Source organism: Lacihabitans sp. CCS-44 (genome assembly GCF_024343735.1).
In the GTDB taxonomy this organism is placed as follows: domain Bacteria; phylum Bacteroidota; class Bacteroidia; order Cytophagales; family Spirosomataceae; genus Leadbetterella.
This window is the reverse complement of record NZ_RJUE01000003.1, coordinates 1-57,671: the sequence shown is the minus strand read 5'-3', so window position 1 is coordinate 57,671 and position 57,671 is coordinate 1. Positions and strand designations below refer to the sequence as shown.

At 37.5% G+C, this 57,671-nt stretch carries 44 protein-coding genes (1 of these 44 running past the window's edge); 17 read left to right on the top strand and 27 right to left on the bottom strand.

Annotated elements, in window-relative coordinates; genetic code table 11:
• The 4 genes from EGI26_RS03020 to EGI26_RS03005 all read right to left on the bottom strand — a co-directional run.
• A protein-coding gene (locus EGI26_RS03020) for a glycoside hydrolase family 3 N-terminal domain-containing protein (protein ID WP_255076253.1) crosses the window boundary here: on the bottom strand, positions 1-2,170 show its 5' portion. 1,079 nt of this gene lie to the left of the window's left edge; 2,170 of the gene's 3,249 nt are visible here — the first part of the coding sequence; the start codon lies at positions 2,168-2,170; the stop codon falls past the left edge of the window.
• Between the two features lie 146 nt (positions 2,171-2,316).
• Positions 2,317-2,922: a transposase gene (locus EGI26_RS03015; RefSeq protein ID WP_255076251.1), complete on the bottom strand. Its 606-nt coding sequence runs from the start codon at positions 2,920-2,922 to the stop codon at positions 2,317-2,319.
• A 22-nt stretch (positions 2,923-2,944) separates the two neighbouring features.
• Complete coding sequence (locus tag EGI26_RS03010) at positions 2,945-5,158, bottom strand: carbohydrate binding family 9 domain-containing protein (protein ID WP_255076249.1); 2,214 nt, start codon at positions 5,156-5,158, stop codon at positions 2,945-2,947.
• Between the two features lie 100 nt (positions 5,159-5,258).
• Positions 5,259-5,645: a VOC family protein gene (locus tag EGI26_RS03005; protein ID WP_255076248.1), complete on the bottom strand. Its 387-nt coding sequence runs from the start codon at positions 5,643-5,645 to the stop codon at positions 5,259-5,261.
• 101 nt (positions 5,646-5,746) lie between these two features.
• On the opposite strand from EGI26_RS03005, the gene EGI26_RS03000 reads away from it, so the two are divergent.
• Positions 5,747-7,594, top strand: coding sequence for a gamma-glutamyltransferase family protein (locus EGI26_RS03000; RefSeq protein ID WP_255076246.1), 1,848 nt, complete (start codon positions 5,747-5,749; stop codon positions 7,592-7,594).
• 7 nt (positions 7,595-7,601) lie between these two features.
• On the opposite strand, the gene EGI26_RS02995 is transcribed toward EGI26_RS03000, so the two are convergent.
• The 9 genes from EGI26_RS02995 to ychF form a co-directional block, all read right to left on the bottom strand.
• Positions 7,602-9,119, bottom strand: coding sequence for a cryptochrome/photolyase family protein (locus tag EGI26_RS02995; protein ID WP_310587930.1), 1,518 nt, complete (start codon positions 9,117-9,119; stop codon positions 7,602-7,604).
• On the bottom strand, positions 9,076-9,189 hold the full coding sequence (locus EGI26_RS02990; protein WP_409035353.1) for a DUF2256 domain-containing protein: 114 nt from the start codon (positions 9,187-9,189) through the stop codon (positions 9,076-9,078). The genes EGI26_RS02995 and EGI26_RS02990 overlap by 44 nt, the downstream gene beginning before the upstream one ends.
• Positions 9,190-9,218: 29 nt before the next feature.
• A complete protein-coding gene (locus tag EGI26_RS02985) occupies positions 9,219-9,860 on the bottom strand; it encodes a flavin reductase family protein (RefSeq protein ID WP_255076242.1) in 642 nt (213 codons plus the stop codon).
• Positions 9,838-11,304 carry a deoxyribodipyrimidine photo-lyase gene (locus tag EGI26_RS21210; RefSeq protein ID WP_255076241.1) on the bottom strand — a complete coding sequence of 489 codons (1,467 nt, stop codon included), beginning with the start codon at positions 11,302-11,304 and terminating at the stop codon, positions 9,838-9,840. The genes EGI26_RS02985 and EGI26_RS21210 overlap by 23 nt, the downstream gene beginning before the upstream one ends.
• Positions 11,305-11,997, bottom strand: a complete 693-nt coding sequence (locus EGI26_RS02975) for an SDR family NAD(P)-dependent oxidoreductase (RefSeq protein ID WP_255076240.1) — start codon at positions 11,995-11,997, stop codon at positions 11,305-11,307.
• Positions 11,998-12,046: 49 nt separating this feature from the next.
• Positions 12,047-12,919 (bottom strand): aldose 1-epimerase family protein, encoded by an 873-nt coding sequence (locus EGI26_RS02970; RefSeq protein ID WP_255076238.1) that lies wholly within the window; start codon positions 12,917-12,919, stop codon positions 12,047-12,049.
• 3 nt (positions 12,920-12,922) lie between these two features.
• Positions 12,923-14,944, bottom strand: coding sequence for a helix-hairpin-helix domain-containing protein (locus EGI26_RS02965; RefSeq protein ID WP_255076236.1), 2,022 nt, complete (start codon positions 14,942-14,944; stop codon positions 12,923-12,925).
• Positions 14,931-15,668, bottom strand: a complete 738-nt coding sequence (locus EGI26_RS02960) for a hypothetical protein (RefSeq protein WP_255076235.1) — start codon at positions 15,666-15,668, stop codon at positions 14,931-14,933. The genes EGI26_RS02965 and EGI26_RS02960 overlap by 14 nt, the downstream gene beginning before the upstream one ends.
• 349 nt (positions 15,669-16,017) lie before the next feature.
• The gene (gene ychF / locus EGI26_RS02955) at positions 16,018-17,121 is read right to left on the bottom strand and encodes a redox-regulated ATPase YchF (protein WP_255076234.1); all 1,104 of its coding nucleotides are present in this window, start codon (positions 17,119-17,121) and stop codon (positions 16,018-16,020) included.
• A gap of 123 nt (positions 17,122-17,244) precedes the next feature.
• Here ychF and EGI26_RS02950 point away from each other — a divergent pair, with 123 nt between their 5' ends.
• Positions 17,245-18,153 (top strand): serine hydrolase, encoded by a 909-nt coding sequence (locus EGI26_RS02950; protein ID WP_255076233.1) that lies wholly within the window; start codon positions 17,245-17,247, stop codon positions 18,151-18,153.
• Between the two features lie 64 nt (positions 18,154-18,217).
• Here EGI26_RS02950 and EGI26_RS02945 read toward each other — a convergent pair whose 3' ends face one another.
• On the bottom strand, positions 18,218-18,490 hold the full coding sequence (locus tag EGI26_RS02945; RefSeq protein WP_255038051.1) for an RNA-binding protein: 273 nt from the start codon (positions 18,488-18,490) through the stop codon (positions 18,218-18,220).
• Positions 18,491-18,868: 378 nt separating this feature from the next.
• A complete protein-coding gene (locus EGI26_RS02940) occupies positions 18,869-19,141 on the bottom strand; it encodes an RNA-binding protein (protein WP_255038050.1) in 273 nt (90 codons plus the stop codon).
• A gap of 488 nt (positions 19,142-19,629) precedes the next feature.
• On the opposite strand from EGI26_RS02940, the gene EGI26_RS02935 reads away from it, so the two are divergent.
• From EGI26_RS02935 to EGI26_RS02925, 3 genes are all read left to right on the top strand, one after another.
• Positions 19,630-21,681, top strand: a complete 2,052-nt coding sequence (locus tag EGI26_RS02935; protein WP_255076231.1) for an OmpA family protein — start codon at positions 19,630-19,632, stop codon at positions 21,679-21,681.
• A 30-nt stretch (positions 21,682-21,711) separates the two neighbouring features.
• On the top strand, positions 21,712-22,632 hold the full coding sequence (locus EGI26_RS02930; RefSeq protein WP_255076230.1) for an alpha/beta hydrolase: 921 nt from the start codon (positions 21,712-21,714) through the stop codon (positions 22,630-22,632).
• A gap of 129 nt (positions 22,633-22,761) precedes the next feature.
• Entirely contained in the window at positions 22,762-23,799 is a 1,038-nt protein-coding gene (locus tag EGI26_RS02925) for a hypothetical protein (RefSeq protein WP_255076228.1), read from the top strand.
• Positions 23,800-23,868: 69 nt separating this feature from the next.
• Here the strand turns inward: EGI26_RS02925 and EGI26_RS02920 are convergent, their stop codons facing one another.
• The 6 genes from EGI26_RS02920 to uvrA are packed head-to-tail and all read right to left on the bottom strand — an operon-like array spanning position 23,869 to position 31,073.
• Complete coding sequence (locus EGI26_RS02920; protein WP_255076226.1) at positions 23,869-24,939, bottom strand: phosphotransferase family protein; 1,071 nt, start codon at positions 24,937-24,939, stop codon at positions 23,869-23,871.
• Complete coding sequence (locus EGI26_RS02915) at positions 24,936-26,144, bottom strand: acyl-CoA dehydrogenase family protein (protein ID WP_255076225.1); 1,209 nt, start codon at positions 26,142-26,144, stop codon at positions 24,936-24,938. Before EGI26_RS02915 ends, EGI26_RS02920 begins: the two co-directional genes overlap by 4 nt.
• A gap of 35 nt (positions 26,145-26,179) precedes the next feature.
• Positions 26,180-27,004, bottom strand: a complete 825-nt coding sequence (locus tag EGI26_RS02910) for an amidohydrolase (RefSeq protein WP_255076223.1) — start codon at positions 27,002-27,004, stop codon at positions 26,180-26,182.
• An 11-nt stretch (positions 27,005-27,015) separates the two neighbouring features.
• Positions 27,016-27,669, bottom strand: a complete 654-nt coding sequence (locus EGI26_RS02905) for a carotenoid biosynthesis protein (RefSeq protein ID WP_255076222.1) — start codon at positions 27,667-27,669, stop codon at positions 27,016-27,018.
• Positions 27,659-28,213 (bottom strand): hypothetical protein, encoded by a 555-nt coding sequence (locus EGI26_RS02900; protein WP_255076221.1) that lies wholly within the window; start codon positions 28,211-28,213, stop codon positions 27,659-27,661. The genes EGI26_RS02905 and EGI26_RS02900 overlap by 11 nt, the downstream gene beginning before the upstream one ends.
• Positions 28,214-28,217: 4 nt before the next feature.
• Positions 28,218-31,073: an excinuclease ABC subunit UvrA gene (uvrA, locus tag EGI26_RS02895; RefSeq protein ID WP_255076219.1), complete on the bottom strand. Its 2,856-nt coding sequence runs from the start codon at positions 31,071-31,073 to the stop codon at positions 28,218-28,220.
• A gap of 316 nt (positions 31,074-31,389) precedes the next feature.
• Between uvrA and EGI26_RS02890 the strand changes: the two genes are divergently transcribed.
• From EGI26_RS02890 to EGI26_RS02875, 4 genes are all read left to right on the top strand, one after another.
• The gene (locus EGI26_RS02890; RefSeq protein WP_255076218.1) at positions 31,390-32,046 is read left to right on the top strand and encodes an HAD family phosphatase; all 657 of its coding nucleotides are present in this window, start codon (positions 31,390-31,392) and stop codon (positions 32,044-32,046) included.
• Entirely contained in the window at positions 32,043-34,262 is a 2,220-nt protein-coding gene (locus EGI26_RS02885; RefSeq protein ID WP_255076216.1) for a DUF5916 domain-containing protein, read from the top strand. The genes EGI26_RS02890 and EGI26_RS02885 overlap by 4 nt, the downstream gene beginning before the upstream one ends.
• The gene (locus EGI26_RS02880; protein ID WP_255076214.1) at positions 34,259-34,960 is read left to right on the top strand and encodes an SAM-dependent methyltransferase; all 702 of its coding nucleotides are present in this window, start codon (positions 34,259-34,261) and stop codon (positions 34,958-34,960) included. Before EGI26_RS02885 ends, EGI26_RS02880 begins: the two co-directional genes overlap by 4 nt.
• A 237-nt stretch (positions 34,961-35,197) precedes the next feature.
• Positions 35,198-36,361, top strand: coding sequence for a S8 family peptidase (locus EGI26_RS02875; RefSeq protein WP_255076212.1), 1,164 nt, complete (start codon positions 35,198-35,200; stop codon positions 36,359-36,361).
• A 58-nt stretch (positions 36,362-36,419) separates the two neighbouring features.
• Here EGI26_RS02875 and EGI26_RS02870 read toward each other — a convergent pair whose 3' ends face one another.
• Positions 36,420-38,993, bottom strand: coding sequence for a penicillin-binding protein 1A (locus EGI26_RS02870; protein WP_255076211.1), 2,574 nt, complete (start codon positions 38,991-38,993; stop codon positions 36,420-36,422).
• Between the two features lie 197 nt (positions 38,994-39,190).
• On the opposite strand from EGI26_RS02870, the gene EGI26_RS02865 reads away from it, so the two are divergent.
• The 4 genes from EGI26_RS02865 to EGI26_RS02850 all read left to right on the top strand — a co-directional run bounded on the left by EGI26_RS02865 (position 39,191) and on the right by EGI26_RS02850 (position 43,644).
• Positions 39,191-40,105, top strand: a complete 915-nt coding sequence (locus EGI26_RS02865; protein WP_255076210.1) for an ABC transporter ATP-binding protein — start codon at positions 39,191-39,193, stop codon at positions 40,103-40,105.
• A gap of 7 nt (positions 40,106-40,112) precedes the next feature.
• Positions 40,113-41,459 (top strand): ABC transporter permease, encoded by a 1,347-nt coding sequence (locus tag EGI26_RS02860; protein ID WP_255076209.1) that lies wholly within the window; start codon positions 40,113-40,115, stop codon positions 41,457-41,459.
• Between the two features lie 123 nt (positions 41,460-41,582).
• Complete coding sequence (locus tag EGI26_RS02855) at positions 41,583-42,146, top strand: GrpB family protein (RefSeq protein ID WP_255076208.1); 564 nt, start codon at positions 41,583-41,585, stop codon at positions 42,144-42,146.
• A 49-nt stretch (positions 42,147-42,195) separates the two neighbouring features.
• Positions 42,196-43,644 carry a peptide MFS transporter gene (locus EGI26_RS02850; protein ID WP_255076207.1) on the top strand — a complete coding sequence of 483 codons (1,449 nt, stop codon included), beginning with the start codon at positions 42,196-42,198 and terminating at the stop codon, positions 43,642-43,644.
• Positions 43,645-43,675: 31 nt separating this feature from the next.
• On the opposite strand, the gene EGI26_RS02845 is transcribed toward EGI26_RS02850, so the two are convergent.
• Positions 43,676-44,011, bottom strand: a complete 336-nt coding sequence (locus tag EGI26_RS02845; protein WP_255076205.1) for a translation initiation factor — start codon at positions 44,009-44,011, stop codon at positions 43,676-43,678.
• Positions 44,012-44,120: 109 nt separating this feature from the next.
• Entirely contained in the window at positions 44,121-44,987 is an 867-nt protein-coding gene (locus EGI26_RS02840) for a diacylglycerol kinase family protein (RefSeq protein ID WP_255076203.1), read from the bottom strand.
• Between the two features lie 38 nt (positions 44,988-45,025).
• Between EGI26_RS02840 and EGI26_RS02835 the strand changes: the two genes are divergently transcribed.
• Together EGI26_RS02835 and EGI26_RS02830 are read left to right on the top strand one after the other, a co-directional pair.
• Positions 45,026-45,448 carry a DUF4440 domain-containing protein gene (locus EGI26_RS02835; protein WP_255076202.1) on the top strand — a complete coding sequence of 141 codons (423 nt, stop codon included), beginning with the start codon at positions 45,026-45,028 and terminating at the stop codon, positions 45,446-45,448.
• A gap of 39 nt (positions 45,449-45,487) precedes the next feature.
• Positions 45,488-45,904 carry a MaoC family dehydratase gene (locus tag EGI26_RS02830; protein ID WP_255076200.1) on the top strand — a complete coding sequence of 139 codons (417 nt, stop codon included), beginning with the start codon at positions 45,488-45,490 and terminating at the stop codon, positions 45,902-45,904.
• Between the two features lie 106 nt (positions 45,905-46,010).
• On the opposite strand, the gene EGI26_RS02825 is transcribed toward EGI26_RS02830, so the two are convergent.
• From EGI26_RS02825 to rpe, 3 genes are all read right to left on the bottom strand, one after another.
• On the bottom strand, positions 46,011-46,190 hold the full coding sequence (locus tag EGI26_RS02825; RefSeq protein ID WP_255076198.1) for a histone H1: 180 nt from the start codon (positions 46,188-46,190) through the stop codon (positions 46,011-46,013).
• Between the two features lie 140 nt (positions 46,191-46,330).
• Positions 46,331-47,578: a pyridoxal phosphate-dependent aminotransferase family protein gene (locus tag EGI26_RS02820; protein ID WP_255076197.1), complete on the bottom strand. Its 1,248-nt coding sequence runs from the start codon at positions 47,576-47,578 to the stop codon at positions 46,331-46,333.
• Positions 47,579-47,699: 121 nt separating this feature from the next.
• Entirely contained in the window at positions 47,700-48,347 is a 648-nt protein-coding gene (rpe, locus tag EGI26_RS02815; RefSeq protein ID WP_255076389.1) for a ribulose-phosphate 3-epimerase, read from the bottom strand.
• Between the two features lie 200 nt (positions 48,348-48,547).
• Here rpe and EGI26_RS02810 point away from each other — a divergent pair, with 200 nt between their 5' ends.
• Both EGI26_RS02810 and EGI26_RS02805 read left to right on the top strand, forming a co-directional pair.
• A complete protein-coding gene (locus tag EGI26_RS02810; protein WP_255076196.1) occupies positions 48,548-48,922 on the top strand; it encodes a hypothetical protein in 375 nt (124 codons plus the stop codon).
• A 341-nt stretch (positions 48,923-49,263) separates the two neighbouring features.
• The coding region (locus EGI26_RS02805; protein ID WP_255076195.1) for a PKD-like domain-containing protein at positions 49,264-57,671 on the top strand (8,408 nt) is incomplete at its 3' end.

Below are 57,671 nucleotides of genomic sequence, written 5' to 3'. Positions count from 1 at the left end.
CATAATAATCTCCGAAAGTTTTGTCAAGGTCAAATTTATTTTCAGACATCAACTGCATCACTGCTAAGGCTGAAGTACTTATTTTGGTTACGCTGGCAAAATCATACAAGTCGTTTAATTCCACCATTCCAAGATTTTTTGGGTCAATTCCGTTTGAGGTAGCCAAACTTTTAGCATTTTGCAATTCTTTCGGGTTGTCCATCACATCTGATTTGTTCCCAGTTTCAAAATTACTTTTTGCTCGTAATTTATTTTTCAAATCGTCAGCTTGTTCGTAGGTATGAAATCCAAATGCCTTTTGGTAAATAACTCTTCCGTTTTTGGCAACCTGCATTACTGCTCCGGGGTATGCCATTTCTTTTATTCCAAGATTAATTACCGAGTCTATTCTTGCATTAAAAACTTTACTGTCCAAGCCAATCATTTCAGGAGTTCCGTAGGATAAACGCCCATTTTTTTGAACCATCAAACCATCATATAACTTGAATTTATCATTGACAGTAACTGACAGTCTTCCGTTGCTTTCTATTCCTCCAAAAACCGCCATGGCGGCAGCTTCTTCGGTGTATTTTGTGAGTTGATTGGCCAGAATGAGACCGTCAAAGTTCTCCACACCATCAATTTTTCCTGAGGCATATGGATTTCCGAAAATCACTAGGACTGCGTTTTTTCTCTCAGATAAAGTTTTTATTATTTGGTTGTTATTGGCATTTACCCCGTAGTTAGCACCCGGTCTTATGTTGGCCAAATGTAATCCAATTATTAGATTTTCGGCTTTCAAGGCTTCATCGATAAGTGCCTTACTTTGTTCGAAAGTAGCATTTGGTGCAATAGAAATTGATTTGGTGTCAGTATAATTGGCCGCCATTTTCTGAAAAGGCGTTAGTCCAATGGCATCTATACACAGTATGACAGTGCTTTTTGAAATATCCTTTATGGGTAAGATTTCCTGATTGTTTCTTAAAGTTACGGTTGACTTTTCTGCGAAAACTCTGTTCAAGTGGTCAGATTTTATAGTGTTCAAGTCTTCTATTAAGTTGTTGACTTCTATTGGTTTATAGTTTTCTAAGCCCACCCAAGATTTTGCTTTCAGTATTTTTTTAACACGTTCATCTAAAATTTCAATGCTCAATTGCTTTGTTTCAATTGCTTTTTTTATGGCCGCTACGGTTGTAGGAACATCTTCAAAAGTTTCAAGTATATCATTTCCTGCTAAAATGGCCTTCACAAGTGCTTCTCCGTTAGGAAAATATTTGACAGCACCCTGCATATCCATGGCATCTGTAAATGTTAAACCTTCAAATTTCAAATCTTTTTGTAATAAATCAGTTACGATTTTGCTTGAAAATGTTGCAGCTAAGTTTTTGGTGGTATCCAGATTTAATACACTTAAATGTGAGGTCATGACACCGCTCAATCCATTTTCAATCAAGAATTTATAAGGATAAAGTTCATTTTCTGTCAAATGAGTTTTATCATGCGAAATAACGGGCAAATCATAATGTGAATCTACTCCAGTGTCGCCATGGCCTGGAAAATGTTTGGCTGTTGAAAGAATTCGCTGGTTTTGTAGACCAGTCATGTAGGCGAATGACTTTGTGGTCACAGAAAGTTTATCCTCACCAAAAGAACGGAAATTGATTACTGGATTTTGAGGGTTATTATTGATGTCCACCACAGGAGCGTAGTTAATGTGTACACCCATTCTTTTGCATTGAAGACCCACTTCATTCCCCATTTCTTGAATCAGATTCTCACCACCTTGCATACTCCCAAGAGCCATTTGGTAAGGAAAACGAACCGTACTGTCAAGTCTCATGGCCATTCCCCATTCCAAATCCATACCTATTAACATCGGAGTTTTGCTCAAAGCTTGCAGTTCATTCACGATTCTTGCCTGAACGGTGGGTTGTCCAGCAAAAAACACGATTCCGCCGATTTTATAATCTTTTACCCAAACTTTTAATTTTTCTGGGTCATAGCCTTTGCCTGAGGTATTACCTCGCGGCATCAACAATTGGCCTATTTTTTCCTCCAGTGTTAAGCTTTTAAAGGTATTTTCTACCCAAGTTTCATTGTATTTGATTAAGAATTCAGGCTTCTTTTGAGCAAATACAGAACATGCAAATAGTAAAAATATTATAAGAGATATGCCAGAAGGTTTGTACATTTTGAAAAAGGTTATTTTGTTCAAAAATAATGCATTGAGGCTCTAAATAGGCTATAGAAGGTTAATTATTTTGAATTGTTAAATTTATCCTGAAGCCATTTTGATGGATTATTTTTGATATAATTGGAAATTCTAAGATATTCTTCCTAATTTCGAATGATGTGGTCGTGATATCGTACGTGCCATTCAAATCGAATATTGTTTTTGCGGGCGTAAGTGGTCACCGCCGATTTATAGCCCCGCATGATGGAGGCCAGATTTTTGGATTGTGGTGCGAAGGTGTTTTGGGATCCGGATTGCGGGGTGGATTGAATTGGGGATGCGGATTGAATTGGGGATGCGGATTGCGTAGAGACGCGATGCATCGCGTCTGTACTGCCATGTGATTCCAAATTCCGATTCGATTCCGAATTCCGATTCGATTCCGTAATATTTTCCCCAGAATTAAAATCATTTTTGCCAATTATTATAATTCCGTGAATATGATTAGGCATCACGATGAATTCGCCGATATCCAGATTCATATCAGGTCGCAGTTCAAGGCTTTTGTACCATTCCAATTCAGCAATTTTGCCTATTTCAGTCGGGTCAAGCTTGGCCGCGTTAGTTTTTTGGTCAGATATGATTTTTCCAAAAAAATGCTGCATGAATTTCGTGCATATCGTTACGAAATACATTCCTTGGCTTGCGTAATCATACGTTTGAAGCCTCGCAGAGGGAATTCTGTATTTGTTCTGAAATAAATCAGCCATTTGTAATGGATTTATGGTTTGGTTAGAATTGCTTCAAATAACTTATTTTGGCGATCGCATGATCTTCTCTGGCTCGGGTTTCAGGTTTTAGGGCAGAATCAAATTGTCTATTGTTAAATACTAAATAAATGAACGAAAGCGGTTGATACTCCCAAGCCAATCTAATATTAAAATTATTTGCATTTTGCGATAAATCTTTTTGGTAAAATCCTATCAGTTGAAACCTCGGATTTAAAGCTAATCGACCTTCAATAGACATCAAATCTACATTTTTGGTGGTTTTCTCGCTACCTACTCCAATAAAATGGTTTCTATTTGCACTAGCATTCAGAGCAATATGAGGAACTGGTGAAAAATTGATTTTGAAAGTTGTCGTGTTGAGTTTTCCGTTAAAATATTTGCCATATTCACCGTTCCAATTGAAACTCAGTTTTTTAGAGCCATCGCTCCCCCAAAATATAGTATGACGGGCATAATTATATTTTCCCGTTCCAATAGGTACTCGTAAAGGATTGAAAGGTTCTAAAAGATTTTGACTAAAAATAGTATAAATATGCCCAATGAAGCCTCCCGACTGGAACATATACCAAAGTGGACTAAGACCAATCGACGACTCAGTTAATATTTTGGTACTGGCCTGATGATAAGTCTCCACTAATAAACTTGGTTCGTAAGATCTGAAAATCTTTTTCAGTGGTACAAGTCTATCTCTATTATAATAAAATATTCCTGGGGTAGTGGCTATAACGTCATTTCTAGAAACAAACCCTACTTCGGGATTATAATTTTTGGTGATGACGGATTGTGTCCACCAAAGTTTCCATTGGTTGCTAGCATAAAAATATTGAGCTGAGCCAGCAAAACCCGATTGCTTGATTTGAGTATCGTAAGTAGTACTTACTATCCAATTGAGCGAATTTGCGGCATCAAATCTGAAAAAACCATCTACAGTGCCTGATAAATTAGTATTTAAGCTGTTTTGTTTGCTTGTAAATAATCCACCAATTCGCTTTTGTCCACCAAAGTTTCTTGAAAAACGGCCTATGCCAAAATTGGTTCCGAGTGAATTGTCTGTGTCACGTTGGCGAATATACATGGCACCATAATTAGATTTTGCCGAACGGTGGACAAATCTCGTTCCTATATTAAGTTCCAATGGATTTCCAGCATCGTCGAGACCAATTTGTCGACTAAAGAATGGTTGAATACGCATAGAACCACCAGAAAGGTCGGCCGTTGGGCCAATACTCGTTCCAAAAAGTGAGGCATTTTCTAGGAAAAATTGTCGTCTCTCTGGGAAAAAAACGCTAAATCTCGTGACGTTATTTACCTGTCTGTCGGCATCGGCTTGAGCAAAGTCAGTGTTAACGGTAAGGTCTAAAACCGAATTTGGGGTTATGGCCCATTTTATTTCTCCACCAAGTTTAACTTTTGTTTCCTCAGGTTTTTTGTCAGCGATATTCTGGTATTTATCAAAGGATGTTAATAAAAACGGCTGCACACGAATATTTGGTGATGGCGGAGGCGGTTTTATGCCTATTAATTTTCCAGCATAATCCATTCTTAGTACATTAAAAGACCTTGGAAAAAGAGACAAAGCATAACTTTCGTTTGTCATTCTTCTATTTCTATTTATGTTAAATCCCCACTCTGAACTCTCTCCAACGGGTTTGTTATACCGTAAAGTTTTCCACGGAATAGCAAATTCGGAATACCAACCAGAGTCTGTCCGTGTGGTTCGGACTTTCCAGAGTCCATCCCAATCAATATCTATTAAAGTAGCATCAAAAGATAGAAAGTCTCTTTGAACGCCATGGGGATTAGTTGTAAAAACCATCGCGTTTCGGCCGTCATTGAAACCATCAATACTCATTCCAAGGTAGTCCGAGGTACGCGTATTGAAGTCCCTTTTAAAGTCAATTACCCGAACTGATTTTTTGCCTAAAGTATCTCTATTAAATACCCCAAGGTATAGAAACTGCTTGTTGAATAGGGCTCTTGCAGTGGTTTTATGTTTCGGAATAGCCCCTTGAAATGGATCTACTTCTACAAATTGGTCAAATGGCTTTGCTTTTTTCCACTCTTCATCTTTTAATTGTCCATCAATTTTGAGGTTTGTCTGAATTTCCGTCGCTTCAAATTTAACCTTTTCTTCTTTTGGTTTAAAAATTTCGGCATCTTGAGCTTTGGAAACGCTAGTCACAAGTAAAATCAAAAAGAGTGATTTATTAAACATTAGAGGTATTTTATAGTGTAATTGGTCTTACAAATATAATTCTAATGGTCGAAATTTAAAATGCTGTTTTGATATTGAAGCAGCATTTCTGGCAATGTACCTAAATCGTTATTTCAATTCGATTCATTTCTGGGTCAAGAACCACGCTTTCGTAATAGCCATCGCCAGTAGTTCGGGGGTTTCCAATGACTTCGAAACTGTCATTTCGAAGCCTTTTTGTTAAATTATCAACATTTTCCTTACTTCCAACACTGATGGCAAGATGCGTTAAACCTAAATATTCGGCGGGTTTGATAGATTCATTTATTGCCGTTTTTGACATTATTTCTAGTCGAGAACCATCTTCAAAACTTATGAAATAGGACTCAAATCCCTTGGAAGAATTTGTGTATTTTTCTCCAGATTTACAGCCAAAATATTTTTCATAAAATTCTTTAATTGTCTCTAAATTATGACAATACATGGCCACATGCTCTATTTTCGGCATTGAAATGTTTTTTGTATTTATAAAACTAATAAATTGAATCAAATAAGGCATTTTATTTAGAATTTTAATGCCCATATTTGTTACAACCTAATCAATTAAACATGAACAAACTATTTATTTTACTAATCGCCATTTCATTTCATTCTATTGGTCAGTCTTTTAATACTTTTCCAGTACAAACTCAAAAACCTCCCTTACATGGTAAAAACTGGATGGCAATTACTGGAAAACCATTGGCAGCAACAGCCGGAGCAATGATTTTTACAAAAGGTGGAAATGCTATTGACGCCTCTTGTGCTATGTTGGCATCTACTTGCACGATGTGGGATGTGCTGAGTTGGGGTGGTGAAACGCAGGCCTTGATTTATAATCCCAAAACCAAAAAAGTAATAGTCATCAATGCCCTCGGTGTGGCTCCTACTGGTGCTACTGCAGATTTTTACAAAAGTAAAGGGTACAATTATCCGCCAGAATTTGGACCATTAGCAGCCACAACTCCAGGTACGCCAGGTGGTTTATTGACCATGCTGGCAGAATATGGCACAATGAGTTTGAAAGATGTTTTGGCACCAGCTATGCAATTGGCTGAGGGTTATCCAATTGAGGCCCAAACAGCCAATTCTATAGAAAAAGGAAAAGATCAGATCAAACAATGGTCATATTCTAAAAAAGTATTTTTGCCACATTTAGGCAAAGAAAGAGAGGCACCAGAAGCGGGTGAAATTTTTGTTCAAAACGAACTATTGCAAACTTTACAGAAACTGGTTTACACAGAGCAAGAGGCATTGAAAAAAGGAAAATCTAGAAAAGAAGCTATTTATGCCGCTTATGACAGGTTTTATAAAGGAGATATAGCCAAAGAAATTGCTCGTGGCACACAGGAACAAGGGGGTTTGATTACAGAACAAGATTTGGCCAATTGGAAAGTGAAAATTGAAGAACCGACTATGACCAACTATAAAGGTTATGATGTCTATAAACTGCAAGAATGGACTCAGGGACCAGTGATGCTGCAAACGCTTAATATTCTTGAAAACTTTGATCTTAAAAGTATGGGATACAATACTTCGAGATACATTCATACACTTTATCAGAGCATGAATCTAGCCTTTGCAGACCGTGATTTTTATTATGGCGACCCAGCCTTTGAGCCAAAATCTCCGATGAAAGGTTTGCTCTCAAAAGATTATGCAAAAGAGCGTTTGAAACTCATCAATTGGGAGAAAAATGATCCGAACGTTAAACCAGGTGATCCATATCCTTTCGAAAATAAGCTGAATCCATATTTGGACATTATAAACAATGCCAACAAAGTCGGAAGAGTAAACCCTGGGCCGATGAATGAGGACTTTTTAAAAGAATTTACCTCGGGTACCACATCTGTAATAGCCTCGGATAAAGAAGGTTGGGTAGTTTCTATAACGCCAAGCGGTGGTTGGGTGCCAGCTTGTATTGCTGGAAATACGGGTGTTGGTTTAAGCCAAAGAATGCAATCTTTTGTGCTCGATCCAAAAGAAAATCCTTTTAATGTAGTCGAGCCAGGTAAAAGACCAAGAGTGACGCTTACCCCAAGCATGGCCCTAAAAGACGGTAAACCTGTTTTAGCATTTGCCAAACAGGCTGGTGATGAGCAAGACCAGTTGTTGCTGCAGTTTTTCTTGAATGTGGTGGAGTTTGGCATGACCGTACAAGAAGCTTGCGAAGCACCCAGTTTCAAAACTTACCAGATGTATTCATCTTTTGGTAAACATGAGAAAAAACCGGGAGCTTTGACCCTCAATGATGCCATGCCAGATTGGACGAGAGCGGAGCTAAAAGGCAAAGGCTACACGCTTGATTTTCAGCCTCGTACGAGTGGACCTATCAATGCAATATTTCTAGATTGGAAACATGGAACTTTCTGGGGAGGCAGTAGCAACCATGGCGAGGATTATGGTATTGGGTGGTAAAAATAATTTATAATTTCCCTAAAAACTCCTCAGCATTTCTAAGATGGGCGGCTTGTTTTAGGTCGTCCATCTTGTCAAAAATATTCACCATCATGTTTAGCCGTGGGTTTTTACTAAAAAAATCTCGGTGTTGATGGATAAATCGCCAATATAGCCCATCCCAAATTTCCTGCCAAGGACCTTTTTGATAATCACTCATTTTCAGGATATAATTACTGCCGCTGATGTAAGGTTTAGTAGACATCAAGCCGCCGTCTGCAAACTGGCTCATACCATACACATTAGGCACCATTACCCAGTCATAAGCATCTACAAAAAGCTCCATGAACCACCTGTAAACCTCATCGGGATCAAACTCACAAAGCAACATGAAGTTTCCAAGAACCATCAATCGTTCTATGTGGTGACAGTATCCCGTTTGTAATATTTTCTTAATGGTAGTGTCAATGGGTAAAATACCCGTTGTACCATCATAAAAAGAAGCCGGTATTTTACGCTTGAATTTCCAAAAGTTTTTGGTGCGTTCTTCTACTCCTTTAAGTTCATAAACAGCCCTGATGAATTCTCTCCAACCGATTATTTGCCTCACAAATCCTTCTAAAGAATTGATTGGAATATTGTTTTTCTCAGCAAAATCGATGGTTTTGTCTAATACACAAGCAGGTGTTAACAAGCCTACATTCATTAAAGGAGACAATAAACTATGGTGAAGAATTACCTCGTTTTTGACGATGGCATCTTCATATTCACCGAAGGAGAAAAATCTGGTTTCAAGAAATTCATCCAGCCATTTTTTTGCTGATTCAAAATCAGTGGGATAATTGAAAGTTGAACTAAGTTTCCCTAAGTTATCTGAAAATGAGGTGCTTATATAGTCAAATGCTTCTTTTTGGATATTGTCATTTTCTGGAAATTGTACAAAAGGCGGAATCTTGGAACTTGGGAATTTCTTTCGGTTTTCTTCGTCAAAACTCCATTTTTCTCCAATGGGTTTTTGATTCGAATCTACCAGAATTCCGGTTTTTTTTCTTTGATAAATATAAAAATCAGCTTGAAACATCCGCTTTTTAGCATCGAAAAACTCCTTGTTCTCTTTAGTGGAATTTAGAAAAAGCGGTGACTCTATTCTTTTAATCACAAGTGTTTTTGAAGCTTTCTTGATTCGCTTTTCTAACCAGTTGTCAGTTGGGTCAATGTAAATGATCTGTTCATATCCTTTTTCAATTAAAGTAGGAATGAGAATACGAACGTCACTTTTTTCTGAAACCGCATCAACATAAAATACTTCTTTGTTTTGTTTTCGCAGATACTTTTCATAGGACTTCATACTGGCTCTATGAAACCAAAGTTTTTGTTTATGAAAATTGTATTGTTTGAAAAACAAAAACTCTTCAATGACGTAAAAATCAGCATTTTCTGCAAGTATTTCAGAGTTTTCAAACAACTGATGTGGAAATATTAGTGCCGCTGTTTTCATGATTTTAAACAATAGTTTCTTTGCTTTTATTCTTTCTGCATTTTTCACTGCAATATTTTACCTCCTCCCATACTTTTTCCCATTTTTTTCTCCAGTCAAATGGTCTTCCGCAGGTCACACAAATCTTCGAGGGCAAATGTTGTTTTTTCAAATCTCTTCTGCGAATTTATTGGGTTTAGCATAAGAAAGTCTCGCAATTCTTGAGGTAGAATGATAACTATCTAAGCCACTCACAGTCAGACTTCCAGCTTTTTCTATGTCTACAAATCCATCCTCTAAAATGCAACTGTCTGGTACTGAGATTTGAACTATTTTACCAATGATTAGGCTAGTGCCATTAAGTTCGATGTTTATCCTTTGCACAAACTCACAGCCAAATTTTACATTACTTTCGGCCACAAAAGGGGATAAAAATCCACCTAGACATTCAGTTTCCAAACCGGTTGCCTCAAACTCTGAGCTTTCTCTGGGATACCGTGCCGATGTTTGATGGGCAGACTTATAAATATCAAAGTTGAGGTGGTTGATGGTGTAAAAGCCAGTTTCGATGATGTTTTCTAGGGTATGTCGTGGAGAAACATCGGGCCTAACGATAAATGCACAGAGTGCTGGATTTGCTCCGATGTGTATTAAGGAATTGAAAATTGCCAAATTTTCTTGACCCTCATTATTTTTGGTGCCGATAAGCACCACACTTTTGAATCCTCCCAATGAATTTACAAATGAAGCACGGTAACGCGTTTCCATTTGTTCAAGGTCTTCAGTTCTAATTATTTTGTGGTCTGACATGTAATTCTAGTATTTTCGGATTAAAACTTTTGGTTTCTTTACTTTTTTTATGACCCCAAATGAGCGGTCTATTTTTTTTGATTTCAGCTTCAAAATCTACAATAGGGGCGGGGTAATCTTTTCCTATTTCGCAATTGGCAAGCTGCATTTCTAACCCCGGCATTTTCCAAGGTTCATGGATATACTTTGTGGGTACATTTCTCAATTCTGGCACCCATTTTTTTATAAAAATCCCCTCTGAATCGTGTTCTTCTGATTGCTTTATTGGATTATAAATTCTGACGGTATTGATGCCCGTGGTACCTGCCTGCATCTGAAACTGCGGGTAATGAATGCCCGGTTCGTAGTCGAGGAACAGCCTAGCCAAATGATAAGTCCCTAATCGCCAGTCGATAAATAAATGATGGCAAAGCACCGAAACCACCATGGCTCTCATTCTGAAATTTATCCAACCTGTTTCATGCAAACATCTCATACAGGCGTCTACGAGCGGAAGTCCAGTTTTACCTTCCTCCCACGTTTTTATATGCTCTGTGTTTTTTGACCACTCTATTTTCTCATAATTCTGATTTAGAAATTCGGTTTCATATTGACACTGGGCTTCAAATTTCTGGGAAAAATGATCTCGCCAGCGAAGTCTGACCATGGCATTTTGTATAGCTCTTTTGTAAGGTTTTTGAGCTTGAGCTACATATAAATATTGATAAGCCATTTTCACCGACAAATTTCCCCATGCCAGATACGGAGAAATACGAATGCAGGAAGTCCTACTCTCTGTGGGTTTTGAAATATGTTTTGAATAGTTTCGACCTCGCTCGTTGGCAAAAGAGTCCAGATATCGAAGTCCATTTCTCTCTCCCGGCGGTTGAAACCGCTTCGGATATTCTTTCAGCTGCTCTTTTAAATCTTCTGAAAGGGGAAAAGGATTTTCAAACTCTATTTTTTCTTGCAAATGATAGGTGTTTTTTATCATTTTGCTGTGCATAGCTGCATACCAGTTTTTATCCCAATCGATTCGGTTTTTGGCTCTCCTTATAATACCATCTCTTTGAAATTCAATCCAAGGAATTTTCTGTTCTTTCAAATATGCTTTGACCGCCAAATCCCTTTTGTAAGTGAGCATTATGCCACTTTCTTGGTAGCTAAAAACGTTTTTAACATCAAAGGTATTAGTTAAAACCTCAAAAACTGGAATCGCCTCTTCCTGAAAAATTTCAATTTTAATGTTAGCAGGGTTTAGAAATTCATTTATACCTAAAATAGAATGATATTGAAACAAAAGATGTCTTTCTGAACAATCAGGATAAGATAATTGACTGGGTTCGAAAATAAATATGGGTAAAAGGGGCAATTCAGACTTGTCGGCGGCATCAAAAGCGGCATGGTCTTGCACCCGAAGATCTCGTTTTAGCCAAACAATATTTACAGCCTTTTTGTCAATCACTTACACTCTTAAGTTTGAAATTCCACCATCGATGTGCATAATTTGTCCCGTCATCCAGGAAGATTCTTGAGAAAGTAGAAAGGCAACGGCATTGGCAATATCCTTGGCTTCTCCTACTTTTTTTAAAGGATGTCTTTGTGCGTTGCCTTCTTTTTTCTCAGGAGTGTTGAGCAGATTTCCAGCCAAAGGCGTGTCAGTTATAGATGGAGCTATACAATTTACTCTTATAGTAGGAGCCAATTCCGCAGCCAATGCCCGCGTTAGGCCTTCTAAGGCACCTTTTGAGCTAGAAACTATGCTGTGGAACGAAAAACCTGTTTGCACCGCAACTGTAGAAAACAGAACAATAGAAGCTGAATTTGATTTTTTTAGTTTTGGAAGAACCATTTGAATCGCTTTTATTGCTCCAAGAACCTGAATTTTATAATCTTCTAAAAAATCGTCTGCTTTGAGTCTTGAAAATGGTTTCAAATTTATTTTTCCGGGACAATATACCATTCCGTCAATGACATCTGGAAGTACCGAGAAATCCCATTCTTCTTGATTTACATCTAAATGGAAGTACGTAGCACCTTTAATTTTGTTTTCTGATTGGTTGAAGGTCGCAAAGACTTGCTCATTTTTATTGACCAGTAAGTTGGCAGTTGCCAACCCTATACCTGATGAACCTCCGATTATGAGTATGTTTTTCATGAAAATATAACTGTCCTCATGAATTATTGTTCGGAGAAAGTTTTAATTTCTATACTTCGATTATAAAACTCCTTTCATAAACCAGTTTCGGTTCTAGGTGATTTATTCCTTCTTTTTCCACCAAATTCTGATTGGTATCCGCTGAATCCGCAATTCCACACCAAGGCTCAATGCATACAAAATCAGCATTTTTAGCAGCCCAAATGCCCAAATAAGGGAAATTTTTAAATTCAAATTTGAGTTCTTTCGGACTTTTTTGAGATTTCATTGTTACACAATCTGATGTTAAATGTTTAAAAACCAAGGCATCTTCATGAAAAAGCTCTTTAGTGAGCATTAACTTATTTGTGTTTATAGTGATCCCAATTGGTGTATCTAAAACCAAACCTTCAGAGTTTAGTGGCCAACGTTCAAAATCTTCGGTTTGGTCGAATTCGAGAAAATAATCATCATAGCTTAAACCATTTTCTATTGGACACTTAAAAGCTGGATGGCCTCCAACAGAGAACCAAAGAGGTTTTTCACTCGGATTTCTAACTTCATATTTTAGTTCAAGCTGATTGTCTGAAATGGAATAAATTAAACGCAATTCAAACTCGAAAGGATAGACTTTTCCTGTTTCTTCATTGTTTTTTAAAAGAAAAATTACTGAATTTTCAGTTTGAGATTCAACCAGAAAAAGCATAGTTCTCGCAAATCCATGTCTCGGAAGTTTATATTCTTTTCCTTCAAATAGGTAAGTATCGTTTTTTAAACCACCCACTATCGGAAACAAAACTGGGGAAGTTTTACCCCAAAATGCAGGGTTAGCATCCCACATGTATTCTGTGTTGTCGTCTAATTTTAAAAGGCTCACCAATTCTGCCCCTAAAGGATTTATAGATGCTCTAATGTATTCGTTTTCAATAACTAACTTACTCATTCTCTAAAAATTATACTTCAATTGTACCTTCAAATCTGTCTTTCTGTTTCCGTCAATTTCACTCGTACCACTTCCTATTGCAGTTCTATCGCTGACATTAGTTTGGGCTATCCGAATCCAAGCATCTAAATTACGACCAATGGGCATTTTTCCAATTAAATAATATCGCCAACCTTTGCCATAATATGCTGGAAACGACACCGCATAAAGTACATCATTCTCGTAGGCATAAATTCGGCTATCGTAAGAATCGGTGCTAAAATAAGCAATTCGTCCTTTTATTTGACACTTTTTAAATTTTGTTTCTATGTCTTGAATTACCGCATAACCATCAGATTTTGAGGTATTTTCTATCTTAAAGCCATTGTATTGGAGCTTTGTTTGTAGTCTAAGCCAAGTATGATGACTATACTCTGTTCCTAGAACCAAATTGTTCCTATTGGTTTGTAAAAGTTCGTGTGTAACAGCTTTGCTATCAGACGCATTTCTCTCTTTTGTTTCTTTATGAAAGGCAATGTATTGGCTGAAAATCTTGGTGGGTTTATACAAAATACGAACTTGATAATCATGACCAGAAGATGGAGCATCCACCCGATATTTAAGCCAAGGAAAACTATAAGAATCATAAAATGCGGACACTTCCAGTCCTTTTTTGATGATATATTTCAGCCCATTATAGATTCCTTTTTCGTTGATGGTTCGGCTTCCTTCGGCAAAAGAAAAGCCATAAAAAGTATGAAAATTGGGTTGATAATTCCGAAGATTCAATGCCCATTCTACCTTTGGTCCAAGACTACCCACAAGGCCAGTGATATAGCCAAATCCACCCGAAGAACTTCGTGCCGCTTCTCCGAAAAAATTAAAATTTTGCCATGAAAGCGAGATATTCGGACCCAAAATGGTGTTTTTGTCACCAGTAAATTCAAATCTATTGTAAAGCAACTCTCTTTTTTGAAATGTTTTGTCGAAAGAAGTATGAAGCACCGAGAATCCTACTTGAAGGTGGTCTAATTTGTATAAAATATTTCCGCCAAAATTGGTCTCTTTTATTGCATTCTTGTTAGCTATTTCGGTTGCAGTTCTATGAAATCCCGCCGATAAAAGGGAGCTGAAATAATCGTCTTGTGTTTCTTCATTTAGATCCACCGAGGCATCTCTTTTGTTGATGGCCGCCATAGTTGTGATCTCAAAATTCCCATTTTTTATGGTATTAGCTACGCCTCTGAAACTCCCATTTTCAACCACAGAGTTGTAGGGTCTTATACCTACATTGCTTCTTCGGGTGGTGTAAACTGGTTCGCTACCTTTTCCTGCTGCAAAACCAGCTGAAAATATCATTCCTTGTCCAAATTGCATCAAATAATCGCCAACTACCAAGTTTTTTACAACTCCTTTGTTTTGGACTTGGACATGAAAATTGTAATAATCCATAAAATTCTTTTCACCTGCGTCTTTTTCAGACACGAAACCAATACTAAAGTCCTTGGAATGACTCATGCGGTATCTCGTATAGTATCTTTGATGAGAGCCAACAAATTTATCCTCTTTAAATCCAGCAAGAGATTCCAGGGTTTGGTCGGCTCTTATCACCAAATAGTGTTCAACGGCTTTCTTGGTGAAGTTGGAGAATCGGGTGGTGCCAATACCATTTTTTACTTGTACAAAAGGTAAAATAGCTCTAATGTCGTCTATAGACAAACCCTCTACGGCCTGTAACTCGTAGATGCTAAGGAAATTGCCGAATTTATTTTTGTGGTGAATAATTGCATTTACTTGATTTTCGGTAAGAAAAAACAAAGCCCTCAAGTCTGCTATGTCGGCTTTGTTGAGGTCTAGAGGATTTTGATAAATTGTGAAGAGATTCTCATAAACATCCTCATAATTAGCATCTTCTGTTTGTATTGGAGCTATTTTTAGTATAAAGTCATCAAGATTTATCTCTGGGCGATTGATTTGTTGCCCCAATACTTTCGTACTGACTAAAAATAACAAAACAAGTAGGAATTTTATTTTATTTTTTCTCATTGAACAAAATGGCTAAAGTTATGTGGTTGGATAAGCCCACATTAGGGTGGGTGCTGACTGCATAGGCAAAACGGTATTTTTTAACATCAAATGATACCCCGAAATGTACAGCGTTTAAGTTTGGATTTACTCCGGTCGAAAGACTGAAATGATCTTTTATTTGATAAGCAATTCCCAATTTTAAAAATGGTTTTTCGCCAATTGGGTAGTCTATTTCACCGCTAATATTGATTTTTTTTGAAGGATTTAGTCCTATCCCAAAATTTACAAAAGTTGGTAAGTTTTGCGATTCATAGAGTTTTGCTCGAGTGAAATTCACCACATGCAAACCCACGTTAAAAAACTTTGAAGGTGTGGCTAGAATACCAAATTCGCCCAATACTGTTTGTTTGCTGCTCATTTCCTTTATGGCATTATTGAGTAATGAGAACTTTATTCCCATTGAGACTTTGTCCATTTTTTTAGCGGCAGCAAGTCCAATTCGGGTTTCATGATAGTATTCGTCTCCAAAATTGTCGGCTGAAAAACCGATATTGACTATTCTAGATTTTATATTTCCCCATGCACCGACCGTTAATAGTCCTTCGACAGGAAGCGTTTTATGAATCGCTACGGCAGCAAAATGGTAGTCTAAATAGCCTATACCAGCCGGATTTTGATAAATTGAAGATAAATCAGGTACTGCAACCAAGGAATTTGCTCTCCCATAAGCACCTGCTCCCAAATAGGTATACTGAGCTTTTGCGGATAAAAAAGAATGGATAATCAGTAAAAATGTAAAAGTTGTTTTCAGATTTTTAGAATTTAGTATCTAAAAATAATGACATTTTTTTTTCTTTCAAAATTCTTGGATTTTTTTTCGACAAAACAAAAAAAGTCAAACCCGTAAGTTTGACTTTTGATATCTATTTTTATATAATTCTAAGTAATGATTTTATATACCAGATATAAGTCGCTTCAGGATTTTGAAGTCTAAAGCCTTATAACCAATCCTCTAAAAATCAATTCCTCCAATAACCAATACTAATTCTCTAGTAACCAATAGCTAATTCACCAATAACCAATAACAAAAACTACACATTAAATCTAAAGTGCATCACGTCTCCGTCTTGCACAATGTATTCTTTGCCTTCTATTCTCAAGCGACCAGCTTCTCTACAACCAGCTTCGGTTCCGTATTTTATTCTGTCGTCAAATGCTATTACCTCTGCTTTGATAAATCCTTTTTCAAAATCTGTATGTATTACACTTGCAGCTTGTGGTGCTTTCCAGCCTTTGCCTATGGTCCAAGCTCTAACTTCCTGCACACCAGCAGTGAAATAAGTGGCCAAGTTTAATAACTTATAAGCAGATCTTATTAATCTATTCAAACCTGGTTCTTCCATTTTATATTCCTCAAAAAACAAAGCCTTATCATCCGGATCCTCCATTTCGGCTATTTGGGCTTCTATGGAGTTGTTTAATACGACCAGTTCAGCACCTTCTGCGTCTGCTACTTTTTGTAAAGCTTCGGAATATTTGTTACCTGTGTGCATTGATGCTTCGTCCACGTTTGCAACATACATTGTAGGTTTAACCGTTAACAAAAACAAATCGTCAATGGCTACCATTTCTTCTTTGGTAAGGCCCATCATTCTTACGTTTTTGCCTTGTTCAAGCCAAGCTTTTACTCTTTCCAGTACGTCTAGCTCAATTTTGGCTTGGGTATCGCCACCAACTCTTGCTTGCTTCTGAGTCTTTTGTATTTTTTTATCAACACTATCCAAGTCTTTGAATTGCAGTTCTATGTCAATAATTTCCTTATCACTTACAGGATTTATTTCACCCTCTTCTCTCAAAACATTTTCGTCTTCAAAACAACGTACCACATGAATAATGGCATCCACTTCTCTGATATTTCCCAAAAATTTGTTTCCAAGACCCTCTCCACGGCTTGCACCCTTTACAAGGCCGGCAATGTCCACAATTTCTATTTGTGTAGGTACCACTTTGTTGGGTTTTACAATCTCTGAAAGTTGATCTAACCTCGTATCAGGAACGTCTACCAAACCAACGTTGGGATCAATCGTACAAAATCTGTAGTTGCTTGCCTGTGCCTTTGCACTGCTCGAAACCGCATTAAACAAGGTTGATTTTCCTACATTTGGTAATCCTACTATTCCTGCTCTAAGTGCCATATATTTTTAAATTTTCCGCAAAATTACGCCAAAACTAACGATACGCCAAACTTATATTTTTTATAACTCAGTGCTAACAAATGTTTTTCCTATTTTTAGACAAACATTCTAAATTTCTCATCAATGAAAAAACCTTTAATCATATCAATTATATTACTTTTTGGTTTTAATATTTTTTCACAAAAACTAAAAAACGACCCTAAACTCCAGAAAATATTAGAAAAAGAAACCTCGGGTTTCGGAGGTCAGATAGGTGTTTATATTGAAAATTTAAAAACAGGACAGTTTGCTGCTGTGAATGCCGACACTATTTTTCCAACGGCCAGCATGATAAAAATACCTATCATGATCGGTACTTTTTCTCATATTTTGAACCGAAAACTAAAATATGACGAGGTTTTAACTTACAAGGATTCGCTAAAATATGATAATGGTATAGTGGGCTCATTTCGTGACAGTACCAAGATTCCAGTCTCTGAACTTATATATTTGATGGAGTCGGTATCAGACAATACAGCCAGTTTATGGTTACAAGGTTTGGTGAAAGGTGAAAGAATCAATTATCTGATGGATTCCCTCGGTATGCAAAACACCCGTGTGAATTCTCGCACGCCAGGCCGAAGTGCTTTTCAGAAAACCTATGGTTGGGGACAAACTACGCCCAAAGAAATGGCAAGGCTAATGAAAATGCTCAGAAAAGGGGAGGTTTTTACACCAGATGCGTCTCATCGAATGTATAAAACTCTTGGTAATCAATATTGGGATGGCGAAGGTCTTTCGCAAATACCCGAGAATATAAAAACCGCTTATAAATCAGGTGCCGTGGACAGGTCAAAGTCCGAGGTAATGCTAGTACACGCCCCACACGGCGACTATGTTTTTTGTATGATTACCAAAAATCAGACAGATACTCAATGGAACAAAAGCAATGAAGGGTACCGAGCTGCAAGAAGCATATCTTCAGCCCTTTGGAAATATTTTGAGCCAAAATCCAAGTGGAAATTGCCTGATGGTTATGAAAAATGGCTATAGGGGTAGTTTAAGAATATAAAAAAAGCCTTCCATTGGAAGGCTTTTTTACGATGCATTAGAGCAATTAATATCTTTCTCTTCTTTGTGGTCTTTCGCCTTTTGGTTCAGCTACTTTAACTACAATGGTACGTCCGTCTAATTCTGTTTCGTTCAAAGAGCTGATTGCGTTTTTAGCCTCGCTGTCGTTCGGCATTTCAACGAAACCAAATCCTTTAGAGCGTCCTGTAAATTTGTCAAAAATAATTTTTGCTGAATCTACTGTTCCAAATTCTTCAAATGCTGCCAATAAAGTGTCATCTGATGTGTCGTAATTCAATTTTGCTACGAAAATGTTCATTTAAATAAAAATTAAAAAATTAAGAAAAAAGAGCTAAAACAACGTAGCAAAACGATAAATCAAAAAAGAAAACCATTCAGACAAACGAAGAAAAAACTCGAAATCGGGTCAAATGTATAATAAAATATTTTATTTCCAAATTTATTTTCTAATTATAAGCTTAAAAGTCTCTTTTTTTGGCCAAATCTTTATTATCTGGCTCTAGAATGAAGTTTATTTTATGAAATCATTTTAAAAATAATCTTCTAAAAGTGAATTAAATATGCTTATTTAAAGAAGAAATAAGATTCTATTTATTTTTGACCTATTGTTTTCAAAAACTGGGCATAAAAAAAAGCCTTTCCAACGAAAGGCTTTTTTTCTATCTGAAAATGAGAATTAATATCTCTCTCTTCTTTGTGGTCTGTCGCCTTTTGGCTCAGCTACTTTAACAACGATAGTACGACCGTCTAATTCTGAATCGTTCAATGCATTGATAGCGTTTCTTGCTTCTGCGTCGTTAGACATTTCAACAAATCCAAAGCCTTTAGAACGGCCTGTAAATTTGTCCATGATAACTTTTGCTGAATCAACTTCTCCGAATTCTTCGAAAGCGGCTTGTAAAGTTTCGTCAGTAGTGTCGTAATTCAATTTTGCTGCGAAAATGTTCATAATAAAAATATTAAATAAATTAAAAAAAAGAGCTAAAACAACGCAGCAAAATCAAAGTAACAAAACTGAACCCAAAATGTGCAAACGAAATAAAAACTCGAACTATTTGCAAAATTAGTTACAATTATCCTGCCAACCTAATCATTCCTCAAAATTCTTTACTGTTAACAATAATTTAACTTATTGAAAATGAATACGAAAGCCAATTTGACTGGGCTTTTAGGATTCGTTCTAGATGGACTCTCATTACAAATTTAAAAAATTACTCCTATAAGTGCTTAACCCAAGAAGTGTATCTCATAATCATTCATGAGCCTGATTTACCGAAAATTCTGGCGAATCCAATTGCTGTCTAAAAAACTCTTTTGGGTTTAAAGTAATTTTATCTTTCCTTTTTTGGTAAAAACTACGTATTTACAACAATAAAAAGCGAAAGGCGTTTTATATTTGTTTCAAATCAGAAAATAACCTTAACAAATATGTTTTCGATGCATTTTTTAAAATCTAAAACTTTTATTTTCAGATGTTCTATTCTTGCGATTCTAATATTGGATTCTTTTCTTGGACAAGCTCAGCTGAAAACCTATAAAAAAGGATTGACAAGCTTCGAAAGTGGTTTTTACGACATCGCCATTAAAGAATTTTCAAAAGTAAAAGAGATAGAAGAATCAAGGAAAGGCGAACTGAATTTTAAAATTGCAGAATCTTATAGGTTGTCAAACCGTTGGGTTGAATCTATTCCGTTTTACGAAAAAGCTTTTGAGGCAGATTTTGTAAATAATGATGCCAGTTTTAATTATGCTTATGCCCTTAAAGCCAACGAAGAGTATGACAAGGCAAAAGTCTTCTTTCAAAAATACATTGATTCAAAATCAACCAACAAAGTATTAAATGAAAGAGCCTTACGAGAACTTAATACGCTTTTGCTTATTTCTGATATAAAAACCAAAAAATCAGATTTAGAATTTAAAAACTTTTCGGCTGTCAATACAGAAAATACAGAGTTTTCAGGAATTGTTAAAGACGGTTATTTTATTTATTCGGCTTCCAGAAAAGACAAAACCTATTCTAATGGGCTTCCTTTTCTCGGAATATATCAGTCCAAAGTGTCTGATGATTTTAGTTCGGTTGGTCCAGCAGAGTCTTTTAGTAAGAATATTCTTGACCCAGACAGAAATGAGGGTACACCAACATTTTCGCCAGATGGAAAAATCATGATATTTGCCAGAGGGAATTCTGGAAAGCGAAAAGACATCTCGCCTGACGTGGATTTATACATGAGCAGGTTCGTTCTGAATGACGGTTGGACAGAGCCTAAACTTGTTTCTGCTTCAGATTCTTCAGCATGGGACGGTTCTCCAGCGTTTTCGAGAGATGGAAAAACTATTTATTTTAGTTCCAACAGGGCAGGAGGTAGTGGTGGATTAGACATTTATCGTGTAAATATGGATGCCAGCGGACGTTTTGGTAATCCTGCTAATATGGGCAAGGCCATAAATACAGCTGGTGATGAAATGTTTCCTTTTGTGTCGGCAGATGGGAGGCTATTTTTTGCCTCTGATGGTCACCCGGGCCTTGGTAAATTAGATATTTTTATGGCCATAAGGTCAGGCGGAAAAACATCTGTTGAAAATCTGGGCATACCGTACAATAGTTCTATGGATGACTTTGGGTATTCTTTGGACGATGCTGGAAATATATTTTTTACGTCTAATAGAGCTGGTGGAAAAGGAAACGATGACATTTACTATTATTTGGCTCCACCAAAACCTGTAAATGAAGTTGTGAAAGTGGATAATCCCAACAATCCCAATAACTCGAATAATTCCAATGGTAATGATCCGAATAATCCCAATACTAAGTCTCAAAAAATAGCGAATTATTACCTTGAAGGTATTGTGAAAGGCGATAGGCAGATATTGGATTCGGCTTTGGTGAAAATTTATAAGTTAGACGGTGGAGTAGAAACAGACTTTGCAGAAGTATTTACTACGAAAGGTAAGTTTGGTCCGATAAAAATGGAAGAAGACGAAGATTATGTAATTTTAGTTGAAAAAGCTGCCTATTTAACAAAAAGAGAGGGTTTCTCTATGTTTGGAAGAAGTATCCCTTATCCTTTACTAAAAAAGGCCGTTACGGATACTACTTTTCAGACTGAAATTAATCTAGAAAAGTTGTTTGTAGGAAAAACATTCAGACTGGAAAATATCTATTATGACCTTGATAAATTTGATATCAGAGCAGATGCCGCAGTAGAATTGGACAAACTAGTGCAAGTTTTAAAAGACAATCCACTAATTAAAATTGAACTGGGCTCGCATACAGATACACGTGGGTCTGATTTGTACAACAACAGGCTTTCACAACGTCGTGCAGAGTCGGTTATTAGTTACTTGGCCATAAAGGGTATTTCGAAAGAACGATTAACCGCAAAAGGTTATGGTGAAACAGAACTGATTATTCAAGAAGCTAAAAACGAAGAAGAACATCAGGTAAACCGCCGTACGGAGTTTAAGGTGTTGGAAATATCCCAAGAGTAAAATAAATTGTAATATTCAACCCCTTAAAAAATGAGAAGAAAACTATTTGTACTGATGTTATTAAGCCAGTCTATATTTGCTCAGCACACGGTTGTGTCGCTATATGACGGTCCAAGTCCAGGTCTAAAACCTGAGGCAATATCAAAAAAAGAAAATGTAGTCAAAGAAAAAGATGGCATTACGAGAATAAATGACATTACTGTACCGACCCTCACAGTTATAAAGCCTAAAAAGAAGACTTCTGATGCCTCTGTAATTATATGTCCAGGTGGAGGATATGCAATATTGGCTTGGGATCATGAAGGTACTAGCATAGGTGAATGGTTTGCGAGTAAGGGCATCACTGCTTTTGTTTTGAAATACCGATTACCCCAAGACGAGATTTTTGAAAATGCGGAAATCAGACCTTTGCAAGATGCCCAACAAGCTTTAAGATATATCAGAAAAAATGTCGATAGTTATGGTTTAAGTGCCAGTAAAGTGGGTATTATGGGTTTTTCAGCTGGTGGCCATTTGGCTGCCACTACTTCCACTCATTTTTATACACAAGTAGGAGAAGTTAAAAATCCTGAAATAAGTGTAAGGCCAGATTTTTCCATTTTGCTTTATCCAGTGATTTCTTTTTCTGATAAAATAACGCACCAAGGGTCAAGGGATAATTTGGTCGGCAAAAATCCGAGCATAGAAAAAATAGAATTGTATTCTAACGAGCTGCAGGTAAAAAGGGATACTCCACCAGCATTTTTAGTGCACGCTTTTGATGATTGGGTACATGTTGACAACAGTTTAAATTACTATAAGGCACTCCGGAAAAATGGAGTTGCCTCAGAAATGCACCTATATGATAGAGGAGGCCATGGATTCTCTATGAAGAAAACCAACAAAGGGCCTGTGGCGAGTTGGCCTGTCAGGCTTGAGGAATGGATGCGATTAAATGGATTTATGAATTAAAGGTCTTATTTTTGATAGATTTTTGATTTAGAAGGGGTTCACCATTTAATAAAAAATGAAATCAAAGCTTTTAAATGTGTTTCTTTAAAAGTAATTTTATAACAGGATTTAGAAATAAATAAAATATATATGAAAAAAGTAATACTGTCAATCGGCCTAGGACTAATTGTTAGCTCTGTTTCAGCTCAGGTGGTTAACTCTACAAAAATTCACATCAGCGAAGGAGCTTTGGTTAGTTTTGGTACAGATGTTACCAACTCTGGTGAAATCACTAACAACGGAAAGGTTCATTTAAGAGGAGACCTGAAAAACAACGCAAAGTTGGTTTCGAAAGGTGAAGTAGTGGTTGATGGTTCAACACCACAAACCATTTCAGGTACTCAAGTGGCAGAAATGTCCAAAGTGGCTGTTGAGAATGATATAAATCTTCAAACTCCTGTTTCAGTGTCTGAAGAAGTTTCTTTCAGAAAAGGCATTGTTTCAAGCAGCAATGGGTCAGCCTTGGAATTGGGAGATAATGCTACTCATAACGGTGCAAGTGATTTGTCTCACGTTTCGGGTTCTGTGAAGAAAACTGGTAACAGCTCTTTTGAGTTCCCTGTAGGTGATGGCACTAGTCTTAAAAGTTTTCAAGCTAATAAGATGTCGGGTAATACCTTGGAGGCACAATATATAGCAAGAAATCCCCTTGATGTTGCTTCTGAGTTGGATTACGACGTGGAGGAAATCAATCAAACTGAATATTGGGTATTGAAATCAAACGATAACAACACTGTTGACGTAAAGTTGAATGATAACTCTGATGTTGCCTATCTTAAAGGTGGAGTTTGGGTAAAGGATAATAAAAGAATGGCGGTTTCGAGTGCCAACAAAGAGGGTGCATTGTTCACCACTGGAAAAGGCAGAGCCATCACCAAAGAAATAGGTGTTTGGCCAAATCCGACTCAGGGTGAGTTTAATCTTAAACTAACTGGAATGAGGGACACTGATAATATCTCTGTTGATATCACCAATCAAGATGGTAGAGTGGTTATGAAAATGGATGGTACTGTAAAACAACTTAGAAAAGCTTATACGCTGCCACAAGGTATGGTTACAACTAACCTTACTGTGAGAGTAATCAATGGCACAGAGGCAATGACACAAAATTTGATATTGAACAGATAAGAATTAAGTGGTTAATTATATTTTGAAAAGGGGCTTTTTAGCCCCTTTTTTTATACCTTTCTGCTAGTATCAAAGCATTTTGGTCTCTAAAATAGACCGATACGATTTATGCATAAGAGCCTTTACACCTTCAATCAGATTGGCAAATCTGAGGTCTTGGGTCAGCCCATTTTTATATCGGGCATATATTTGTTGAATAATAACGGCATTTTTGAATAAACCAAAAACATAAAAATATAGAATATTGGATAAGTCTACATCAGGATTAATTTTCTGGTAATGAGCAACATATTCTTCTCTTGTGAAATTGCCAGGCAACCAACTTAAGTTAAAGTTTTTCTCAAAATCTCCATCTCCAGCTTCGCACCAGTAGGATAGGGAAGTGCCAATATCCATTCTAGGATCACCAATGGTTGCCATTTCCCAATCCAAAATTCCCAATATTTTTTGATTTTCTAAATCAAATACCACATTATCGTACTTAAAGTCGTTGTGAAGTAGTGTCGGTTTTATTTCGTTGGGTGTATTTTCACTGAGCCAATGGAAGACCAATTGTTCAGTTTCTAGTTCGTCTGTTTTCGCATTCAAATATCGTTCGTGCCAACCCTTAACTTGTCGACTGATGTATCCATCTGGTTTTCCTATATTTGCTAGAGGTGTATTTTCTATTTTTATTTTGTGTAATTCGGCCTGCGTTTTGCATATTTCTTGAGAAAGCTTGGACATTAAATCAGAATTTAAATATTCTTTTTGTCGTTTAAATTCAGAATTTCTAAGAATTGTACCTTCCAATTTATCCATCAAATAAAATTCACTCCCAAGAATGGATTCATCTGCCGTGTAGAATATTGGTTTCGGTACTTGGTTAAATCCAGCATTTGTCAGACTCTCTAATATTTCGAATTCTCGACGCATGTTGTGTCCACCTTTGATGGCTTTTGCACCTTTGGGTGGTTTACGTAAAACATAACTTTTCTCTTGGGTTTGAATTAAATAAGTTAAGTTGGAGTATCCACCAGGAAATTGTTTAATACCAGTTATTTTGCCAAAATCCTTGATATTTTGGTTTAAAAAAAACTCTAATGAAGATTCGTCAATTTCTTCTCCTGTTCTTATTTCCTTGGCTTCGTCTGAAATCATAGGGAGAGTGGATTGAAGTTTTTGAGAATATTTTTTGCCAAGGCAGACTTATGCACCTCATCCGCTCCATCATATATCCGCGATGCTCGCTCATGTGCATACCAATACGACAATACAACGTCGTTGGTCATTCCTAAGCCGCCGTGTACTTGTATGGCTCTGTCTACTACTCTCAACATCATGTTTGCTGTATGAAATTTGATGGCTGAAATCTCATCACGACAAGCAGAAGCTCCAAATTCGTCTATATTTTTGGCAGTATTAAGTACTAAAAGTCTTGTAGAATCTATTTCAGCCTTAGATTCGGCAATAAAGCCATGTATAAATTGCTGATGGCCGAGCGTTTTATCATCAGCTATTTTTCTTTTGAGGGCATATTGACACATGAGGTCAAAACTGCGTTGTGCGATGCCGATAAACCGCATACAATGGTGTATTCTTCCAGGTCCAAGGCGTTCTTGAGCGAGTTTGAAACCACTTCCTTCTTCGCCAACAAGATTGCTTTGTGGCACTTTAACATTATTGTATTTTACCTCAGCATGACTAGCCCAACCATCGCCTGAGTGACCCATAATGGGGATATTTCGGATAAACTCATAACCAGATGTGTCGAGTGGCACTATTATTTGGCTAGCTCTTTGGTGAGGTGCAGCATCTGGATTGGTAACCGCCATTACTACGGCAAAAGCCGCTCCGTCTGCTGAGGAAGTAAACCATTTATGTCCGTTAATTATGTAATCTGAGCCAGCTTTTACTGCTGTTGTTCCCATCATTACGGGATTTGAACCTGCAAATTCGGGCTCTGTCATGCTAAAACAACTTCTTATTTTGCCTTCCTGCAGTGGTTTTAAGTATTTGTCTTTGAGTTCTTTAGAGGCATATTTGTGCAATAATTCGGTATTGCCAATATCTGGAGCTTGGGTGTTAAATACAAAATGACCAAACGGTGAATAAGCCAAAACTTCGGAAATTTGTCCAAATTCACATAGTGAAAGGCCCAATCCGCCCTCTTGTTCTGAAAGATGTAAGCCGAAAAGGCCTTCTTTTTTTACTAATTCTCGTTTTTCTAATAGCAAAGGTTCTATTTTTGAGAAAAGTTCGTTAAGATTCTTTGGGGTTTCTAATTCGTAAAGATTTTCCTTAACAAAGCGTTTTATTTTTGGTAAAAGCTCTTTGATTTTAGCTGTTTCGAATATATTATTCATGGTTTTGTTTTGATGATGATTATATTATTCTTGTTTTACAACCCATAAAACCTCACTGCGTTTTCTCCAAATATTTTGTCTTGCTCGGTAAGGCTTAACTTTTCAAAATAGCTCTTAACAATTTCTAATTGTTCCTCATATTCTGCGGCCACTAGGCAAACTGGCCAGTCAGATCCATAGACAAGTCTGTCAATTCCAAAGCTATTTAAAGCTACATCTAGGTAAATGTAAAAGTCCTCTTTTTTCCAATTTTTCCAATCGGCTTCCGTGATCATTCCTGAAATTTTGCAATAGACATTTGGCATTTCACCAAGTTTCTGCATATAGTTGCCCCACTGACTTATTTTTTTCTCTTTTATATAGGGTTTAGCCAGATGATCAATAATGAATTTGTTGTCGGGGCATTGTTTAATCAAATGTTTGGCGTCCTTCAGCTGCGTTGGATAAATCAGGATGTCGTATGTGAAGTCATGTTTGGCCAATTCTTGAACTCCTGAGATGAAATCAGGATTTTGAATAAATCCAACTGGCTCTCCTTGCACAATATGTCTGAAACCTTTGATTTTAGGGTATTTTGAGTAGGCTTCAAGGTTGGATTGTAATTTTTTTGAGAACAAATCAGTCCAGCCCACTACTCCTTTAATGAAGTCATTCTGCTCAGCCAAGGAATTGAAAAAGATGGTTTCATCCTCCGTTTGATTCACTTGGACCAAAACGCATCCATCAATTTGATTATTGTCTAATATTGGCTTTAAGTCTGCCGGTAAGAAATCTTTTTGGATTTTAGACATGCTGCTGTCTATCCAAGCGTAATTTTCGGGATCATACTTCCAAAAATGCTGGTGAGCGTCTATTTTCATATTTAAGGTGTTTAACCTTGTAAATATATCAAAAATCTGAGGACTCCAAAGAATATTATTTGAAAGATGAAAAGAGCAATAGCGAGCGGATTACTTTTTGTGAATTTTAGTTTGAAAAAAGCGAAAAGCAATACAAATGCCACGATGAACCAAGCAATATAGTTTTGCAAAGGTGGCGTGCCGTAAGTCCAAGTCCACATGTTTTGAGATATGGCTACAGGTTCTGCTATGTAGTCAAATACAGTTAAAACTATTGCTCCAAGGGCGGTTTTTAGGAAGATATTTGAACTTTCTTTCGTTATTTTTTCAATAAAAATGCCTGCACAGAAAACCATTAAAAACCAATTTATACCAATCATAGGCGGTACATCCAAGATTTTAAAACCCAAAGTGGATTGGTATTCATAAGCCCCGAATATCATTTGAGTTTTTACACCCAAAACCTCGATCAAATAACCAACCGAAACGGCTAAAATTACAAACTTCCAGAAGGCAGTATTTCTGTTTTCTTGGGTAAGAATCAAGAATACAAATGAAGATAATAGATGAAAAGGCGTTAAAAACTGAAAGAAAGTTTGTGTTGAGGAAAAACTAAGTCCGATAATGCCCGCCAAATACATTGAAGCTTGCAAATATATGATGGCTCGGGTATTTTTAATTTGCATAAAACTGATTTACTAAAGCTTGGCAATATTTATCCATATCAAATATCTTGTCGAATTCTACATAAAGTAAGTCAAACTCAGGATTGGTAGCTAGAAATGAATTGGGTTCAAGCGTTTCATTATTAGATACTTTAATAAAACTCACAGGATTTAGGTTTGTTAGAATTTTTTCAAATAAAATCGTTTCTTTTTCGAGATTTAATAATTTTAATGATTGGTAGAATGATAAAACCAAATGTTGGTCATACCAAAATAGCCTAAAAATCCCTCGTTTTGCAAAGTGTTTTTGGAGTTTTTCTGCTAAAAAGCATATAAAATATAATTGATTAACTTCTGGGTTTTCTCTTGCCACATCCCTATAAAACCGTTTTACTGCTTCTTTTGGCTCAAGTTCTTTACTGGGTTTTGAAAGTTGGACAGCTGGTAATTCCAAAAGATTCAGAAATCCTTTTTCCGAAGGCTTTTTTGTTTTTTTGTTAGAAATAATCAAACGCCAAGCCAATACCAACAACAGAATGAGTTTGAAAACCAAAGGCGTTTTCATGAATTTACATCAGTTTTTCCTTTAGGAAATCCGCAGTGTAATTACCTTCAATTTTCACCATCTCTTCCGGTGTGCCCTCAAAGCAGACATAACCGCCTGCATCGCCTCCTTCTGGACCAAGATCAATTATCCAGTCGGAACTTTTGATAACTTCCATATTGTGCTCAATTATGATGACGCTGTCACCTTGGTCAACCAATGCGTTCATGGCTTTGAGCAATTTTTTGATATCATGAAAGTGCAAACCTGTGGTGGGTTCATCAAAAATGAAGAGCGTTTTGCCTTTGTCAGCATTGCCTTTTCCAAGAAAAAATGCCAGCTTAACCCTTTGGGCTTCTCCACCCGAAAGTGTATTGGAAGCTTGACCAAGCTTAATATAGCCCAAGCCCACATCTTGCAGTGGCTGGATTTTATCTGCGATTTTGGCCTGAGAATTTCTAAAAAAATCCACGGCTTCGTCAACTGTCATGTCCAATATTTCGGCAATGTCTTTTTCATGATATTTGACTTCCAATACTTCTTTTTTGAACCTTCGGCCTTGGCAACTTTCGCAAGTGAGTTTAACGTCTGCCATAAACTGCATTTCTATCGTCTGGTGTCCTTCACCTTGGCATGCTTCGCATCTGCCACCTTCTACGTTAAATGAGAAATGGGCAGGTTTGTAGTCACGAGTTTTGGAAAGTGGCTGTTCGGCCATCAAGGCCCGCAAAGTATCGTAAGCTTTGATATAAGTGACTGGATTTGAGCGGCTTGATTTTCCGATAGGATTCTGGTCTACCATTTCTATCTGTGTAATTCTGCTCAGACTTCCCGTAATTTCACTGTATTTGCCCACATCATCACCAAATTCTCCCTTGAGTTTGGCCAAGGCTGGATAAAGAATTTTCCTAATCAAAGTGGATTTTCCTGAACCACTTACGCCTGTAACTACCGCCAAAACACCCAAAGGGATTTTGACATCTACATTCTTCAAATTGTTTTCGGTAGCTCCATTGAGCGATATAAAATCCAAGAATTTTCTTCTGTGTTTTGGAATTTCTATTTTATCGATTCCGCTCAAAAAGTTCAAAGTGTGGCTGTCAGATTTTTCGACTTTTTGGCCATTCCAAGCTCCTTGAAACACCAAATGCCCTCCCAAATTTCCAGCATCTGGGCCAATGTCGATGATTTCGTCAGAGGCTTTCATTACTTCTTCTTCATGCTCTACCACGATAACTGTGTTACCCAAAGCCTTCAACGATTCCAGCACACTTACCAATCTTTGCGTATCTCTTGGGTGAAGACCAATGCTTGGCTCATCCAAAATATACATGGAACCCACTAACGAACTCCCCAAGGAGGTCGCAAGTCTAATTCTTTGTGTTTCACCACCCGAAAGTGAATTGGCCAATCTATTGAGCGTCAGGTATCCCAAGCCAACCCTTTGCATGAAGTCGAGACGGTTGTTGATTTCTATCAGAATTCTTTTGCCTACTTTTTGCTCGTAGTCGGTTACTTCTAGGTTTTTAAAAAACTCCGAAACTCCAGAAATTGGCAAAAGAACCAAGTCTATGATAGATTTACCCCCAATTTTTACGTAAGAAGCATCTTTTCTGAGCCTAGAACCTCTACAGTCTGGACAAGTGGTGCGACCTCTGTATCTCGAAAGCATCACACGGTATTGTATTTTATAGGTTTGTTCTTCAAGAAACTTAAAGAAATCGTCCAAGCCCATAAAGTGTTCGTTACCAGTCCACAGTAAACGATATTGTTCTTCTGTAAGGTCTTTTACTGCTCTATGGATTGGGAAGTCAAACTGAATACCTTTTCTTACTAAGGGCATCAAATATTCATTCATTTTTTCACTTCTCCAAGGAGCTATGGCACCTTCAAATATAGAAAGGTTTTTGTCAGGAAAAACCAGTTCAGGATCCAAACCCAAAACATTTCCGAAACCTTCGCAACGTTTACATGCTCCATAAGGATTGTTGAAGGTAAAAAGGTTGACAGAAGGTTCTTCAAACTGTATTCCGTCTAACTCAAACCTATCCGTAAATGATTTGGAATTTTTTCCATCTTCAGCTATAATCTGAACTTCGCAATCTCCCTCACCTTCAAAAAACGCCGTTTGAACAGAGTCTGAAATTCTGTATTGGGTGTCTTCTTCGGGGTTATTATTTTCATCAAAATGAATAACTGCTCTATCTATCAGTATTTTAACGTCCGATGGTTTTACTTTTTTCTTATCAGCCAACTCCAAGAAATCTTCAATCAACACCACTTCGTCTTTTACCATTATTCTGGTAAATCCTTTTTTGAGATGAAGTGAGAGTTCTTCCAAAACATCACGATTTTCCTTGGTTTTAAGCGGACTAAGTATGATTACTTTTGTGTTTTCGGGATATGAAAACGAGAAATTTACTACATCAGAAACACTGTCTTTTTTTACTGGAAGGCCACTTTTAGGCGAATAAGTAACACCGATTCTTGCGAAAAGCAGTTTGAAATAATCATAAATCTCAGTAGTTGTTCCAACGGTGGATCTTGGATTTTTAGAACCAACTTTTTGTTCGATGGCTATGGCGGGCGAAATTCCTTTGATATAGTCCACCTCAGGTTTTTCCATTCTGCCCAAAAACTGCCTGGCGTAGGAACTCAAACTTTCCACATACATTCTTTGGCCTTCGGCATAAAGAGTGTCAAACGCCAATGAAGATTTTCCGCTGCCCGAAAGCCCCGTAATAACCGTTAAAGTATTCCTTTTTATTGCTACACTAACATTTTTGAGGTTGTTTACACGAGCACCTTTTATGATAATGTACTGTTTTGGGTCGAGAGAATCAATATCTTTAATATCTACTGCAGAATCGCTTTTTTTCATTTGGCAAAAATAATGGGTTTTCGAGGAAAATACCTGCTTGAGTTTGATAATATTCTTAGCAAAAAGGCTATTTCGCTATAAAAATGTATTGGTAAAATTAAATCTAGAGTTAATATTTTAAGATTTTAACTTGCCAGAACATCAAAAGTTTAAATAATAATTTGCTCAATATTCAGACATCTTATCGACACGGAAGATTTATATGGATTCTTTATAATTGTAGGAATCTAATATTTGTTTGCCCTTTTCGGCTGCGAAACTTATTATTTTGTCGAACAAAAAACTGGTTTTGAACTATTTCCATTAATTTTGAGATATGAACCAAGCCGCTGTAATTTTCGACATGGATGGTGTGATTTGCCATACCAATCCCTACCATAGTTTAGCTTTTAAGTCTTTTTTTGGTAAAAGAAATTTGTTTCCGACAGAGGAGGAATTTGCTCAACACATGTATGGCAAAAGCAATAGCTATATTCTCAAGCATTTCCTTGGAAGAGAGGTAGTTGGGCAAGAATTTTTGGATTTGGAGTTTGAAAAAGAATCGCTCTTCCGTGAGATTTACGCCGAACATATTGTTACTATTCCTAATTATTTGCCTTTTTTGACCTCATTAAAAGAAGCTGGTTTCAAAACGGGTGTAGCTACTTCGGCCCCAAGGGCCAATCTCGACCTGATTATGGGCCATTTGGGTTTTGAAAAGGATATGGAGTCCATAATGGCTTCAGAAAATGTGAGTCAACATAAACCGAATCCTGAAGTTTATTTAAAATCGGCTCAAAATTTGGGCATTTCTCCTGAAAATTGCCTGGTTTTTGAAGATTCTTTTTCAGGCGTTTCGGCAGGCTTAAATGCTGGTATGAGGGTAGTGGGTGTGTTAAGCTCGCATACCAAAGAAGAACTGCCACCCTGCAGTGCTTACATTAACGATTACTTAGAAATTGACATCGAAACAGTTTTAAATATTCTCAAATGATAAGATTATTATTTTTCTTGCTATTTGTGGGTTTTTATTCTTTCGGACAGGGTGGTTATGAGATAAAATATATCAATCAAACTATCAATGTTGACGGAAAACTGAATGAAGACGCCTGGCAAAAAGCAGAGGTGCTTAAGAATTTCAGACAGTATTTTCCGAGCGACTCAGGTCTAGCTCAAAATGATACGGAAATCAGGATGTTTTATGATGACAAGAATTTGTACATTTCTGCTAAAATGTACTCTAAGTCCAAAAACTACATTATTCCCTCTTTGAGAAGAGATTTTCGAGCAGGTGGAAACGACAATATTACCTTTTGTTTTGATACTTTTGCAGACCACACAAATGGTTTTATGTTTGGGACCAACCCTTACGGTGTTATGCGTGAAGGTTTGATGTTCAATGCCGCCAGTGACAATAGCTTTTTAAATGTTTTTTGGGACAATAAGTGGAAATCAAACTCTTATATTGCCGATGACGCCTGGGTTTCGGAGTCTGTTATACCGTTTTCTACTTTGAGATTTAAAGAGGGTTCGCAACTGTGGTTTTTTAAGGCTTACAGGTTTGATACCCAAACAAATGAGCAAACATCATTGGTGAAAATGCCTCAGAACCAAATTATTATGAGTTTGGGTTATACAATTCCGATAAAATTCGAAAGGCCGCTAAGGAAAAATGGAGCCAACATAGCTTTGATTCCTTATGTGGCAAGCAAGATATCCAAAGATTTTGAAGCCAAAGATCCTGCCACGGCTTACAAATCAGGTATCGGATTGGATGCCAAAATAGGAGTGACGTCTGGTTTGAATTTAGATTTGACTATAAATCCAGATTTTTCTAATGTAGAAGCTGATAGGCAAGTGGTTAACCTTACCCGGTTTGATGTGAACTTGCCTGAGCAAAGGCAGTTTTTTATAGAAAACTCTGATTTATTCACAGGTTTTGGTAGCTTGATTACCAATCCATTTTTACCGCCAACAGGAACTTTGATCGTTGGAAATCAGCTGTATAGTCCATTTTTTTCTAGGAAAATAGGTATTGGATTAGATACTTCTACAGGTGTGAATGTTCAAAGTAGAATAAATTATGGAGCAAGACTAAGTGGTAAAATAGGGGATACATGGAGGGTAGGAATACTTAATAGCCAAACTGCTGAAGATGAAGAAAAAGGAATAGAAGCTGAGAATTTTACAGTGTTTGCAGTACAAAAAAGGATTTTTCAGAGGTCTAATATCGCAGCTATTTTTGTCAATAAATTTAATCCAAACAGTGAAGCCTTAGATAATTTTAACAGAGTAGGTGGCTTAGAGTACAATTTGCAATCGAATGATAATAAGTGGATTGGGAAATTGTTTTATCATTATTCTTTCGATAGAAACCAGCAAGAAAACCCCTTTGCTACAGGTTTATTGCTCAACTATAATACAAGAAAATTTATAGCCAAGTGGTCGCATGATTTCTTGGGAAAAGGGTTCAATGCTGAGGCAGGTTTTGTGCCTAGAGGAGATTTCTTCCATTTCAATCCAACCTTTGGCTTTAACTTTTTTCCAAAATCCAAAGTCTTAAATCGTTACAGCATAGGCTTCAACTATGATCAATACGAAAGCAAAGGAATTGGTTTGACTGACCGAAAAGCCGGGCCATTTGTGCTTTTGGCTTTCCAGAACACCACAAGATTACTTACTACTTTTAGTCAAAATTTTACTTATTTGTTTAAAGATTTTGATGCTTTGAGGAGCAACAGCACGCTGCCAAAACTAAAAGCAGGAACGGCTTACACCTACTACTCATTAGACGCAAACCTTGTTACAGATTTAAGAAAGAAGATTTCTTTGAATTTCAATCCCTTGATTGGACAATATTATGACGGCAGAATAATTTCTATGTCAGGAAACCTTAATTATAGATTTCAACCTTATGGTCTAGTGGCCATGAATTATAGCTACAACGACATAAAACTATCTACTGGTAAGAACAAAGTCTATGTCATTGGGCCGAATGTTGACTTTACCATGAGCAAGAAACTCTTCTGGACCAACTACGTACAGTATAACTCACAATTTAAAAATCTCAATGTTAATTCAAGATTTCAGTGGAGGTTTGCTCCTGTTTCTGACTTCTTCTTGGTGTATTCTGATAATTATAATTCTGAAATTTGGCTGCCTAAAAACAGAGCACTTTTTGTAAAACTTACTTACTGGTTAAGCCTATGAAACGACCCGATATTTTCCTTTTACCGATGCTCCTGGCTGAGAATACACATCAGTCGGTTCTTACGCCTTATGCCCTAGAGGCCATGAAAACCATCAAGGTTTTTTTTGTAGAAAATATCAAAACCACTCGTAGGTTTATATCTTCATTAAAAGCCGGAATTGTTATTGACGACTTACAGTTTATAGAAATCAATCAAGACTCTGACTTTGAAGAGCTTTTTGGGATTTTAAACGAACTTGAGCAAGACGCTGGTATTATTTCAGAAGCTGGTTGTGCAGGTGTGGCCGATCCCGGTGCATTGGTGGTGGAGGTGGCTCATCAATTAGGACTACAAGTCAAGCCTTTGGTCGGGCCAAATTCCATTCTGTTGGCATTGATGGCTTCTGGCTTTAACGGTCAGTCTTTTGCTTTTAATGGTTATTTACCCATCAAGGACGACGAACGAGCCAAGAAGTTGCGTTCGCTAGAACGTGAAGCACTTCAGAAAAAACAGACGCAGATTTTTATGGAAACTCCGTATAGAAACAATCAGATGCTGACGGCGATCGTAAACAATCTCAATCCTAATACACGACTTTGTATAGCTGCTGATATTACTTCAGAAACAGAATATATCAAAACCCAAAGCATAGAATCTTGGAAAAGAAAAGGTCTTCCGGATTTAAACAAGAGGCCTGCCATATTTTTGATTTATTGAGTGCCAAACTTCTCCAAGGTTAAGTTTTTTATTGATTTATTTTGGTTATATGCTAAAAAGCCCCTTAGTTTTATAATTAAGACATTGTTCCAATTCTAAACAAAATAATTTGTTTTTGTAATAAATTAGGCTTAATTTTTGCTTCGGTTAATAGTGGATTTTATGCATGAGATATGTTATAAAATCTTTAATAATTTAAAATAATATTCATTTTAAACTTAAACCTCTTATTAATTAATGAAAAGACTAATCTTATTGGCTTCTACAGTGGCCATTTTACTTTCATGTAAGAACGAAAACCTTACCGCAGATTCTGCTCCATTGGCCTCTTCCGAATCTATTTTCGCCTCTGCCATTCCAGGCAAATACATAGTTGTATTGAAAGGAGAGCCTGAACTAAAAGGTATGCCAAAAGCTGTCAGAGAAAAAGTGCTTGCATTGTTAACAAAAAATGGAGCAAATGAAGCTGCAATTGACCATGTGTATTCGGCTGCTTTACAAGGATTTGCTGGTACTTTAAATCCAGCTCAATTGAAAAGCCTAATGAATGATCCGAATGTTGCATACATTGAAGCGGATCAAGAAGTAACTATCAGCCAGGGAAAACCAGGCGGAGGTGGTACAACTCAACCGGCTCAGGAAATTCCATGGGGAATAGCAAGAGTTGGAGGCTCAACTGACGGAACTGGTAAAACGGCTTGGATAATTGATACGGGAATTGATCTAACACATCCAGATTTAAATGTGGATGCTACTAGAGGTTTCTCAGCTTTTACAAGCGGAAAAGATGCAGGTTTTAACGATGGAAACGGACATGGTAGCCACGTGGCGGGTACTGTTGCTGCCAAAAATAATACGATCGGTGTGGTAGGAGTTGCACCAAATGCAAAAGTAGTACCAGTGAAAGTACTTAACTCTAGAGGCAGTGGATCCAACTCTGGTGTTATAGCAGGCGTAGATTGGGTAGCGGCCAATGGTCAAGCTGGCGATGCTGCCAATATGAGTTTAGGAGGAGGCGTCTCTGCAGCTCTTGATCAGGCTGTTTTAAATGCTTCTAATAGTTCGGGTGTTAAATTTGCACTTGCTGCCGGTAACGAAACTGACAATGCCAATAATCATTCACCAGCAAGGGTAAATGGTCCTAATATTGTAACTATTTCAGCTCATGATATAAACAATAATTTCGCAAGTTTCTCTAACTACGGTAATCCACCCGTAGATTTCTGTGCACCAGGAGTAAGTATAAAATCTACTTGGAAAAGTGGAGGTTACAACACCATAAGTGGTACTTCGATGGCTACGCCACACGTATGTGGTTTGCTGCTTTTAGGAAATATAAACTCTGGAGGAACGGTTAATAATGACCCTGACGGTGACCCAGATGTTTTAGCTCACAAATGATTTAAAGGACAACGAATAAAAAAAGCGAAGCATTTGCTTCGCTTTTTTTATTCGCTTTCTACAAAGAATCCGGTTTTATCCTTTTACTATTTATCCTATCAAGATTTATGTTCGAGTCTGCATTAAATCTGTTTCTAAATCGTTCCACAGAATCAAGATTTGCTTTTCCCGAGAGACTGTCTACAGAAGTAGTGTCTCGTTTTACGATTGAATAACAACTTAGGTAATCTTTCTCGATTTTTATATTAGGTTTCGGAAATGGTCCAGGGCTGTAGCCGAGCGATTTGTCGGCATATACTTTATTCATAAATATACCAAAAATGGGCAATGCAGATTTGCTGCCCTCACCAAGGCCGCCTCTAAAGTGGATACTTCGGTCGTCGCCACCTACCCAAACACCCCCTACAAGGTCTTTTGTGAAACCCACATACCAAGCATCTGAGTTGTTTGAGGTAGTTCCTGTTTTCCCCGCTACTTGGCCTCCATTTTTGAATAACTCACTGTAGTTGAACATTCGGGCACCAGTTCCGCCCGGTTCTTCTATGTTTCCTCTGAGCATATATTGCATCAAGTAAGCCGACTCTGGCCTTATGGCTTCATGTGTTTTGGGTTCAAATTCAAACAAAACCTTTCCTGAAGCATCTTCAATTTTAAAAACAAATATAGGTTCTCTGTACATTCCTTCGTTCAAAAAAATACCATAAGCGGCTATCATTTCATAAAGTGAAACATCAGAACTGCCCAAGCCTAAAGAAACCACTGGATCAAGCTTAGATGTAATACCCATTTTCTTCGCATATTCTACTACTTTACTTGGCTTTATTTCATTGGTAAGCTGTACTGCAACAGAATTTATCGACCTTGAGATAGCCGTTCTGAGTGTCATGTTACTGTTTGAAAACGTACCATTTGCGTTTTTAGGTTTGTAGATTTTCTCCTCGCCATTTTCCATCCATTTTAGTTCAATCTCCTTGTCTTCTCTTCTGTCGCACGGAGAAAGGTCTAGTGGGCCGTCAATCGCGGCAGTATAAACGATAGGTTTAAATGCTGAGCCGGGCTGTCTTCTAGCTTGTTTTACATGATCGTATTTGAAATGGTCGAAGTCGATACCTCCCACCCAAGCCTTTATAAAACCAGAGTAAGGGTCAAAAGCCATCATACCTGCTTGAAGATACTTTTTGTAATAACGAATAGAGTCCATTTGACTCATCATCATTTCTTTGTTTCCTTCCCAACTGAATACATTCATTGGGACAGGTTTGTTCATGTAATAATCTATAGAGTCTTGATTGTTATTGTGCTTTATAGCTAATTGTTTATAAACTTTCTCTCTTTTAGCTACCGATTCTATAAAATTGGGTATTTCTTCACCGTTTTCATAAGTCCAAGGGTTTTTGTCTTTCCATTGGGCGTTAAATTCTTTTTGAAGCATTTTCATGTGCTGTTTTACTGCATTTTCAGCATAAGTCTGCATTTTGGAATCTACTGTGGTATAAATTTTCAAACCATCTCGATATAAATCAATTCCCAAGTCGTTCTTTTCTGCCCAGTTTTCTATGAATTTAGCTAAAGTGCCTTTGAAATAGTTCCCTTGGCCCTCATAGGCATCTTCTATGTTGATGTCCAGTTTGATATCTTTTTTAGAAAGTTTCTCAGCTTTATCAGCTTCTAAATCTCCGTTTTGAACCAATCTTTGAAACACAGTATTGCGTCTTTTTTTTGAGTTCTTTGGGTTACGAATCGGATTGTAGTAAGTGGTGGCTTTTTGTAATCCTACCAAAACCGCTGATTCAGAAACGTCCAATTGGTCAGGAGTTTTGTTGAAATAGGTTTTAGCAGCAGTTTTTATTCCAAAAGCGTTATTTCCATAATCAACAGTATTGAGGTACATAGTAGCTATTTCCCCCTTTGTAAATCTCTTTTCTAGCTGAATAGCAGTAAGCCATTCTTTGGTTTTATATACTATAGTTTTCACCAGAGGAATATAGTAAAATAAGCCACGCATCTCCTTTTTACGTGTGTTGTACAGGTTTTTTGCCAATTGCTGTGAAATGGTACTTCCTCCGCCCGAATCAGAATTTCCTGTCACTATGCCTTTTGCCACACCAGCCATTCTTTTAAGGTCTATGCCAGAGTGCTCAAAAAAGCGTTTGTCTTCTGTAGCAATTAAGGCTTTAAATACCCAAGGTGAAATGGCTGCACTATCCACTGGAGAGCGGTTTTCAGTGAAAAATTTACCCATTATTTCTCCATCAGCATAGTAAATCGTGGAGGCTTGTGAGAGCTTGGGGTTTTGAAGTTGCTCCACACTAGGCATACCTCCTGTTAGCCACAAGAAGTTCGTTTTTATCAAAAAAATGTAAAAAATAACCGCAAAGGCTGTATTGTAAAACCATTTGTAAATAACCTTCAAAGCCGAGTAATATCTGCCTTCAGGGTTAAGATGGCCATACATAAATACACGGGCAGCATTTCGTTTTGAAATCAAAAATTGCTTTGAATTTATGACTCTTTCCTTTCCGAAGATTTTTTGTAGCAATAGTTCGAAAAGCTCAAAAGCAGCATACAGCTTTTCATTTATAAACGACAAGCCAAGTGATATTTTTTCTTTTATAGTTTTGATAAACTCCATTTTTAGATTTTATACGGAACGCAAATTTAGAATACTAATTATTCATTTTGTTCAAAAATAGAGGTTTTATGTTAAAACAAAAATAAAAAATCTCAATCGAAGTAAATTTTGTCCATTCGTTAATGAAAAATGCCTTTCAAACAAAATTCTGAACTTTTGTTTTTTTTGCGGTAATTTTGAAGAAAAAAACATACGCTATGTCAGAAAATATTCTGGAAATTCATAATGTAGTAAAAAATTATGCCAATCATCGTGCTTTAGATGATGTCAGTCTTACCGTTCCCAAAGGAGTTATTTATGGTCTTTTGGGGCCAAATGGTGCCGGCAAAACCTCACTCATAAGAATTGTGAATCAGATAACGGCTCCCGATGCTGGTAAAGTGCTGTTTAATGGCGAACCGCTAACTGAAAAAAATATCTACGAAATTGGATATTTGCCCGAGGAAAGGGGACTTTACAAGAAAATGAAAGTTGGTGAGCAACTTTTGTATTTGGCTCGACTAAAAGGCCTCAGCAAAGATGCTGCTATGGACAGACTCAAAGAGTGGTTTATAAAGTTTGACATAAAAACTTGGTGGGACAAACCAATTGAAGATTTGTCGAAAGGTATGCAGCAAAAGATTCAATTTGTAGCTACGGTGTTGCATCAGCCCAAATTGATCATTTTGGATGAGCCATTTTCAGGTTTCGACCCTATCAACGCCACTTTAATCAAAGACGAGATTTTAGAGTTAAAAGAAAAAGGCTCGACTATTATTTTTTCTACACACCGAATGGAATCCGTGGAGGAACTTTGTGATTATATCGCTTTGATAAATAAGTCCAAGAAGGTTTTGGAAGGCAAAAAACTCGATATCAAGGACAGCTTTAAGTCAAACACATATACCCTAAATTATGAAGGTGAAAAGGTGGATAGTGCTACGAATTTTAATGTTTTGAGTAATCAGAAAAATCTCGACGGAAGCCAAACAGCGGTGTTAAAAGCATCGAGCGGTAAATTTGGAAATGATCTTTTGAGGGAAATTCTTGAAAAAGTGACCGTGAAATCTTTCAAAGAAGACGTAGCCTCTATGAATGATGTATTTATTAAAGCCGTAAACGAATCAAACTAAGAAATTTATGAACAATATATTACTAATAATTCAAAGGGAATATGTGACGAGGGTGAAAAAGAAATCATTTATCGTGATGACTATTTTGGGGCCTTTGTTGATGGGATTGATGTATGCTGGGGTCATTTGGGCTGCGGTAAGTTCTGTAAATCAAAAGAAAATTGAAGTCTTAGACGATAGTAAATTATTTGAAGGTAAGTTTAAGACTTCTGAGGAATTTATTTTCGTTTTTAAGAAAGAAAAAATAGATGAATTAAAGAAGTCATTAAAAGGAAGTGAATTTGATGCTTTGGTTCATATTCCAGGCGATGTTTTGGAAAATCCTAAAAGTATTAAAATTTACTCAGAAAAGGGAGTAACGCTGGAGTTGCAAAGTAGAGTAGAAAGTGCCCTTGAAAGAGAAATTGAAAGTATAAAACTAACAGAAGCAGGTATTACAAAAAGCGTGTTGGAAAGTGCTAAAATGGATGTTTCATCAGAAACCATCAGTTTGAAAGAAGGCGGAGAAAAGAAAAGTAGTGCTGCGGCTGCATCTATAATAGGAGGTATTTGTGCATTCTTGATTTATCTTTCAGTGTTTATTTATGGTGCCCAAGTGATGCGAAGCATTACCGAAGAAAAAACCAGCAGAATTGTAGAAATTCTAATCAGTTCTGTTAAGCCATTTCAATTGATGATTGGTAAAATTATTGGTGTAGCGTTGGTGGGGTTAACTCAGTTTGGTCTGTGGATAGTTCTTTCAGCTGGTATTTTAACTTTTGGCAGCAAGTTGGTGGGTGAAAAACTCATCCAATCAAAAAATGCCATGACAGAAGCTCAAATGGCAAGTTTGCCGCCTGAAGCACAAGAAATGGCCAAAGAAAAAATGCAAGCTGGGGGCGGAATTCCATCAGAAATGATGCCTGACTTTTTCGGGGCTTTGGACACTTTACCTTTGACCACCATCATTATATCTTTCTTGTTTTATTTTGTGGGAGGCTATTTATTGTATAGTGCATTGTTTGGGGCGGTAGGTTCTGCGGTAGATAGTGATACTGATACTCAGCAGTTTATGTTGCCTATTACCATTCCGATTATCGCCGCTTTTATGATTGCTCAGTTTGTGATTCGTGACCCCAACAGTAACCTGGCCATCTGGACATCCATGATTCCATTCACATCGCCCATAATTATGATGGTGCGTATTCCATTCGGAGTTCCAATTTGGCAAATCGTACTTTCGGTTACTTTGCTCATTGGCGGTTTTGTTTTCACTACTTGGCTGGCGTCAAGAATCTACCGTGTGGGTATTCTGATGTACGGCAAAAAAGTGACTTGGAAAGAACTCGGCAAATGGATTTTTTATAAGAGCTAAGCTTTTATTCGAAAGGAATAAAAAATAGAGATTGGAGTAGTCCAATCTCTATTTTTTGTTTAGGCCAATTTTTGGTGAATTTCGATTTCGTTTGTATGTTTGTTGTGAGTCAATTTCGAAATCATGCTCTTGAAAAAATATACATCTGATTGGATTGAAAATTTTATTGATTTAAAGAATGAAATTGACAAAAGTTTAATTGGACTCAAGTATCGGATTGAGCATGTTGGAAGTACGTCTGTTCCTGGATTAGATTCCAAAAACATCATAGACATCGATATTATTTATGAAAGTGAATCTGAGTTTAATAAAATAAAAGCAGGTTTGATAGAAATTGGATATTATCACAACGGAAACCAAGGAATAGAACAAAGGGAGGTTTTCAAGCGAATCGGGAAAACTTCTGACCCGACATTGGATAAGATTTCTCATCATCTCTATGTATGTCCTTCAGAAAGTAAAGCTTTGGAGCGGCATCTTTTATCGAGAGATTATTTGAGAAAGAACGATTGGGCGAGGTTAGAATATCAAGAAATGAAATACGAATTGGCGGATAAGGCAGCCCAAGACAAAAAACGTTATGCCGAATTGAAGGAATTGAAGGTGAATGATTTTATCGATTCAATAATAGAAAAAGAGAGAGAAGACCTTTATAAAAACTTAGAACAACCTATTTTACAAACTTAGAGAAAATTACTTTATTCAAACTAAAAACCCTGTTAATCATTAACCTATTATGAACGAAAAAACACTATTTGGGCATCCACGAGGCTTATTTGTATTATTTTTTACCGAAATGTGGGAACGCTTCAGCTACTACGGTATGCGGGCCATTCTTTTCTTGTATCTTACCAAAAGTGCCTCAGAAGGAGCTTTGGGCCTTGATGAGAAGTCAGGCGGAGCAATAATGGGACTCTACATGGCCTCTGTTTACCTCCTAACTTTACCAGGCGGCTGGATTGCTGACAATATTTTAGGCCAGAAAAAAGCCATTTGGTGGGGCGGAATTGTGATCATGATTGGTCATGTCATTTTGGCCATTCCGGGAAGCACCTATGTGTTTTTTCTAGGTTTAGCTTTCGTGGCAGTTGGTACAGGATTATTGAAAGCCAATATTAGTTCGATAGTAGGGGAGTTATACCCTGAAGGCGGTGCAAAACGAGATGCCGCATTTTCTATTTTCTATTTGGGCATAAACTTGGGAGCATTTCTAGGGATGTTCATTGTGGGGTATTTGGGCGAAAAAGTTGGTTGGCATTATGGATTTGGAGCTGCGGCTTTTGCCATGTTTTTTGGTTTAATCAACTTCAAACTGAATGGAAAATATTTGGATGGATTGGGAGATAAACCGAAAGCACAGGCGAGCTACACTTATTTGTATGTGGTTATCGGAGCCATCGTTTTTATGGCCTTATTGGTAGTGACAGGAGTCTTGGATAGTGTTTCTTTGGCACAATCTATGAAGTATATAATTAGTATCGTTACACTTTTGTACTTTGCCTACATAGGTTTCATGGACAAAAGCCTGACCATTGTGGAGAGAAAGAGAGTGGGTGTTTTATTTGTGTTTTTTATTGGAGCAGCATTGTTTTGGTCGGGATTTGAACAAGCGAGCACCACGCTTACTATTTTTGCCGATAGACACACCAACAGAATGTTGGCTGGTTGGGAGCTGCCCGCTTCCTGGTTTCAAAATGCCAATTCATTCTTTATTCTTATTTTTTCTGCTCCAGTAGGTGCTTTGTGGGTTTACCTCAATAAGAAAAATCTCAATCCTGCTACGCCTATAAAATTTGGCTTGGGTTTATTGCAAATGGGTCTTGGGTTCTTGATTATGTATTTTGCAGCAAAAAACATCTTGGATGGCTCGCTTGCGGGTATGGGCTGGTTGACGTTTACTTATATGTTCCATACCTTAGGAGAGCTTTGTTTGAGTCCTGTTGGTCTGAGTAGCAATACCAAGCTTGCACCTAAAAAATATTACAGTCAAATGATGGGGCTTTGGTTTGTAGCGGCTTCATTGGGCAACTTAATTGCTGGACTTTTTGCTGGAAACTTTAATGAGGAGAATGTGCAACAAATGCCAGATTTGTTTTTGCAAGTTTGTATATATGGATTTGTTTTGGGTCTTATTTTTATACTTCTATATAAGCCTATCAAAAAATGGATGGGAGGGATTGAATAAAAATCATCAAAGAATATTTGAAAGCGGAAGGTTAGCCTCCCGCTTTTTTTGCTTTATAGCCTTCTTTAAGCATAAAAGCCAATATTTTATCTCTGTGATCGCCTTGAATTAATACCTCAGCATCTTTGGCTGTTCCGCCACTTCCACAGGCATTTTGAAGTTTTTTCTTCAATATTTGTAGGTCCTCTTCTGTACCGATAAAACCTTCAATTCTACTCACTACCTTACCACCACCTTTCCTATCCAGCCAAATCTTGAAATTTTGTTTGTCATTTTGCAAAGTTTCGGCTTCAGTATCGAAATTGTCATATTCAAAGTCTGGGTTGGTAGAATATACTACACCACCTTGATTTTTAGTTTTTTTCATAATTTTCTATTTCAAGCAAAGTCGCAAAGACACAAAGTTTTAATTGTTCAACTAAATATCTAAGAACTTCATTATTGTTGTTTCATTATAATTCAAATATATTCATTCCTTAAATAATCAATTTCAATGCATGGGGCATTGTTTTGGCCGTTATTTTATCTGCGAATGGAGCTACATATTCTCCATCAATGTGCATCAAAATGTTTTCTTTGTGATCAAGGCTAAATTCTGTGCCGCGGTAATAATCTACAAAACTGGAGCTTCTGATTTTGCCCGACATTAGCAAATAACCCATATAAATTCCGTACCATTTGGGGTGTTTTCCTATAATTGTACAATCCAATTGATTGTCGTCTAATATTGCATCTGGGGCTATGTAAGCATTGTTTCCAAACTGGTTTGCGTTGGCAAATGTAATGGAGAAATACTGTTTTGGCTGATTACAAAAGCTACTTTGGTTAATTTCATAGTTAAAGTAACTCTCCAGAATAACTTTTACATAATTGAACAAGCCTCTTCTATGACTTCCAAGAGCAAATTTTTTGGCACAATGGGCATCAAATCCTACTCCAGCGGTACAAAAAAATGGGAATTCATTGATAAGACCAATGTCCATCACACTCTTTTTGCCATGAAAAACTTTCTCAAGAGCTTTTTCTGGCTCCAATGGGATATTTAGTGTCCTGGCCAATCCATTGCCCGAACCTAGCGGTATGATGGAGAAAAAAGCCTCCGTATTAATCAGTTGTGAGGCTACTTCATTGACAGTCCCATCGCCGCCAACGGCCACAAAATGCCTATGTCCAAGGTCCAAGTATTTCTTAGTAAGCGTTTTTCCATGGTCTTTCTGGTGAGTGGTTTCTACGATACCCTCTAAGTTTCTAGCCGCAAGAAAAGACTCAATCAGTTTTTTAGCATTAACTTTTTTAGAACCAGCTATTGGGTTTATGATAAATACGGGGATTTGACTGCTCAATTTATTTAGATATATTTGAGAAAAATTCGACTACAAAAATGAAAAAACTATTTCTATTTTTTACACTTTCTACAGTTTGTTTTAATGTTTTTTCACAAAAAAAGGAAGATATACTTGCAGTTATGGCTCGGCAGCAGAATAATTGGAATGCTGGGGATATCGAAAAGTTCATGGAAGATTATTTGAAGTCTGACGAACTGCAGTTTATCGGTAGCAAGGGCGTGGTAAAAGGATGGCAAGCCACGAAAGACAGATATCTTAAAAGCTATCCAGATCGAGCCACCATGGGGCAGCTAAAGTTTGATATATTGGAGGTAGATTATCATTCTAAAAAATCCGCTTGGGTTTTGGGTAAATGGTATTTGACCAGGCCTGAGAAGGGAGATGTTGGAGGTTATTTTACGCTAATTTTTAAAAAAGTGAAAGGAAAATGGCTTATAGTTAGTGACCATACAAGTTAATTTTTTATATATTTGCAACAAACCATTATACAATTAACTATGAGCGAAAAAATACCAGTTGGAGCAAAATTTGAACATGATTTTAGTTTTAGCCAAGAAGACGTAATAGCCTTTGCAAATCTTACGGGTGATCGTAACCCCATACATTTAGACGCTGAATATGCAGCCACTACCAAGTTTAAAGTGCCCATAATTCACGGCCATTTAAGTAGTAGTGTTTTTACGAGATTTCTAGGTATGGGAAAACCAGGTGGGCCAGGTTCTATATATATGAAACAAGAAACTGAGTATTTAAGGCCAATGCATGTAGATACGCCATATCAGGTTGTTTTTGAGGTAGTTAGTGTAGATTCTGTTAGGCACATAGCACACATAGCGACACAAGTGATTAACAAAGAAACAAAAAAAATGACGATACGTGGAACAGGGACTTTAATGAATGAAGAACACTATTGAAATTAGGTTTTGATTTTTGGGCATCTTAGTGTGACTTGAAAAATAAAAAAGCCGCTTGTCATTTGATAAGCGGCTTTTTTATATGAGTTTAGATAATACCTGAATATTATAAACCTGCATTTTTCATTGCTTGTACTTCAGCTCTAACAGCCTTTGTCCAAGCTCCTAAATCTTGCATGCCTTTTCTTACTCTAGTGCCTGCAGCTTTGTTTTTTTTGTCGTAGAATTTGTCAAAATCATCTTTCATTGACGTAACCAAGTCGTAAAGTTCTGAATACTTATCCATGAATTTAAAGGGGGGTTTAAGTGTATAATAAAAAATTCACGCCGCAAGTTAACAAAAAACTTTAATTCACCATTTTTTAGACAAAAAATAATTTATATTTTTTGTCGAAAATATAGTAATAATCTAATTTGGTCGACTGTTTACGCAGGTTTATAGCTTCCTTCGGTTAATTTCTTCTTTACCGTTTCGAAGCAATTCATGGTATATTCCACGTCTTCTAAAGTATGAGCCGCAGTAGGTATAACTCTTAATAAAATTACTCCTTTTGGTACTACTGGGTATACTATTATCGAACAAAATATGGCCATGTTTTCTCTCAAATCTTTGATTAGGTTAGTTACTGTTGGAAGGTCATAGTCTCCTTGCAAAAGTACTGGCGTAACAGGGGATGTTGTATTTCCAATATCAAAACCTCTACTTCGGAACCCATCTTGTAAAGCCTTTACTATAGTCCATAATTGATCTTTTAATTGGGGGTTCTTCTTTATAAGTTCTAGTCTTTTCATTCCGCCTAATACAAATGGCATTGGAAGAGCTTTTGCATAAGTTTGAGATCTCATATTGTATTTTAGATACATTACGATTTCTTTTTTTGCAGCTATAAATGCACCAATGGCGGCCATGGATTTGGCAAAAGTACAGAAATGTAGATCTACTGCGTCTTGAACTCCGAAGTGCTCAGGAACACCCGCTCCGGTTTTTCCCATAGTGCCGAATCCATGGGCGTCATCTACCAACAATCTGAATTTATATTTCTTTTTGAGCTCAGCAATCTTGTCTAGGCTTCCTACAGCTCCTGACATTCCGAATACTCCTTCAGTAATTACCATTATACCGCCTCCTTGCTCCTCTGCAATTTTTGTAGCCCTTATTAGGTTTTTCTCCAAGCTTTCCATGTCATTGTGCTTGAAAGTATAGGTTTTGCCGCCTTTTGCACGGTGAAGTCTTACGCCATCTATTAAGCAGGCATGTGATTCTGCGTCATAAACAACAACATCTTTGAAGTCTACCATAGATTCCACCACTGACATTACTCCTTGATAGCCGTAGTTAAGCAAGAAAGCATCTTCTTTACCAACAAACTCAGCCAATTGTTTTTCAAATTCTTCGTGTAGTTCTGAGTTGCCTGTCATCATACGAGCTCCCATAGGGTAAGCCAAGCCATATTCTGCAGATGCTTTTGCGTCGGCTTCACGTACTTCAGGGTGGTTGGCCAGTCCTAGGTAATTGTTAAGTGACCAATTGAGCATTCTTTTGCCATTGAATGACATGTAAGGGCCCAATTCACCAGAAAGTTTTGGAAATGAATAATAATGATGAGAATAATGAGCATGAGATCCAATGGGTCCCATGTTATTTACAACCTTGTCAAAAATATCTTCGACCATTTCGATGTTTAAAATATATGGTAATTAAAAATTCCGCAAATTTACAAAATTCTAGGCAAAAAATACAGAAACACAACTTGGGTTGCCTTTTTTTTGATTTGTATCTATTTAAAGTGCTGATTTATAGATTTTTGAGATTAATTATAGTTTGTAGTGGATTAGCATTGCTAAAAACAAAGCTACCAGCAACAAGTGCATCAGCACCTGCATCTACTAGGGCTTTTCCAGTTTCTAAGTTCACTCCTCCGTCAATTTCTATAATAGCTCGAGACTTGGAATCTATGATTAGCTTTTTTAGCCTTTTTACTTTTTCAATAGTTGAATGAATGAATTTTTGCCCTCCAAAACCTGGGTTTACAGACATTAGCAAAACTAAGTCGCAGTCGCTGATGATTTCTTCCAGAACTGATATGGGTGTACCTGGGTTAAGTACTACTCCTGCTTTACAGCCAGCCTCCTTTATTTGTCCTATTGTTCGATGAATGTGTGGGCAAGCTTCCCAGTGTACTGATATGATTTCGGCCCCGATTTTTGCAAACTGGTCGATGTAGTTTTCTGGCTTTACAATCATCAGGTGTACATCCAGTGGTTTTTTTGCGTGTTTTTGAATGGCTTCTGTTACTGGTAGGCCAAAACTAATATTGGGCACAAAGACGCCATCCATGATATCAATATGAAACCAGTCGGCTGAAGAGTTATTGATGAGTTCTGTATCTTTCTGAATGTTCGCAAAGTCTGAAGCGAGCATTGAAGGAGCTATTATTGGCATGTGCTTTTCTGAAATTTTCTGCAATTTATGTATTTGTCAATTATTTACCAATTTATACCATTTACTCAGTTTTGGAGACTGTCGGTTTATTACCATTTGATTTATACCGTGGTGGGATATATCTTAGTTTTAGTTAAAATCTAAACAGGGGATTTTACGCTAAAAATAACCATGGCCTTTTCGCAATTTTACAGCATAAAATGAAAACTATAAGAAGCATGAACACATTTACAAAAAGTATTATCCCAGAAAGACTAGTTTATAACTACGGTAAAAAGGCTGTAGAGTTTAACAGTATCAAATACATTGAGAGCTTTGCTGGTAATTATTCCATGATTCGCTTAAATGACAAAGGCTATATTTGCTCTTCGTTTACCCTAAAACATTATACTTCTAAGCTAGAGGGTAGGTGTAATTTTTTCTTAGCAAGAAAGGGTTTGTTATTGAATTTGCAGTTCATTCAAGAAATTACAGATGAGAAAGGTGTAAAGTCTGTGAAGTTGTCTACAGGGGAAGTTTTTAAGCTTTCGAGGAGGTTAGGGTCTAGATTAATTGATTATTTGAATGATAATTGAATACTTTTTCTTGATTATCAGTTAGTTATAGGTGTTTGAATATTGAAGGTTCGAGTCTGTTTTGGTTGCTTTATTTCCAGAACTGACTCGTTTTTTTGTTTATATATTCATTTATTAGATAAATAGCTAAATGTATAAATGATACATTTTGAAAAGTTTTTATTTTGTAATGTATTGTAATTGAATAGATTGTGTTTTAGTACTGCTTGTGATTCAATATTTGGCACAGTTTTTGACGCCGTTTGATAAGTTTTAACATTGTTTTGGTTTTAACCCTTCCTGAGCAGTGTATTCACATAAAAATAACGGTATTTGTGCAATTTTTACTAGAAAGAAATTTGATGACGCTGTTTAGAAACAGATTAACCCTTGCTATAACTTTGGCATGGGCTTTCTTTGTTTTTGCAGATGGTGTAGCAAAAGATCTTCCTAAGGCAAAGAAAACAAATATCGTTATGGCTCCTCCTCCCATCAATTTCGGAGGGGAGATTTCTGGTGACGAGGCCAACAATGGGGGATTTGACCCAAGTGCAATTACCAACGTGTCTGCTCCAACGGGAACTGGTGGGACGGTTATTGAATACCTTTGGCAATCAAGTACTGATGGTATTACCTGGTCAAACATCGGGAGTAGCAATTCAATAACATACAATCCTGGAGCCATAACGGTTACCACCTATTACAGAAGGTTATCGAAGTTTGATAATGAAAACTTTCCTAACAATTCTGGAAATGTTGAGATGTGGAATGGTGTCTCTAATGTGATCTCGAAGATTATAACAAATTATAGTATTACTTCCCCATCGGCCTACACTATTGGCCAAACAATAAACCTTACACAAACCGGAAGTTTTGCTAATAATCTGGATAATCTGGTACCAGAAGGACATATACCACTTCAACCGTCGCAATTTTTGTCAGACTACACTTATAACACTACTGGAACAGCCTCGGGTGTCTGGGATATTGATTATAGCTTTGACAGAATGAATAGTGCATATAATTCAAATTTTTCCAACACTACTTATAACAACGAAGGTTTTATGCTCTTGTTTAATGGAGCAAATACAAGCAATAGAAGGGCTTGGTACAAAACTATTACAGTAGTGGCTGGAAATGTTTATTATTTTTCGGCAAGAACGCAAGCTGATAATAACACCAACCAACCTCAACTACAATGGAATATAAATGGCACAAATGTAGGAACTCAGCTAACGGTTTCTAACAGTTCTTGGCAGACTCTTTCATATACTTATACTGCTGCCAGTTCAGGAACAATTGTGATAGCAATTGTAAACAATAGAATTTTAGATAGTGGTAATAATTTCGCAATTGATGACATAAAAGTAGTTGAAGATGAGCCAATTACTTATCTCTGGACGGGGCCGAATGGATTTACAAGTACATTGGCCAATCCAAATATTCCGAATGCTCAGCTGGAAAATAGTGGTGATTATACATTGACAATTACCAAAGGTGGTTTATCAGTAACTATTACAAAAAATATTTGGGTTTCAGAATCAAGTGCTACTTGTATTCCTCCAACATTTACATTTACAAGTACAAACCCAGCATGTTTTGGTTCGAATACTGGTGTAATTAATATAACGAATCCGATTGGATATGGAGGTTTAGGTAATATCACATATCAGACTTGGACAAGTATTCCAGGTACCACTGTTTCAAGTTTAACAACAAATTCAAACTATCCGAACAATCCATCGAGTGCTATATTGAAAAACACAATGGAGGGAGATATAAATGGATATGATAATATTGGAGGAAGACTAGTTGGTTATATTATTCCAAGAACGACCGGAAGTTACACTTTTTGGATTTCCAGTGATGATAATGGAGAATTGTGGCTTTCAACGGATTCAAATCCTGCAAATAGAGTTAAAATAGCCGAAGTATTGGGTTATACCGACTCCAAACAGTGGAATAAGTACGCTTCACAGAAATCAGTAGCTATATCTTTAACGGCAGGGCAAAAATATTATATTGAGGCTATTTATAAAGAGGGTACAGGTGGAGACAATATTGCAATTGGCTGGGCAAAACCAGGCCAAGGAACCACAGCTCCTTCAGAAGTCATTCCAGGTACAGTTCTAAGGCCTTATACAGCAGCCGCTTTAGCTGAGCCAGTATTTGAATATTCTATTGATGGTACAAATTTTCAAACGGCTTCTTCTTTTAATGGTTTGACATCAGGTACTTATACTATTACGCTCAGAGATAAATATGGTTGCACGGCTACCTCAAATGTAACCCTAACAGCCCCAGCTCAAATCTCCACTACCACAAGTAATACATCTCCAGTATGCCAAGGAAGTTCTTTTGATTTATCAGCAACTTCAGTGTCGGGGGCTACTGCTTACAGCTGGACTTACCCTAGCGGTTCGACAAATAGCAATAGAAATCATACAATAAGCAGTGCCTCTGCTTCTCATAATGGTATTTTTACTTTAACGGTTACCGTGGGTTCTTGTTCGGCTACTTTTACCACCAATGTTACTATCAAAGAATTGCCCTCTGTGCCTACCATTACTTCCACAAACCCTAATTGCGGACAAAACGACGGAACAATTACTTTTAATTTTCCGGACAATGGAAATTATTCTTCAATCAAGTTCAGCTTAAATGGAAATGCTGATGCTTCGTATTTGCCAGCAAATATTGTAAATGATAATATAGGTAGCCATACCATTACTGGTGTCTCGGCTGGTACTAAGGATTTGTATGTTAGATGGGGAACCGATGAATGCCCCTTTGATTTACCCAACAGAACCCTAGTTTCTGGTACCACTTTGGCACCGCTTAGCATGTCTCCCAATATCACTACTTGTAAAGGAAATACGGTTTCGATTTCAGGAACACCAACCAATGGACTAGCTCCATATATTTATTCGTGGTCTAATGGCTTAGGGTCAACATCTTCGGTAAGCGTAAGTACAAATAGCTCGAATGTTTACACCCTAACTGTTAGAGACTCAAACTCGCCAAGTTGTACTGCAACAGCCGCTGTGGCCGTAAATGTTGTGGATAGCCCTGGTGTTACCATTACCACTCCCGATAGTTTGATATGTGTAAATGGTGTTTCTACCATATCTTCAACAATTGATATTGCTGGTACTTACACTTATCAATGGCAAACTTCTCCGAATGGAACAACAGGGTGGGCAAATATATCTGGCCAAACCAATAGTACTTTTACAAATTCCTTTTTAGTAGCAGGAAGTTATTTTTATAGAGTAATTGTTTCTGGGTCTGCTCAATGTAACGACGGAACCTCAAATGCATTCCAGATTAGAGTAGTGTCTTCTCCTACTGCGACAGTTGTTGCTCCAAGCAATACAACTTGCATTGGTACTCAAGCCACCTTATCGGCGAGCGTATCAAACGGTGCCGGTTCAATAACCTATCAGTGGCAACAGTCTGCTAACGGTACAAGTGGGTGGACTGATATAAGTGGACAAACTGGGAGTACATTTGCACCACCTTATAATGCTGCGGGTACTTTTTATTTCAGAGTTATTGCCACTATGTCTGCAGCTGGTTGTTCTTACGCAGTTTCACCAAGCTATACATTTTTGGTGGTAAATCCTGCCACAGTAACGGTGACGCCTGCAAATACTAGTCTTTGTATTGGAGCTACACAGATTTTAACAACCAATGTTACGGGAGCATCAGGAACTTACAGTATTTTATGGCAAGAATCAAATAATAATTCAGCATGGTGGAATGTGACATCTACAAGTAGTGCTACATTAAATACAAACAACGATTCTTTAGAATTGGCCTATTTTAGACCAATAATTGACTTTAGTGTTTGCGGAATTTACCATGGAACTTCAGTTCAAATACAGACAAACCCAATTCATACCGTAGATGCTTCGCTTACAAATGGAACGGTTTGTGTGGGAGGTTCAACTCAACTAAACGGTATTGTTACTAACACTACAGGAACAGTTACTTATCAGTGGCAAACAAGGACTTCACTTTTTGGTACCTGGAATAATGTAAGTTCGGGAGGTAATTTGATTGATTATACTCCATCTACTTCCACTGCGGGTTTAGTATATTATAGGTTAAACGTCACCACCTCAGGTGTCAATTGTGGAACTATAAGTTCACCAAGTTTAACATTAAACATTGTTCCTCAAGCCACAGTTACTATCGCGGCTAGCAGTGGTACAATTTGCTTGAATGGTAACTATACCATAACGTCAAGTGTAAATAACGGGGTGGGGCCATTCACTTATCAATGGCAAAGGTATAATACTACAAATAGCACTTGGGAAAACATTGCAGGCCAAACAAACAGTAGTTTGCCAATTCCTACTAGTGCAACAGGAATCACTAACTATAGGATAATAGTTAACTCATCTGGAAATGGTTGTAGTCCTGCGACTTCAGCTCAACAGACTATTGATGTTTTGCCTCTTCCGACAGTGACCGCATCCAATACCTCTAATTCGGGTGGTTCTGCAAACGCTTGTGTTGGAACTTTGGTTTTGTTAAAGTCTGGATATACAGGAGCTTTAGCGGTTACTAGCTATTCATGGTCACATTCTAGCGGCTTTTCTAGTGGACAACAGAACCCTACTAGTTTGATTTCTAGTGCATCATCGGGTGGAGTTTATACAGTAACTGGCTTAGCTACAAATGGTTGTACTAATACCATGACAACGAGTGTAACAGTCAATACCAATTGTAATGGCATGTGCAGCTCTTATATTCAAGTCACTCCCTTAAATCCTACTGGCTGTAACGCTACAGACGGTGGAATTACAGTAAATGGTGGAGGAGTAACTAATTATGAGACCAGTTTGGATGGTATTGCTTGGACAAGAGGGAATTTTGTATATGGTGGACAGTCGGTTGGTACAAAATTAGTATTTATTAGAGATTGGACATCTAAGATTATTTGTAGAACGGTTAATATAACTTTGGTTTCAATTGTAACTTCATTTTATACGGGAGAAACTGTAACCAATGCGACAGGATGCTTCAATAACAATGGAAGGATTCTACTGGCTGGAGTTAATCCAACGGATCAAGTTACTTGGATTTCTTCATTTGATCCAGTTTATACTACTGTTCAAAATCTGTCACCAGCAAATACTATTACAGGTTTGTTGCCTGGTTCATATTATGTTAGAGTTACGCGAGGAGGGGAATATTGCTACAGTGAAAGAATAGTAACTGTAGGAAATTCGGGAACGCCTTGTATTTCTAATGCAGTTTGTTCTACTTCTGGAACAACACCCAATTTGTTTCCAAACGGTGATTTTGGAAGTGGTACGGATAGGCATGGTCCGGTTTTAACTCCTTTAGAAACCCAGTATGGATACTCGTTTTATACTTGTAACTCTCCAAATGATGGATTCTACTCGGTTGTAAACAACATGGAGTGTAATGGTCCAGGATTAGGTGGAGGTACGTTTGGTGGAAGCTGGCAGGCTATAACAGAAGATCATACTACTGGAGACACAGGTGGGTATATGATGGTAGTGAATGCCTCTCATAACAAAGACATCGTAATAGAAAAAGAAATTGGAGGATTATGCCCAAATACCCAATATAATTTTACGGCTTGGATAAGGGATACTCATGCACCGGGTTACACCGGTTTACAGCCTGACTTGGCCTTTTTGATTGATGGAGTTATTCAATATAGAACCAATCCAATTGCAGCAACAGGAACTTGGGTAAGAGTTGGGTTTTCATTCAAAACCGGTTCTACGGTTACTTCTGCTGTATTTAGTATCAAGAATAATCAATTTGGAGGTGGGGGTAATGACTGGATTATCGATGATATTGTAGTTGACAAATGCCCTTTGAATATTACCCTTGATGGAGAATCAGTGGCCTGCCTTGGTGGAACAAATGAAACTATAAATGCTACCATTACTGACCCTAACAGAGAGCATGACTACTATAAATGGCAAGAAAGTAACGATAACGGTACTACGTGGCAAGATGTAACTGGGGTGTTGCAAGGAACTTTTGTAGGTAACGATATGAATGTTACTATTAATCTACCCACACCTATTGTTTCTGCTTTAAGTGGTAAATTGTATAGAATTAGATTAGCGACTACTGCTACCACAGTTGGAGATCCAATTTGTTCGGTTGTAAGTCAAATATCTAAGGTAATTGTACCGCCAGTAGCTGTTTCAGTTACCCCTCCACTAACAATTTGCTATGGTACAAGTGCCAGTTTAACAGCCACAGGTTCGGGAGGTACCACACCTTATACCTATACCTGGACGAATACCGCCGCTACTGGTGGAACCGTATCTGTATCTCCTACAACTTCAACAGTATATACTGTTACAGCAAGAGATGTTGATAATTGTTCTGCAACTGCCACTACTTCGGTAAGTGTTACTCCAGTTCCAACAGCAAGTGCTCTGGCACAAACTTCTTGTTCTGGAGATGCATTTTCGGTTGCACCAACTACAAATATCGTTGGTACTACATATACGTGGACAGTAGCATTGATAAGTGGTACAGCATCAGGTTTTTCTAATCAAGCAAGTGCAGTTTCTGGGCCAATTTCACAGACTCTAATTAACAGTACTACAACAAGTGCAGTTGTAAGGTATACCGTGACACCTTATAATGGAGTATGTCCGGGGGCTAATTTTACATTTGACGTTACAGTTCGTCCTAGTATAAATATTACAAATCCTGGTCCTCAAACTATATGTTCAGCCACCAGTTTTAGCAGGACTCCAATTTCAAACATTACAGGGACACAATATACATGGACAGCTGCAATTCAGTTAGCACCATCTGGAGGTACAATTACTGGATTCTCAAATAACACTGTGGCAAGTAATGCCCCAATAACACAAACTTTAACGAATTCGGGCACTTCAAGTGGAGTCGTAAGATATACAGTAACGCCTATTGCGAATGGGTGTAACGGTACTCCTTTTACATTTGATATTACTGTTCAGCCTACAATAGTAATCACAAATCCTGGCCCTCAGACTATTTGCTCAGCTACAAGTTTTAGTAGGACTCCTATTTCTAATATTACAACAACTACCTATACTTGGACAGCCACAATCACTACAGCTCCAACGGGAGGTACTATCACTGGCTTTGCTGACAATGGAACAGCTTCAGCAGCTCCAATAACTCAAATTCTTACCAATTCAGGAACAACAAATGGAATTGTAACCTATACTGTGACTCCTGTTGCAAACGGATGTAATGGTACGCCTTTTACTTTTGCAATAACTGTTCAACCTACAATGGTAATTGCTAATCCGGGTCCTGAAACCATATGTTCGGGGGCAAGTTTTAGTAGAACTCCTACTTCAAATATCGTAGGAACTACCTATACTTGGACAGCTGCAATACAAACAGCTCCTACTTCTGGTACAATTACAGGTTTTTCAGATAATGCAGTTGCATCTGCGGCCCCAATATCTCAAACTTTAACTAACTCTGGCACCACAAATGGAATAGTAAGATATACAGTAACGCCTGTGACGGCAGGCTGTACGGGTACCCCTTTTACAATTGATATAACAGTTCAACCTACGATAGTTATTACAAACCCTGGGCCTCAAACTATATGCTCGGGAACAAGTTTTAGTAGAACTCCAATAAGTAATATAGGTGGCACAACTTATACTTGGACAGCTGCCATCACCACAGCTCCAACTGGAGGAACTATTACTGGGTTTTCAGATAATGCGGTGGCTGCATCTGCTCCAATATCGCAGACTTTAACAAACTCAGGTACAACGTTCGGAATCGTTACTTACACCATAATACCAGTTGCTAATGGTTGTAACGGTACGCCATTTACCATCGCTATTACAGTACAGCCAATAATTCTTATTACAAATCCAGGACCTGAAACAATATGTTCAGGAACAAGTTTTAGTAGGACACCAACATCGAATATTACTTCGACAACCTATACTTGGACAGCGGCAATATCCACTGCCCCAACATCCGGAACTATTACAGGTTTTTCTGATAATGCAGTAGCGTCTTCTGCTCCAATAACTCAAACATTAACAAATTCTGGAACAACATCTGGAATTGTAACCTATACAGTAACCCCAGTTGCCAATGGATGTAATGGTGCACCATTTACATTTGCTATAACTGTCCAGCCAACGATTGTAATTACAAACCCTGGTCCACAAACAATTTGTTCAGGTGCAAGCTTTAGTAGAACACCAACATCCAATATCTCGCCAACTACCTATACATGGACTGCCACTGTAACTTCAGCTCCAACATCGGGAACAATATCTGGATTTTCAAATAATGCTGTAGCATCAGCTGCTCCAATATCTCAGACACTTTCAAATTCAGGTATAACAAATGGTGTGGTAACTTACACAGTAACACCAGTTGCCAATGGTTGCAATGGTACTCCATTTACCATAGATATAACAGTAAGACCAACCTTAACAGCAAGCCTAGCAGACCCAGCAGTAATCTGTTCAGGAGCAGCAGTAGCAGCAGTAACCCCAACAAGCAACATAGCAGGCACGACATATACTTGGACATTAGGAGCGATAACAGGTGGAGTAACAGGAGCAGCAGCACAAGCAAGTGCACAAGCACAGTTCAGCACAGGTAACCTAACGAACGCAGGAGCAGTAGACGGAACAGTGACTTACAACATCACAGCAACGAATGCAGCGACTTGTAATACCGTAAACTTCAGCATCGTAGTAACAGTAAGACCAACCTTAACAGCAAGCCTAGC

Excerpts from the sequence above, each read along its gene's own strand:
- EGI26_RS03015 (WP_255076251.1), bottom strand. The coding sequence starts at position 2,922 with ATGGCTGATTTATTTCAGAACAAATACAGAATTCCCTCTGCGAGGCTT.
- EGI26_RS03010 (WP_255076249.1), bottom strand. The coding sequence starts at position 5,158 with ATGTTTAATAAATCACTCTTTTTGATTTTACTTGTGACTAGCGTTTCC.
- EGI26_RS03005 (WP_255076248.1), bottom strand. The coding sequence starts at position 5,645 with ATGCCGAAAATAGAGCATGTGGCCATGTATTGTCATAATTTAGAGACA.
- EGI26_RS03000 (WP_255076246.1), top strand. The coding sequence starts at position 5,747 with ATGAACAAACTATTTATTTTACTAATCGCCATTTCATTTCATTCTATT.
- EGI26_RS02985 (WP_255076242.1), bottom strand. The coding sequence starts at position 9,860 with ATGTCAGACCACAAAATAATTAGAACTGAAGACCTTGAACAAATGGAA.
- EGI26_RS02975 (WP_255076240.1), bottom strand. The coding sequence starts at position 11,997 with ATGAAAAACATACTCATAATCGGAGGTTCATCAGGTATAGGGTTGGCA.
- EGI26_RS02970 (WP_255076238.1), bottom strand. The coding sequence starts at position 12,919 with ATGAGTAAGTTAGTTATTGAAAACGAATACATTAGAGCATCTATAAAT.
- EGI26_RS02965 (WP_255076236.1), bottom strand. The coding sequence starts at position 14,944 with ATGAGAAAAAATAAAATAAAATTCCTACTTGTTTTGTTATTTTTAGTC.
- ychF (WP_255076234.1), bottom strand. The coding sequence starts at position 17,121 with ATGGCACTTAGAGCAGGAATAGTAGGATTACCAAATGTAGGAAAATCA.
- EGI26_RS02950 (WP_255076233.1), top strand. The coding sequence starts at position 17,245 with ATGAAAAAACCTTTAATCATATCAATTATATTACTTTTTGGTTTTAAT.
- EGI26_RS02945 (WP_255038051.1), bottom strand. The coding sequence starts at position 18,490 with ATGAACATTTTCGTAGCAAAATTGAATTACGACACATCAGATGACACT.
- EGI26_RS02940 (WP_255038050.1), bottom strand. The coding sequence starts at position 19,141 with ATGAACATTTTCGCAGCAAAATTGAATTACGACACTACTGACGAAACT.
- EGI26_RS02935 (WP_255076231.1), top strand. The coding sequence starts at position 19,630 with ATGCATTTTTTAAAATCTAAAACTTTTATTTTCAGATGTTCTATTCTT.
- EGI26_RS02930 (WP_255076230.1), top strand. The coding sequence starts at position 21,712 with ATGAGAAGAAAACTATTTGTACTGATGTTATTAAGCCAGTCTATATTT.
- EGI26_RS02925 (WP_255076228.1), top strand. The coding sequence starts at position 22,762 with ATGAAAAAAGTAATACTGTCAATCGGCCTAGGACTAATTGTTAGCTCT.
- EGI26_RS02920 (WP_255076226.1), bottom strand. The coding sequence starts at position 24,939 with ATGATTTCAGACGAAGCCAAGGAAATAAGAACAGGAGAAGAAATTGAC.
- EGI26_RS02915 (WP_255076225.1), bottom strand. The coding sequence starts at position 26,144 with ATGAATAATATATTCGAAACAGCTAAAATCAAAGAGCTTTTACCAAAA.
- EGI26_RS02910 (WP_255076223.1), bottom strand. The coding sequence starts at position 27,004 with ATGAAAATAGACGCTCACCAGCATTTTTGGAAGTATGATCCCGAAAAT.
- EGI26_RS02905 (WP_255076222.1), bottom strand. The coding sequence starts at position 27,669 with ATGCAAATTAAAAATACCCGAGCCATCATATATTTGCAAGCTTCAATG.
- EGI26_RS02900 (WP_255076221.1), bottom strand. The coding sequence starts at position 28,213 with ATGAAAACGCCTTTGGTTTTCAAACTCATTCTGTTGTTGGTATTGGCT.
- uvrA (WP_255076219.1), bottom strand. The coding sequence starts at position 31,073 with ATGAAAAAAAGCGATTCTGCAGTAGATATTAAAGATATTGATTCTCTC.
- EGI26_RS02890 (WP_255076218.1), top strand. The coding sequence starts at position 31,390 with ATGAACCAAGCCGCTGTAATTTTCGACATGGATGGTGTGATTTGCCAT.
- EGI26_RS02885 (WP_255076216.1), top strand. The coding sequence starts at position 32,043 with ATGATAAGATTATTATTTTTCTTGCTATTTGTGGGTTTTTATTCTTTC.
- EGI26_RS02880 (WP_255076214.1), top strand. The coding sequence starts at position 34,259 with ATGAAACGACCCGATATTTTCCTTTTACCGATGCTCCTGGCTGAGAAT.
- EGI26_RS02875 (WP_255076212.1), top strand. The coding sequence starts at position 35,198 with ATGAAAAGACTAATCTTATTGGCTTCTACAGTGGCCATTTTACTTTCA.
- EGI26_RS02870 (WP_255076211.1), bottom strand. The coding sequence starts at position 38,993 with ATGGAGTTTATCAAAACTATAAAAGAAAAAATATCACTTGGCTTGTCG.
- EGI26_RS02865 (WP_255076210.1), top strand. The coding sequence starts at position 39,191 with ATGTCAGAAAATATTCTGGAAATTCATAATGTAGTAAAAAATTATGCC.
- EGI26_RS02860 (WP_255076209.1), top strand. The coding sequence starts at position 40,113 with ATGAACAATATATTACTAATAATTCAAAGGGAATATGTGACGAGGGTG.
- EGI26_RS02855 (WP_255076208.1), top strand. The coding sequence starts at position 41,583 with ATGCTCTTGAAAAAATATACATCTGATTGGATTGAAAATTTTATTGAT.
- EGI26_RS02850 (WP_255076207.1), top strand. The coding sequence starts at position 42,196 with ATGAACGAAAAAACACTATTTGGGCATCCACGAGGCTTATTTGTATTA.
- EGI26_RS02845 (WP_255076205.1), bottom strand. The coding sequence starts at position 44,011 with ATGAAAAAAACTAAAAATCAAGGTGGTGTAGTATATTCTACCAACCCA.
- EGI26_RS02835 (WP_255076202.1), top strand. The coding sequence starts at position 45,026 with ATGAAAAAACTATTTCTATTTTTTACACTTTCTACAGTTTGTTTTAAT.
- EGI26_RS02830 (WP_255076200.1), top strand. The coding sequence starts at position 45,488 with ATGAGCGAAAAAATACCAGTTGGAGCAAAATTTGAACATGATTTTAGT.
- EGI26_RS02825 (WP_255076198.1), bottom strand. The coding sequence starts at position 46,190 with ATGGATAAGTATTCAGAACTTTACGACTTGGTTACGTCAATGAAAGAT.
- EGI26_RS02820 (WP_255076197.1), bottom strand. The coding sequence starts at position 47,578 with ATGGTCGAAGATATTTTTGACAAGGTTGTAAATAACATGGGACCCATT.
- rpe (WP_255076389.1), bottom strand. The coding sequence starts at position 48,347 with ATGCCAATAATAGCTCCTTCAATGCTCGCTTCAGACTTTGCGAACATT.
- EGI26_RS02810 (WP_255076196.1), top strand. The coding sequence starts at position 48,548 with ATGAAAACTATAAGAAGCATGAACACATTTACAAAAAGTATTATCCCA.